This is a genomic window from Streptomyces sp. NPDC051211, from assembly GCF_040689505.1.
Taxonomy (GTDB): Bacteria; Actinomycetota; Actinomycetes; order Streptomycetales; family Streptomycetaceae; genus Streptomyces.
This window is the reverse complement of the sequence record NZ_JBFBAV010000028.1, coordinates 12,533-68,911: the sequence shown is the minus strand read 5'-3', so window position 1 is coordinate 68,911 and position 56,379 is coordinate 12,533. Positions and strand designations below refer to the sequence as shown.

The window sequence follows — 56,379 nt, the reverse complement described above, 5'->3', positions numbered from 1 at the left end:
GGGTACGAGGACCACGACCACGGCGGCCACGCCGAGGTGGTCTTCGACGGCGCCCGGGTGCCGGCCGCGAACCTGATCGGCGAGGAGGGCTCCGGCTTCGCCATCGCCCAGGCTCGGCTCGGGCCGGGCCGGATCCACCACTGCATGCGGCTGATCGGCATGGCGGAGCGGGCCGTCGAGCTGATGTGCCGGCGCGCGGTGGACCGTACCGCCTTCGGGAAGCCGCTGGCCGCGCAGGGCGTCGTACAGAACTGGATCGCGGACGCCCGGGTGACCGTCGAGCAGCTGCGGCTGCTGGTGCTGAAGACGGCCTGGCTGATGGACACCGTGGGCAACCGCGGGGCGCACACCGAGATCCAGGCCATCAAGATCGCCACTCCGCGGGCGGTGGTGCGGATCCTCGACGACGCGGTCCAGCTGCACGGCGCGGGCGGGGTCAGCCAGGACTTCCCCCTGGCCGAGCTGTGGGCGGCGGCGCGGACCCTGCGGCTGGCCGACGGCCCGGACGAGGTGCACCAACGATCGCTTGCCCGGCGTGAGTTGAAGAAGCACACCGCCGATCGGCGATGAACGTGCAGGAATCGTGCAGGAGTTCGTCGGAACACATGTGCGGAGTGAAGGCGATGCGGGGGCCGTATTAAGAAACCTTGTTGAATATCCCAGGAGGGCTGGGCGCACTTGATTTGCGCCTGTCAATCGGAACAGGGTTTTCCAAAAGGTTTGACGCCCCACACGTCAACACGAGGAGAACCCTCTTCCATGGCAACTCACAAGCGCTCACGCGGTCTTCGGTACGCAGCGGTCCTCACCGGGGCCGCCACCGCGACCGCGGTGACCCTGCTCGCAAGCCCCTTCGCCGGTGCGTCCGCCCCGGCCGAAGGCACGGTGTTCGGACTGGGCGCACCCGGCTCGATCAGCGGCAGTTACGTCGTCATCCTCGACGCATCCGCGGACAAGGAGCAGCTCGCCCGCAAGTACGGTGGCGAACTGCAACGCACCTACGGCTCCGGGGTCAACGGCTTCTCGACCTCGGGCATGACCGAGACGGAGGCGAAGCGGCTCGCCGCGGACCCGGCCGTCGGCAAGGTGGTCCAGAACAAGAAGTTCACGATCAACGCCACCCAGGAGGACCCGCCCTCCTGGGGCCTGGACCGGATCGACCAGACGGCGACCGCGGGCGACAAGAAGTACAGCTACCCCGACAACGGCGGTGAGGGGGTGACCGCGTACGTCATCGACACCGGCATACGCGTCACCCACAAGGACTTCGGGGGCCGCGCCGCACACGGCTTCGACGCGGTGGACAACGACGACACCGCCGACGACGGCAACGGCCACGGCACGCACGTGGCCGGCACCATCGCCGGCACCGCGCACGGTGTCGCGAAGAAGGCGAAGGTCGTCGCCGTGCGGGTGCTGGACGACAACGGCTCCGGCACCACCGAGCAGGTGGTCGCCGGAATCGACTGGGTGGCCAAGAACCACTCCGGCCCCTCGGTTGCCAACATGAGCCTGGGCGGCGGCGTGGACGAGGCGCTCGACGAGGCGGTGAAGCGCGCCATCGGCTCGGGCGTCACCTTCGCCGTCGCGGCGGGCAACGAGTCGAGCGACGCCGGGCAGGGCTCCCCCGCCCGGGTCACGGAGGCGGTGACGGTGGCGTCGAGCACGCGCGACGACGCGCAGTCGCCGTTCTCCAACTTCGGCTCGGTGGTGGACCTGTACGCCCCGGGTTCGGACATCACCTCGGCCTGGAACGACAGCGACACCGGCACCAAGACGATCTCCGGCACCTCCATGGCCACCCCGCACGTGGCGGGCGCCGTGGCGCTCCACCTGGCCGCGAATCCGTCGGCGACCCCCGAGCAGGCAGCCGCGGCACTGACCGAGGCGGCGACCTCGGGGGCGGTCACCAACCCGTCGGCGGGCACCGCGAACAAGCTGCTGAAGGTGGCCCCGTCGGCCCCGTAACGGGGTGACCCGGCTACGGACGCAAAGCGCGCAGCAGCAGGTCGGCGAGGTGATCGGCGACCTGCTGCGGCGTGAGCGGACCGTCCGTGCGGTACCAGGTGGACAGGTGGTGGACCGAGCCGAAGTGGTAGTCCACGACCAGGTCGGCGGGCGTGGCGGTGGAGAACACCCCCGTCCGCTGGCCTTCCTCCACGAGTGCCCGGAAGCGCTCGTGGTAGCGCCGCCGCTCCGCCCGGACCTGCTTGTACTTCTCCGGGCTCAGCTGGTGCATCGACCGGAAGAAGATCATCGCGTCGTCGAGGTGCTCGATCGTGGTCACCACGACGTCGGCGGCCGCGGCCCGCAGCCTCTCCTCCACCGGGGCGTCCGAATCGGCCACCGCGTCCAGCCGCTGCTGCTGCCGGCGCAGCATGCGCGCGTACACCTCGTGGAGCAGATCGTCCTTGGAGCCGAAGTAGTGGTAGAGCGCTCCCTTGGTGACCCCGGCCGCCTCCACGATCTCCTGGACCGAGGTGCGGTCGTACCCGCGCTCCGCGAACAGCCGGGTGGCCACGGCGAGCAGCCGCTGCGGCACGGGGGTGTCCGTGTCCTCGCCGCTCCTCACGGGTGGCGTGGTTCTGGCAGCCATGGCCCTTCCCTTCGTATGGTTCTCCGGCTGTTTTCAGCCGCGCTCGCGCAGTTCTCGTCGCAGGATCTTGCCACTGGTCGTCTTGGGAAGGACAGCCAGGATCTCGACCTCCCGCGGGTACTTGTACGCGGCGATGCGCTCGGCGCAGTACGCGGAGAGCTCCGCGGGCTCCGCCGAGGCGCCGGCGCGCAGGCTGACGTACGCCTTGACGGTCTCGCCCCGGTAGGGGTCCGGGACCCCGACCACGGCGGCCTCCCGGACCGCCGGGTGGGTGTAGAGGACGTCCTCGACCTCCCGCGGCCACACCTTGAAGCCGGACGCACTGATCATGTCCTTCTTGCGGTCGACCACGTACAGCCAGCCGTCCGGGTCCATGAACCCGACGTCCCCGGTGTGCAGTTCGCCCGCCGGGAATGCCTTGGCGGTGTCCTCGGGGAGCTTCCAGTAGCCGGGCACCACCTGGGGGCCGCGGACCACGATCTCCCCGGTCTCGCCGAACGGCAGCTCGCGTCCCTGCTCGTCGAGGATGCGTACGACGGTGTCGGCGCCCGGCACTCCGACGGACAGGGTGCCGGAGGCCGGGTCGACGGGGGCTTCGAGGTGGGCCGGGACGGCGGAGACGGCACCGCTGGACTCGGTGAGGCCGTAGCCGTTGCGCAGGTAGCAGCCCAGCGCGCCGCGCAGCCGCTCGACGAGGGCGGGCGGCAGGGGGGCGCCGCCGGAGGAGACGATCCGGAACGAGGCGAAGTGGTCCCGGGTGACGGCCGGGTGCGCGGCGAGGGCCATGAACGCGGTGGCCGGGCCGATGGTGTAGGCGGGGCGGTGTTCCAGGAAGGCGTCCAGCACCACGCCCGGTTCGAAGCGGTGGGCGAGGGCGAGGGTGCCGGCGTTGGTGAAGCAGGCGGCGAGCTCGCAGACCATGCCGGTGATGTGGAAGAGCGGGGCGAGCGCGAAGTAGGTGGCGCCCTCGGGGATCGGGTGGCCGGTGACCTGGCGGGTGGCGTTGTAGCTGAGCGCACCGTGCGGGTTGAGGGCGCCTTTGGGGGTGCCGCTGGTGCCGGAGGTGTAGCTGATGAGCGCGGTGCCGGAGGCCGTGGGCTCGGCGAGGTCGGGGGCGGGGTGGCGGGCCCCCCGGGCCACCGCGTGCAGGTCGTGGGCGTCGGCCGGCTTGACGTCGTCGGTCGGCTTGCCGTCGCCGGTCGGCCTGCCGTGGCCGGTCGGCTTGCCGTCGTCGGTTGGCCTGACGTCGTCGGCCGGCCTGACGTCGTCGTCCGCCGGGGGGAGGACGCGCGGGTCGTTGCGGGTCTGGAAGTCCCGGTCCCGGGCGGTCAGGGTGGTGCGTACGGCCGTCCCCCGCACGGCCTCGCGCAGGTACGCCGCCCAGGCGCCGGCCTCGCAGACCAGCGCGGTGGCGCCCGAGTCGGCCAGGACGTGCCGCACCTCGCCGGCCTTGTACATGGGGTTGAGGGGGACGACCACGGCGCCGGCCTTCCAGGCGGCGAGGACCGCGAGGACGAGGTGCGGGGTGTTCTGCAGCATGACGGCGACCCGGTCCCCCGGCCGTACACCGTGCGCCGCCAGGTGCCCGGCGACGGAGTCGGAGAGGGCATCGGTCTCCGCGTAGCTCAGCCGGCCGTCGAAGTAGGCGAGTGCGGTGCGCTCCGGGATGCGGGCCGCCACCGCCCGGAAGGCGTGCAGCACGCTCGGCGCCGGAGTGACGGCGGCTCGCTGCGTGGGGCCGAGCCGGCCCAGCCAGGGCCGGTCGGCGTAGCCCTGGTTGCGGGGCCTCGCGGCCGCGGTCATGCGCCCTCCCATTTCTGCTGGATCTGGTTCATACCGGTCAGCCAGCGGTCCGGGGCGGTGGCGCGGGCGGCGTAGAAGTCGGCGACCTCGGGGTGCGGGAGGATCAAGAAGCGGCCCTTCTCCATGCCGTCGAACAGGGCGTCCGCGACCGTCTCCGGTTCGATCGCGGTCGGCGCGAGGACCAGCTCGCCGGCCGAGCCGGCGGCGGTCAGCATGTCGGTGCGCACCCCTTGCGGGCAGATGGCGTGGACCTGGATGCCGCGGTGGCGGTAGGTCAGCGAGAGCCACTCCGCGAAGGCGAGCGCACCGTGCTTGGTGACACTGTACGGGGCCGCTCCGATCATGGTCAGGAGCCCGGCGGCGGAGACCGTGGACACGAAGCGGCCGCTCCCCCGCTCCAGCCAGTCCGGCAGCAGCAGCCGGGCCGCGCGGACATGGGCCATCACGTTGGTCTGCCAGGCCGCGTCCCAGACGGCCTCGTCGGCGAAGGCGTCCCCGCCCGAGGCCAGTCCGGCGTTGGCGCAGTAGATGTCCACGGTGCCGCCGAGCGCCTCCCGGGCCTCCTCGACCACCGTCGAGGCGTCGCCGGGCACGGCGATGGCGCGGGCGCCGATCTCGCCCGCGACCGAGGCGGCCCTGGCCGGGTCGAGGTCGTTGACCACGACGGTCGCGCCCTCGGCGGCGAAGCGGTGGGCGAGGGCGGCGCCGATACCGCCGCCGGCTCCGGTGACGACGACTCGTGTGTCCTGGTAAGCGCCCACGGGGAACACCTTTCATAGCGCGAGGAGAAGGGGTGCGGTGCCGTACAGGACGGCAGACTAACCAGTCGGTATGTCGGGACGGAAGGGCCTGCGCGCCTAGCGTGGCCGGATGAGCCTGTCGAGACGGGGACTGCTGGGACTGGCGGGGGCCATGGGAGCGGCGGGGGCGGTGACGGGGGCTGCCGCGCCCGGGGCGCGGGCCGCCGCGGCGCCCGGGCCGGCGGGCTCGGGGAGCTCCGCGCCGGGGCCGGCGGGCCCGGGGGGCGCGGCGGCGAAGGCGCGGGATGCCGAGGCGGCCGGGGCCGGGAGTTCGGCGGCGGGCGCGCGGGTGCGGACCGGCTTCGAGCAGCTCGCGGCCGACGGGTACGCGCTGCTGGCCGGGCAGCGGGTGGGCGTGGTCACCAACCCCACCGGGATCACCGCCGACGCCCGCCACCTGGTGGACGTACTGCACGCGGACGACCGCGTGGACCTGGTCGCGGTGTTCGGCCCGGAGCACGGGTTCCGGGGAACCGCCCAGGCGGGCGGCTCCGAGGGCCGCGCCCAGGATCCGGCGACCGGTCTGCCGGTGTACGACACCTACGGCAAGAGCGGCCAGGCCCTCGCGGACGTGTTCACCGCCGCCAGGGTGGACACGGTGGTCTTCGACATCCAGGACGTCGGCGCCCGCTTCTACACCTACATCTGGACGCTGTACGACTGCATGCGCGCGGCCGCGCTGGCCGGGAAGCCCGTCGTGGTCCTGGACCGGCCCAACCCGGTGGGCGGGCGGCGGGCCGCCGGCCCGGTGCTGGAGCGGTCGTACGCGAGCTTCGTGGGGCGGGAGCCGATCGCGCTGGCGCACGGGATGACGGCGGCGGAACTGGCCCGCCTGTTCAACGGGGAGTTCCTCGCCGACCGTCCGGCGCGACTGGAGACCGTACGGATGTCCGGGTGGCGGCGGGAGTCCTTCTTCGGGGCGACCGGACTGCCCTGGGTGCCGCCCAGCCCGAACATGCCCACCCCGGACACGGCCCTCGCGTACGCCGGGACCTGTCTGTTCGAAGGCACCAACCTGTCGGAGGGGCGGGGCACGACCACGCCGTTCGAGCTGGTGGGCGCGGAGGGCGTGGACCGGCGGTGGGCGGAGGCCGCGAACGGGCTGGGGCTGCCCGGGGTGTGGTTCCGGGAGGCCTACTTCACCCCCACCTTCTCCAAGTTCGCGGGGAAGACCTGCGGCGGGGTGCGGATCCTGGTGCACGACCGGGAGGTCTTCGACCCGGTGCGGGCGGGGATCGGGCTGCTGGTGACGGCCCGGCGGACCTGGAGCGGCTTCGCCTGGCGGCCCGACCACTGGATCGACCGGCTGACCGGTTCGGACCGGGTGCGCCGGCTGGTCGACGCGGGCGCCGGGGTGGAGGAGATCGCGGCCGACTGGGCGGCGGGGCTGGCCCGGTTCTCGGCGGTGCGGGAGACGTACCTGCTGTATTCGTGAACGGGTGCCGGGGGTGCGGGGCAGGGTGTGCGGTGGGGTGTGCGGTGGGTGTGCCGCGGGTCTGGCCGGATGGGCGGTACGGCGGGATGCTGGAGCGCACTGGCGGGCGCGGCGGCGAGGGGGACCTCATGTCGGATGCGGGTCTGGGTGCAGGGCTGGGCGCAGGGCTGGGTGTGGGGCCCTATGCGGAGCTGACCTTCGATGCCGAGGGCGACGTGGACCCGGCGGGCCGGGACGCAGTGGCCCGGCTGGACGCGACCGACCTGCTGGTGTTCTCGCACGGCTGGAACAGCGAGCGGTCGACGGCGACCCGGCTGTACGACCGGTTCTTCGGCCCGTTCCCCGGGCTCGTCGGGCCGTCGGTACGGCTGGGGTACGTGGGTGTGGTGTGGCCGTCGATCCGCTTCGCGGACGAGCCGATCCCGGACTTCGAACTGCGCGGGCTGATCGGTGGGGACGGGCCGGAACTGGACGGCGAAACCCGGCGGGCGCTCGGGGACTTCTGGCCGGGGCACGAGAACGAGCTGGACCGGATCGCCGAACTCCTCGCCGAGCAGCCGGAATCGGCGGAGGCCGTCGCCGAATTCGGCGTGCTCGTACGACTCCTGGCCGGGGTGTCGGAGGCGCCCGACCACCCCGACGGGCCGGCCTCCGACGGCTCCACGCCGGCGGTCTTCTCCGAGGATCCGGTGGACAGTTGCCGGGCACTGGGCGACGGGCTGGCCGAAGCCGGGCTCGACGGCACCCCGACCTTGTGGAACGGCGCCAAGGAGCTGCTGCGGCAGGCCACCTACCACCGGATGAAGAAGCGGGCCGGGGTGGTCGGCGAGCGCGGGCTGGGCCCCGTACTGACCGAACTGTCCCGCAGCCGGCCCGAGTTGCGGATGCATCTGATCGGGCACAGCTTCGGGGCCCGGGTGGTGTCGTTCGCGCTGCGGGCGGTGCCCGACGGCTGGGGCTTCGTCAAGTCCCTGACCCTCCTTCAGGGCGCCTTCTCCCACTACGCGTTCGCGGACCGGCTGCCGCACGACAAGGGCCGGGGCGGGGCGCTCGCCGGACTCCAGCGGCGGGTCGACGGCCCGGTCGTGGCCTGCCATTCGCAGCACGATGCGGCGCTGAAGGTCTTCTACCCGCTGGCCTCCCGGGTGGCGGGGGATTCGGCCGGTCTTGCCGGGTTCGACGCCCGGTGGGGCGCCATCGGCCACGACGGGATCCAGGCGGTCCCGGGCGCGGTACGCCTCACCCTGGACGCCGTCCTGCGCGGCGGCCTGCCCGGGGCGGGTTGCGTGAGCGTGGACGCGGCCGCGGTGGTGCGGCGGGGCGGGGCGCCCTCGGGGGCGCACAGCGACATCTGCCACGAGGAGCTGGCCCGGGTGGTGGTCGCGGCGGGCCGGATGGGGCGCTGAGTTCCGGCCATGTGCCACCCGTACGCCTCGACCGCCCCCGCATGCGCCCACACCCTGCCGGGCATGTTGGCCACGGAGGTGAGACGTGATGGCGGGATTCCGGAGTCTGGCGGTCCAAGTGCGCGATGCGCGCAACGACCGGGCCCTGCGACGGCATTCGCTGCGCCGCTGCCTGGAGAGATTCGCCCCGTACGGGCACCGCGCGACCTGGTGGCACCTGTGCGACCGGCACGGGATCGCCCCCGAGGACCGGGCGGCCGACCCTCAGCGGCTGGTTGCGGCGCTGGAGGAACTGGAGGAGGCCAGGGCGGTCTGGCTGGAGTACGAGCGGCACTTCGCCGAGCGGCGGCGCCGCGAGAAGTACCACGGGCTGCGCCGGCCGGAGTGGGCCTGGGGCGGGGCGGCCGTGGTGCGCTGCGCCGACCCGGGGGTGCGGCCGGACGGGCCGCTGGGCGAGGTGCTGCGGCGGCTGGTGAAGGCCCTGGAATCGGAGCCGGGGACGGCCTGTCCGGTCTGCGGGGAACAGGAGCTGCGCTGGGGCCCGCCGGCTACCGCCGCCACGGCCGCGACGGCGGCCTTGGCTTCGATGGAGAACCGGGGGCCGTGGGACGGGCCGGTGTGCGCCGGGTGCGGGATCGTCGTACCGCGGCCGGCTCTGGCGGACACCGCGTGACCCGGATTCCGGCGATCCCGGTGCCGGCGATCGGGGTTCCGGCGTTCCAGGTCTCGCTGAACGGCTCCCGTACGGCGGCGGACGGGACGGCCGTGCCCATGTCACCGGAGGCCCTGGCGGAGGCGGCGGCACGGTCGGTGGCGGCCGGGGCCACCGAGGTGCTGGTGCACCCGCGGACCCCGTGCGGCCGCGAGAGCCTGTCCCCGCGGGTGGTCGGCCCGGTGCTGTCCGCGCTCCGGGCGGCGGTCGCGGTTCCGAGGTCGGGGTCGGCGCGGGGATCCATGCCGGTGTCGGTGTCGGTGTCGGTGTCGGTCTGCGCGAGCGTCCCCGGGGAGCCTGATCCGGTGGCCCGGATCCGGGCCTGGGAGGTCCTCCCGGACCGCGCGACCGTCGACCTGGCCGCGCCGGAGGCGGCCGCCGTGGCCGCGGCGCTCGCGGAGCGCGGGGTGGCGGTGGACGGGGTCCTGCGGCTGGGGGCTGCGGCCGGGACGGCGGTTTCCGGGCTGCGGGTCGCGCGGCTGCTCGTGGAGTGCGCCGTGACCGATCCGGCGCAGCTGGACGGAACGGAACTGCCCGGCGGGGCGGAGCTGCTGGACGGGACGGCGGTGACGGACGGGGCAACGGGGCCGGACGGGACCGCGGTGCCGGGCGGGACAACGATGCCGGGCGGGACAACGGCGCCGGGCGGGACGGTGGTCTACGGCCGGGAGGCCGCCGCCTGGCCGGTGCTGCGCTGGGCGGCCGGCCGCGGCCACGGCTGCCGTACCGGCATCGGCGACGTCCTGCACCTCCCGGACGGCCGCCCGGCCCGCTCGAACGCCGAACTCGTCGCGGCGGCCGCGGCCTACGTATCCCGGCCCGACCGGCAGGACGTCTTCTAGAGGCGGGAACCGGTGAGGCGTTGGCCGAACACGTCGTCCGGGTTGGACAGCACGCAGCTTTCCAGCGACAGGCAGCCGCAGCCGATGCAATCCGTCAGGTGGTCGCGGAGCCGGCCGAGCTGCTTGATGCGGGCGTCGAGTTCGGAACGCCAGGCCTCCGACAGGCGGGCCCAGTCCTCGCGGGTCGGGGTGCGTTCCTCCGGGAGCTGGGCGAGGGCCTCGCGGATGGTGAGCAGCGGGATGCCGACCCGCTGGGCGGCGCGTACGAACGCCACCCGGCGCAGCGCGTCACGCGAGTAGCGGCGCTGGTTGCCCGAGGTGCGACGGCTCTTGATGAGCCCCTTGGCCTCGTAGAAATGGAGCGCGGACACCGCCGCTCCGCTGCGCGCGGACAGCTGGCCGACGGTGAGTTCATTGACCTTCTCGGGAATCTGCGGCACCCGGCCGAGCCTAGTGGAGCTCTCCGCATCCGTTGACAGATACATGCAGCCCAACCATGCTGAGCAAGCGCTTGTTCCGACAGGAGAGGGAGACGCATGGCCCAGCCGAGGATCTTCACGTCCGCCGAGGAGCTGCACGCCGGGACCGGCGCACCGCTCGGGCCCAGCGACTGGCTGGAGGTCGACCAGAAGCGGATCGACCTCTTCGCCGACGCGACCGGAGACCACCAGTGGATCCATGTCGACCCCGAGCGCGCCGCGGCCGGCCCCTTCGGTACGACCATCGCGCACGGTTATCTCACCCTGTCGCTGCTGCCGAGCCTGGTGCCGCAGATCATGCGGGTCGAGGGCATGCGGATGGGCATCAACTACGGGGTGAACAAGGTGCGTTTCCCCGCCCCGGTGCCGGTCGGCTCCCGGCTGCGCGCCACCGCGGCGATCACCGAGGTCACGGAGGCGGGCGGCGGGGTACAGGTCGCCGCGACCGTCACGGTGGAGCGCGAGGGCGGCGACAAGCCGGTGTGCGTGGCGGAGACGGTGTCCCGCTACTACTTCTGAGCCATCGGCCGGCCCGCTGAGCCACGGCCGGCCTACCGAGCTACTGCCGGGCCGGTTCCGCGTCGCTGCCGGCCGCGACGCTCCCGGCCGAGCCCACCATGCGGAGCACGAGGTCGGCGTAGAGCGCGCCGACCTCGTCGGGCGTGCGGTTGCCCGCGGCGTTGAACCAGCGGGCCACGTCGATGCAGAGGGAGAGCACGGCCAGGGTGGTGCCGGGCAGGTCGGGGACGTCGAACTCCCCCGATGCGACTCCGTCGGCGAGGATGCGGCGTACCGCGGCATCGCTCTGCCGGCGCAGCTCCACGATTTCGGAGCGGTGCTCCGGTCCGAGAGCATCGAGCTCGTACTGGACCACCCGTGCGGTGGTGTGGTGCGCGGCGTGCCACCGTACGAAGGACCGTACGGCCGCGTCGAGCCGCTCGGCGGCGGTGCCGGGACCCTCGGCCGCCGTCCGGAGGATCTCCAGGGCCTTGTCGTGGCCGATCCGGCTGATCCGGTGGAGCAGCTCTTCCTTGGTCTTGTAGTGGATGTAGAGGGCGGCGGGGCTCATGCCGGCGCGCTGCGCGATGTCGCGGGTGGTGGTGGCGTGGTACCCGCGCTCGGCAAAGGCGTCCACGGCCGCGATCAGCAGTCGCCGGGCCGCGTCCGGGGCGACCTCCGACCACGGCACGTACCCGTCGCCGCTGCCGCCGGTCTCCACCGCGCTGTCCATCGCTCGCTCACCTCTCCGCCGTGTGAAAGGAACACCCTACCGGAGGGTGAGCAAGCGCTTAGGCCTTCGGCGGCTTCGGGTGGAAGGGGTCGTACTCCGTCATGATCTTCTCCATCCGGGCCTGGTCGACCCGGCTGACGATCTGGTCGGCCTCCTGCCGGTCCCGGATCACCTTGGCGAGGGTGAAGGCCGAGGTGGTGAGGTAGAGCACGGCGATGCCCATGAAGGCGCGCACCCAGGCATCCGCCTCCATGTTGTAGATCCCGGCGGCCACGGCGAGGAGCGCGATGGCGAAGGATGCGACGGCCTGGCCGAAGTACGCGCCGGTGTTCTGCTGCTTGACCGGTGTCTCGTTCATGGGTCCACGATCGCGGCGACCCGGGCCGGGCCGCATCCGCGCAGCTACTCAGACCGCGCGTACGACGGGTACCGCGGGTACTCAGAAGGCGGAAACCCCGGTGCGGGCACGGCCGATGAGCAGTTTCTGGATCTGGCTGGTGCCCTCGTACAGGGTCATCACGCGGGCGTCGCGCAGCAGTTTGCCGGCCGGGTACTCGTCGATGTAGCCGTAACCGCCGTGCACCTGGAGGGCGTTGCTCGCCGCGCGGACCGCCGCCTCGGAGGCGAACAGCTTGGCGGTGGCCGATTCGGTGGCGAAGGGCCGTCCGCGGTCGATGAGATCGGCGACCCTCCAGGTCAGCAGCCGGGCGGCGTCCACGTCCACCGAGATGTCGGCGATCAGCTCCTGCACCAGCTGGTGCCGGGCGATGGGCTTGCCGAACTGCTCGCGCTGCCCTGCGTACGCGACGGCCGCGTCCAGGGCCGCCTGGGCGAGGCCCACACAGCCGGCCGCCACCGACATCCGGCCCTTGGCGAGCGCCGACATGGCCACCGAGAACCCCTTGCCCTCCGGGCCGAGCAGCGCGGAGGCGGGCACCTCGACGTCCTCCAGGACGAGCTCGGCGGTGGCCTGGCCGCGCAGGCCCAGCTTGCCGTGGATCTCGCGGCGGGTCAGGCCGGGCGTGTCGGCGGGCACGAGGAAGGCGGAGACGCCGCGGTGGCCGGGCTCGTCGGGGTCGGTACGGGCGAAGAGCAGCACCACGTCGGCCCAGGTGCCGTTGGTGATGAAGGTCTTGCCGCCGTTGAGGACGTACGTGGCCCCGGTCCGGGCCGCCCGGGTGGTGAGGCTGCCGGCGTCGGACCCGGTGCCGGGCTCGGTGAGGCCGAAGCAGCCCAGCGCGTGGCCCGCGCAGAGGCGGGGCAGCCACTCCCGCTTCTGCTCCTCGCTCCCCCAGGCGGCGATGGTCTTGGCGACCAGGCCGAGGGAGACGGAGACGATGCCGCGCACCGCGGAGTCGCCACGTCCGAGCTCCTCGGTGACCAGGACGTAGGACAGGTGGTCGCCGCCCGAGCCGCCGTACTCCTCGGGGACGGTGAGCCCGAGGAACCCCACCTCGCCGAGCTTCTTCACGAGGGCGCGGTCGACGCTCTCGGCGCGGTCCCACTCGGCGGCGTACGGGGCGATCTCGCGCTCGGTGAACTCGCGGGCGAGCCGCCGTACGGCGGTCTGCTCCTCGCTCAGCTCCAGGTTCATGGCCACCCCTCGCACGGTGCGTTAATTAGCAGCGGTAGTTTATGGCGGGCACGGCTTACTATGTGGCGCATGGCCAGACCGCGCAAGCCCCTTCTCAGCAGAGACCGCATCGTCGAGGCGGCGGGCGCGCTGGTGGACGCGGAAGGGCTGGAAGCGGTGTCCACGCGGCGGCTGGCGGCCGCGCTGGGGGTCAGCGGGCCCTCCCTCTACAACCACTTCCGCACCAAGGACCAGATCCTGGAGGCGGTCGCCGACGCGGTGAGCGCGCGGGTCGACCTGTCGATGTTCGGCGAGGAGGATCCGCGGGACTGGCGGACCGCGCTGCACGACTGGGCGCACTCCTACCGGGACGCGCTGGCCGACCACCCGAACATCGTGCCGGTGCTGGCGCGCGGACCGGGCCGCAGGCCGGCCGGACTGCGGGTGGCGGACGCGGTGTTCGGCGCCATGACCGCGGCGGGCTGGCCCGCGGCCCAGGCCACCCGCATCGGCGCCCTGATGCGGTACTTCATCCTGGGCTCGGCGGTGGCCTCGTTCGCCCGCGGCTTCGTGGACGACGAAGCCGCCTACGACCCGGCGGACTACCCGCACCTGGGCCGGGCGCACCTGCTGGCGGAACGCCAGCAGGAGGTGGACGCGGGCGCTTTCGAAACCGGCCTCCAGGCCCTCCTGGACGGCCTGACCCTCCAGTACGAGGCGATGGGCCCGGCCGCGACCGCTCGCTAGCGGGACCCGGGGCGGGCGGGGGCGCAGATGCCGCCCCCGCAGCCGCCGCCTGTCCCTCCTAGAAGACCACCAGCGAGCGGCCGCCCTTCCCGGCGAGCATCGTCTCGAAGGCGGCGGGGATGCCCTCGAGGCCGATGCGGTCGGTGACCAGCGCGCCGAGGTCGAGGCGGCCGGCCAGGGCGTGGTCGGCGAGCACCGGGAGGTCGCGGGCGGGGTCGCTGTTGCCGTACACGCAGCCGGTGAGGGTGCGGGCGAAGTGGAAGATCTCCAGGGCGTGGAAGGTGACCTGCTGTTCCTTCCCTCCGATGCCGACGACCGTGGTGCGGCCGCCGCGCCGGGTGGATTCCCAGGCGGCCCGTATGGTGTCGGCGCGGCCGACGCATTCGACGGCCACGTCGGCGCCCTGTCCGGCGGTCAGCGCGCGGATCTCCTTCGCGGTGGTGTCGGAGGCCAGGACGAACTCGGTGGCGCCGGCGGCGCGGGCCAGCTCCTCCTTGGCCGGGGAGACGTCCACCGCGATCACCGGGCCGGCCTGGGCGATCCGGGCGGCCTGGAGCGCGGCGAGACCGACCCCGCCGACGCCGAAGACCGCCACCGACTCGCCGGGGCGGACCTGGGCGCTGTGGTGGACGGCGCCGTATCCGGTGAGCACGGCGCAGCCGAGCAGGGCGGCTTCGGTGAGCGGGATGCCCGCCGGGGCGGGCAGCACGCAGTTGGCCGCGACCACGGTCTCTTCGGCGAAGGCGGCGACGTTGAGGCCGGGGTGGAGTTCGGTGCCCTGGGTGTCGTGGGCGTAGATGTCACCGACTCCGGCGAGGGCCTTGGCGCAGAGCCAGACCTCGCCGATGGTGCAGTGGTGGCACCGGCCGCAGGAGGGCGCCCAGTTCAGCACCACTCCGTCGCCGGGGGCGACATGGGTGACGCCCTCGCCGACGGCGAGGACGGTGCCGGCGCCCTCGTGTCCGAGGACGGCGGGCACCGGCACCCGCATGGTGCCGTTGGTGAGGGAGAGGTCGGAGTGGCAGACCCCGGCTGCGGCGAGCTTGACGCGGACCTGCCCGGGACCGGGATCGGGCAGGACGATCTCCCGTATCTCCAGGGGGACTCCGACGGCGGGCAGTACGGCGGCGCGGACCATGGTGGTTTCTCCGTCGGGGCGGTCAGAACTGCAGGGACTTGGTCTGGAGGTACTCGGCCAGGCCGTGCGGGCCGAGCTCGCGGCCGACACCCGACTGCTTGTAGCCGCCGAAGGGGGCGAGCGGGTTGAAGCGGCCGCCGTTGATGTCCACCTGGCCGGTGTCCATGCGGCGGGCGAAGGCGACCGCCGTCTGCTCGTCGGCCGCCCAGACGGCCCCGCCGAGCCCGTACACGGTGCCGTTGGCGATCCGGAGGGCGTCCTCCTCGTTCTCGTACGGGAGGATCGCGAGGACCGGGCCGAAGATCTCCTCCTGGGCGATGGTCATCTCGGGCGTCACGTCGGCGAAGACGGTGGGCGCGACGAAGTAGCCCTGCTCGCGCGGCGCCTCGGATCCGCCGGCGACCAGGCGGGCGCCTTCTTCGACGCCCTTGACGATGTACCCGCGGACGCGGTCCCGCTGCTTGGCGTTGATCACGGGGCCGAGCCGGGTCTCGGCATCCCGGGGATCGCCGACGGGGTACTTGGCGACCGCGTCGGCAGCGAGGGCGACGGCCTCTTCGTACTGGTCCCGGTGGACGAGCATCCGGGTGAGCGCGTTGCAGCTCTGGCCGGAGTTGTTCATGACATGGCCGACGCCGGTCGCGACGGCCTTGGCCAGGTCGGCCCCGGGCAGGATGACATTGGCCGATTTGCCACCCAGTTCGAGGGCCACGCGCTTGATCGCGGCGCCGGCGGTGGCGCCGACGAGGCGGCCGACGGCGGTCGAGCCGGTGAAGGAGACGAGGTCGACCTCCGGGTGGGCGGCCAGCGCCTGCCCGGCGACCGGGCCGGTGCCGGTCACCAGGTTGAAGACGCCGGCCGGCAGGCCGGCCTCGTCCGCGGCCTCGGCGAAGAGCTGCGCGGTCAGCGGGGTGTCCTCGGCGGGCTTGAGGACGACCGTGCAGCCCGCGGCGAGAGCGGGTGCCACCTTGGCAACGATCTGGTGCAGCGGGTAGTTCCAGGGGGTGATCGCTCCGACCACACCGACCGGTTCGAGCAGCACGGTGGAGTTCCCGATGCGCTCCTCGAAGGAGTAGGAGGCCCCCAGCTCGGCGAAGGAGGAGGACACCGCGATGGGTGCCCCGACGTGCACCATCTCGGAGAACCCGCGCGGGGAGCCGAGCTCGGCGGTGATGGTTTCCGCGAACTCCCCCTTGCGGGCGATCAGCACGTCGCGCAGGGCGGCGATCCTCGCCGCGCGCTCGGCGGGCGGGGTGGCCGCCCAGCCCGGGAAGGCCGCGCGGGCCGCCCGTACCGCCGCGTCGACGTCCTCGGCGGTGCCGGCCGGGACGCCGCCGAGGATCTGTTCGTCGGCGGGGTTGACGACCTCGATCCGGTCCCGTCCGGCGGCAGGCCGCCATTCCCCGCCGATGTACATGCCGTCGTGGGCCTTCATCGCATTCCTCCCGAGCCACCAGCGCATCGAACCTCGCGAACACCCTACAAACTAGCGTCGGTAGTTTTCTGCGCGCCAGGGTCAGATGATGCCGAAAACGATCCCTGCCGCGAGCACCACGAGGGAGGTGAGGGCGGCCCACTTCACGGTGAAGCGGGTGTGGTCGCCGAACTCCACCTTGGCCATGCCGACGAGGACGTACACGGCCGGAACCAGCGGGCTGGACATGTGGAGGGCCTGGCCTACGAGCGAGGCGCGGGCGATCTCCAGCGGGGAGACCCCGTGCGCGGCGCCGGCTTCGGCGAGGACCGGCAGGACGCCGAAGTAGAAGCCGTCGTTGGACATGAAGTAGGTGAGCGGCAGGCTGAGCAGGCCGGTGACCAGGGCCATGTGGGGGCCCATGCCCTCGGGGACGGCTTCGACCAGCCAGTCGGCCATGTGCTTGACCATGCCGGTGCCGCTGAGGACCCCGGTGAAGACGGCGGCGGCGAAGACCATGCCGGCCACGTTGAGGACGTTCTCGGCGTGGGCGGCGATCCGGGCCTTCTGCTCGGGCATCTTGGGGAAGTTGACGGTGAGCGCGAGGGCGGCGCCGAGCAGGAACAGCACCGGGATGGGAAGCAGCTCCATGATCATCGCGGTGAGCAGGACGAGGGTGAGCCCGGCGTTGAACCAGTAGAGGCGGGGGCGCAGGGTGGCCCGGTGCGGGTCCAGCCCCTGGAAACCGCCCTGCTCGGACGCGGCGGCCGCGGCATCGTCACCCGTACCGGTCGCAATGGTCGGACCAGAGGCGCCGGAGGAGGGGGAGGAACCGGAGGAGCCGGAGGAACCGGAGGCATCAGAGGAGCCGGAGGGGCTTCCGGCCGACCCGGAGGCTCCGGAGGCCGTGGCTGCGGGGGCGCCGGAGGCGCCCGGGGCGCCTGCCGTGACCAGGGCTTCCGCCGGGGTCTCCGCGGTCTCCTCGCCGGGCATGACCAGCGAACCGACCCGGCGGCGCTCCCGCACACCCAGGACGTAGGCGAGGACGAAGACGAAGAGCAGGCCGACCGCGAGGGCCGGGATCATCGGGACGAAGATGTCGGCGGCGTCGACCTTGAGGGCAGTGGCGGCGCGGGCGGTGGGGCCGCCCCAGGGCAGGGTGTTCATCACGCCATTGGCGGTGGCGGCCACGCCCGTCATCACCACCAGGCTCAGGCCGAGCCGCTTATAGAGCGGGTACATCGCCGAGACCGTGATCATGAAGGTGGTGGAGCCGTCGCCGTCGAGGGAGACGATCGCGGCCAGCACGGCGGTGCCGACGACGACGCGCATCGGGTCCGCCTTGCAGAACCGCAGGATGCCCCGGACGATCGGGTCGAAGAGCCCGACGTCGATCATCAGGCCGAAGTAGACGATGGCGAACATCAGCATGGCGGCGGTCGGTGCGAGTTTCCCGACGCCTTCGATGACGTAGTCGCCCAGCTGCGCTCCCTGGCCGGCGAAGACACAGAACAGCGCGGGGATGAGCACGAGTGCCGCGATCGGCGACATCTTTTTCATCATGATCAGGACGAGGAATGTCGCGATCATGGCGAATCCGAGGATGGTCAGCATGGAGGGAACGTAGGTGTCGTCGGATCGCGTTAACAAGACGTAAACCCGTGAGCAATACGAGCAAAACCCCAGCTCAGGGCAGGGGTGTCAACTCCACCGGGAAGCCGTTGAGGACGGCGGTCCCGGACAGCGGGTCCAGTCGGCTGCCGTCCAGCAGCTGGTTCACATTGACTCCCGGCTCGGCGGAGGCGGCGGACAGCCGGGTGCCCGGCCGGTCGTGGCCCCACCCGTGGGGCAGGCTGACCACCCCGGCGCGCACGCTGTCGGTGATCTCCACGGGAACCTCCAGCGAACCGCCGTCGGCGCTGATCCGGGCAGTCTTCCCGTCCGCGAGGCCCAGCCGGCCCGCGTCATCGGGATGCACCTGGAGGGTGCAGCGGTTGGAACCTCCGGTGAGGGCCGGGACGTTGTGCAACCAGCTGTTGTTGGACCGCAGATGCCGGCGGCCGACGAGCACCAGGCCGGTGGGGCGTTCCGCCATCGCCGCGCCCAGCCTGGGGAGTTCGGCGGCGATCGGCTCCGGCAGCAGCTCGATCCTGCCGCTGCGCGTCTTGAGCAGGCCCGGGAGCCGGGGCCGCAGCGGGCCCAGGTCGATGCCGTGCGGGTGGTCGAGCAGGCGCTGGAGGTTGAGTGCGGCGTCCGCCGGGGCCGGCTCGGCTGCCGGGGCGGCGCCGAACAGGTCGCCGTACGGGCCGAGCCTGAGCATCAGGTCCAGGCGCCGTTCGGCCGCGGAGGTGCCGGTGAGCAGGCCGGCGAGCCGGTCCGGGTCGTCCCCGTGCAGCGGGGAGCCGGGATCGGCGACGGCCCTGGCCAGGGTCCCGCGGATCGCCATGTCGTCCACGGCGGCCGGGGCGGCGGCGCCGTGCATGCCGGACACGGCGAGGATCAGGCGGGCCTGGATCTCGCATTCGTCCATCCGGCCCGCCTCCAGGGGGACGGCGGCCGGGCTGAAGCGGGCCTGGTTGCGCACGGCGAATCCGTTGAACGCGAAGTCGAAGTGCGCGCTCTGCGAGGGCGGCGGCGGGGGCAGCACCACATGGGCGTGGCGGGAGGTCTCGTTGAGGTAGGGGTCAACCGAGACCATGAAGTCCAGGCCGGCCAGGGCCGCGTCGAGGCGCTGCCCGTCGGGCGCGGACAGGACCGGATTGGCGGCGATGGCGATCACCGCGCGGATCCGGCCCTCCCCCGGGGTGTCGATCTCCTCGGCGAGGGCGGCGATGGGGAGTTCGCCCTTGGCCTCGGGGTGGCCGGACACCCGGCTCGACCAGCGGCCGAGCGCAAAGCCCTTGCCCGGTCCGGCTGCCCTGGGGGCGGGGGCGGTCGCGGAGAGCGGGAAGAGGGCTCCGCCCGGACGGTCGAGATTGCCGGTGAGGATGTTGAGTACGTCGACCAGCCAGCTGGCGAGGGTGCCGTACTCGACCGTGCAGCTGCCGATCCGCCCGTAGACGGCGGCGGTGCGGGCAGCGGCCAGGTCGCGGGCCAGCCGGCGGATCTCCGCGGCGGGGAGATCGCAGGCGGGGGCGACCTCCTCGGGGGTGAAACGGGCGAGGGCGGCGGCGAGTTCCCCGAGGTTCCCGTCGAGCTGCTCGGCCAGCGGGCCGGGATCGGCGAGTTTCTCGTCGAGCAGGGTATGGGCGAGGGCGGCGAGCAGCAGCGCGTCGCTGCCGGGCCGCGGGGCCAGGTGACGGTCCGCCAGCCCGGCGGTGCGGGTGCGCCGCGGGTCGACGACCACCAGGGTGCCGCCGCGGGCCCGGAGGGCCTTGAGCCGGCCGGGGAAGTCGGGCGCGGTGCACAGACTGCCGTTGGATTCGACCGGGTTGGCGCCGAGGAGCAGCAGGAAGTCGGTGCGGTCGAGGTCCGGGACCGGGATGGCGAAGGGGTCGCCGAAGAGCAGTCCGCTGGAAACGTGCTTGGGCATCTGGTCGAGGGTGCTGGCGGTGAAGAGGTTGCGGGTGCCCAGGGCCTTGAGCAGCAGCGGCGGGTAGAGCGCCCCGGCCATGGTGTGCACGTTGGGATTGCCGAGGACCACGCCGACGGACTGCGCTCCGTACTCCCCGACCAGGGCGGATACGGCGGCGGCGATGGCGTCGTACGCCTCCTCCCAGGTGGCTTCCCGGAGTTGCCCGTCGCGGCGGACCAGCGGGGTCCGCAGCCGGTCGGGGTCTCCGTCGACCCCGGCGAAAGCCGCACCCTTGGGGCAGATGAAGCCGCGGCTGAACACGTCCTCACGGTCGCCGCGGGCGCCGGTGACGGCGGTGCCCGCGAGGGTGAGGGTGAGGCCGCAGGTGGCCTCGCAGAGCGGGCAGATGCGCAGGGCGGTGCGGGGAGCGCTGGGCATGGGCCCTCCTGGGGGCGGCAGGCTGCGGCACGCGGATGCCCCGAGCATACCGACCGGTAGGCACGGCGGGGAGGGTCCGGCGGATCTCAGTCCAGGACGCGGGCGAGATAGGCCTGCATCATCGCGCGGGTCTCGTCGACGATGTCCTGGTCACCGGCCGGGTCGGAGCGGAACGCCAGCTGGATCAGGGCGTCGGTGGCCTCCACGGCGACCAGGACGGCGCGCCGCAGCGGTGTGTCCGGGGTCCGGCCGAGGTGGGTGCAGAGCAGGTCGGTGAGGCGGGCGGCGACCAGGTGGTTGGGGTCCGCGGGCGATTCCTCGGCCGGCGGGGCGGGCACCCCGAAGTCGACCAGGACGAAGCCGGGGACGCTCCGCTTCATCGCCAGGTACTCGTCGAGCACGGCGTCCACGACCGGCCGCCAGTCGGTGGCCGGCAGCAGAGCGAGCCGGTCGGCGATGCCCTGGGCGTAGCGGTCGAGGTTGCGGTGGGCGAGGGCGTCGGCCATGGCCCGCTTGTTTCCGAAGAACCGGTACACGGAGCCGATGGGCACGCCGGCGCGGAGGGCCACGGCGCGGGTGCTGAGGTTCTCGTAACCCGTCTCGTCGAGCACTTCGGCACAGGCGTCGAGGATCCGGGCGAGCCGGTCGGCGCTGCGCTGCTGGATCGGGGCGCGGCGGAGGGAGTGGGCGGGAGGCACTGGGGGCACGGGGTCCATCATGCCGCTCCTCGATGTCGATCAGTTCAGCAGGAGGCCTATTCCGCCGATGGTGTAGATGATCATCAATACGAAGAGCGGGAGCTGGCCTGCGACGGCCCGGGCGGGCGGGAAGAGGCGTACGGAGCGGTCGTGCGCGGCGATCACACCGAGGACGTGGCCGGTGACCACGGCGATGACCTGGAGGGCGGCGAGACCGCCGGGGCCCAGGAACGGAGCGGGTGCGGAGGCGTTGTCAGTGCCCAGTGCCATGCTTACGGTGCGTGGTCCTTCGGTCACCAGGAGGGAGAAGTAATGGGCGACGAGATAGCCGAGGGCGATCGGCAGGAGTGAGTGCGCGAAGGCGGTCAGGGGTCCGGGGAGCGGGCCGGAGACCAGGCGGGTGGCCGCGGCGCACAGGCAGTAGAGGGCGGCGACGAGCAGGACGGAGCCGAGGAGTCCGAGCGTGGCCGTGGGGGTGCGGCCGAGGGGGGAGGTCTGGACGGTATTGATCCAGGAAGGGGTGTCGGAGAAGCCGTCGTAGGCGGTGGATCCGAGCAGGACGCAGACGGTGGCGACGAGTCCGGGTTGCTCGGGTGTCGCGTCGAGTCCGTGGAAGGGGTTACGGAGGACCAGGCGGCCGTCGCTGCGGCGGCCGAGGGGGGAGAGCCGGGACAGGAGCGCGGAGTACACCTCGAAGGCGTCTCCGCGGGCGAACCAGCGCTCGCCGAAGCGGGCGGCGAACAGCAGCTGGACGACGGCGTAGCAGGTGAGAGCGGTCAGGAGGGTGGTGGTCGATGCGGGGTCGGGGGCGACGAGTTCGAGCCAGGTGAAGCCGACCAGTCCGAGCGCGGCGGGCCGGATCCCGAGGCGGGGCGGGAGCGGCCGGCCGACGGGCGCGGCGCCGACGGGCGGGTCATCGGCGGGCCGCGTCCCGGGGGCGGCCGGGAACGGCCGGCCGGCGGGCACGGCGTCGCCGGGCACGGCGTCGCCTGCCGGCCGGCCGGCGGGCACGGCGTCGCCTGGCTCGGTGGCCGGGCCGCCGGGGGGCCGGCGGCCGGGTTTGCGGTGCCGGGCTCGGACGAGGAGGCCGTGCAGGGTGCGCAGTGGGTTGAGGAGGCGCCAGACGGGGCCGAGGAGGAGGGAGGCGGGGACCAGGCCGACCCAGAGGAGGACGTAGACGGCACCGGGCGCCGGGTTCCGGTCGGGGTCGTCGGGGCCGAGGAGGAGGTGCAGCAGGACGAAGACGGTGGCGGCGAGCCCGAGCACCCGCAGGGCGGTGCGGGTGGCGGGGGCGTCGATGAGGAGCTGTAGGCGTTCGGGCAGCGGGCGGCCGGACCGGTCGCCGCGGAAGCGGGAGGTGGACCAGAGCAGGCCGAGGGCGAGAAAGGAGACGAACAGGGCGGTGAAGGCGCCGGCGAACGCGTAGAAGGGAGAGATGGGCAGGTCGTGGGTCGAGCCCACGCCGTGGGCGAGGGACTGCCCACGGCCGGGGGCCGGCAGGCCCAGAGGGATTCCGCTCGACCTCACCCGGGTCACCGGACCACGAGCTGGGTGAGGACGAGGCCGGACTCGTGGGTTTCGACCTCGAAGAGGCCGGTGCGGTCGGCCGTCAGGAGCAGGGTCGCCTCCTGGCCGGGCGGCAGGGCGATCTCCTTGTCGTATCCGTGGACGTGCAGGGTGTCGGCGCGGTCGCTGGTGACGCGCAGGGCCACGCGCTCGCCGCGCTTGAGCTCGGTGCGGCCGGGGGCGGGGTTGACCTTGCCGTTGCGGACCGACACGGTCACCGTCCGGTCCGCCTCGGCCGGGGCCGGACTACCCGGGGCCGGGGTGCCCGGTGGCGGGGCCGGTGCCGGGCTGCCCGGGGCCGGTGTGCCGTGGGTGTGGCCGGGGGCGGTCCCCGGTGCGGCCGCGGTGAGTTCCGCCGCGGCCTGGACCGGCTTGCCCGCGACCGCCCAGACGGTGTGGTCGTCGGCGTAGAGGCGGACGGTCAGGGTGTGCGTGCCCTGCGGCACCTGCGCGGCCGGCAGGTGGTGCCAGGGACCGTACAGGCGGGCCAGTTTGCGGCCGTCCAGCTCCAGGTGGGCGTGGCCCGCGCCCGGGAGGGCCGCGCCGCCGGTGCTGTCGGGGGTGAACCGGAAGTTCTGTACGGCGAGTTGGAGGTTCCAGCCGTCCTCGGTGTCCGGGCGGACGGTGAGGTGGACCTGCGGGGCGCCGGCCGCCGGGACCTCTCGGTACCGGTGGCCGGCTGGGTCCTTGGCCTCCAGCAGGGTGCCGGTGCTGCCGCCGGCCTCCTGGTGGCCGGTGCCGGGCTTGTGGTGGGTGGTGGGCCGTCCCCCGCAGCCCGCCGTGCCGCCGGCGAGGAGCAGGACGACGGCGAGCAGGGCCGCGAAGCGGCGGGCCCGGCCGTGCCCGCGGGGCGGCGTACCGCAGGCCTGGCAGGCGGCGGGGTCGGCCGAGTCGTGGGGGCCGGTCACGCCGCACCCTCCGGGGTGTCCCCCGCCCGGCCGGCCGGGCCGGCCGGGGCTGGGACGCGGTCGGGCGCGGGGTCGGCGTCCGGGGTGGCGGGGCCGCCGTCCACCCGGCCGGGGCCGGGGCGGGCGGCGGCGATCACGGCCCACAGCACCCAGACCACCGCCACCAGGCCGCGGAGCCAGGCCGGGCTCAGCGGGATCCAGGGGATCATCAGCACCGCCTTGTCGAAGGCGTCGAGCAGGGTCAGTGCGCCCAGGAGGAGGGTGAGGCGGGCCAGCCAGGGGCGGTCCGGGTGCAGGGCCAGGCCGATGCCGGTCCACCACAGGCCCAGCAGGAGCAGCGCGAGGGCCGGTACGAAGGTGCCGGTCAGGGGCATGGTGGAGCCGGCCACGTCGAGGGCCAGGCCGGCCAGGCCCAGCAGCGAGACCACCGCGGCGGCCCGGCTGCCGCGCAGCCGGCGCCACCACAGGATGCCGCCGACCAGCAGCAGCACCGCGGCCACCGCCAGGGCGAGCTGGGTCTCGACCCGTTCCAGGCCGCGGGCGCCGTACCAGTCGCAGCCGGCCGGCAGTCGGCGGGCCTGGACGCTGTAGTCGGCGCACACCAGCAGCTGGACCAGCTTGGCCGGTTCGCCCACCAGCCGGGCCGAGGCGCCGGAGACGTCTCCGCGGGCCGCGCCGCACTCCGGGAGGGTGCCGGGGCTGGAGCCGTCCGGGCCGTCCTGCCAGCAGTTGCCCTTGCCCTGGCCGTCCCACCACACGTCCATGCCGTTGGGGCGGGAGTTGCCGGCCTTGTCCTTGCCGAGGACGTTGCCGGCGTACCGGTTGTGGTGGGAGGTGTCTGCCTGCTTCGACCAGGACTCCTCGCCGCGGATGAAGGCGGGGACGGCGCTGAGGAAGAACCCGGCGCGCCTGTGCCCGTACACCCAGTTGTCCTCGTAGATGTTCCAGTTGCCGCCCGCGGTGATGATGCCGGTGCCGGGAGGCATGGAGATCTGCGGGCAGACCACGCCCTGCTCGTAGCCGCGGTCGATGGGGTCCTTGGCGCAGGTGCCGTCGGCCACGTACCGGTAGTAGTCCTGGTTGTTGTCGTGGATCAGGTTCCGCTCGAACTTGGCGTGGTTCTGCGGGAGTCCGGGGTGGCCGGGGAAGGCGCTGTCCATGGAGGCGCCGCCCATGTTCTGGTCGAACTCGTTGTCGTGCACCCACACCGAGTCACCCGCGGTGCCGGAGTAGCCGACCATGTTGTGGTGGCTGCGGCAGCCGGTGATCTCGATGGAGTAGCGGGGCACGTCGTAGCCGCGCCCCTCGTTGATGTTGGAGGCGCTGCCCGGGTAGATGCCGGAGTCGCCGTTGCCGTAGGACTCGCAGTTCTTGTAGAGCCCGTGGTCGCTGGCGAAGGTCAGGAAGCCGTACTCGTCGTTCCAGCGGGTCAGCACGTCGTCGATCACGAAGCCGTCGCCGGCCAGCACGTACAGCGAGTTGAAGGTGGTGCGCTGGGCGGTGAAGTTGCGGAAGTAGATGCCGTTGGACTTGTCCGCGCGGATCCCGTTCAGCTTCTGGTACTTCGCGTCGATGACCACGTCCAGCCGGGAAGCGCCGGTGCCCTCGATCTGCAGGTTCGTCTTGCCGAGGATGGCGACGAGGTTCTGGTTGTGGCGGCACTGCACCTGCTGCTCGTAGCTGAGGATCTGGTAGCCCAGCGAGGAACTGGGCGCCTTCAGGGCGGCGCACTCCCCCGCCGGTTTGGGCAGTGAGGGCTCCTCCTCGTACAGGCCGGGCAGGATCGCGATGTTCATGCCGGGGCGGTCGACCTTGTCGACGGCCTCCTGCAGGTGCCGGTAGCCGCTCTGCAGGCAGCGGGCGAACAGGGCGAGATTGCGCTGCCTGAGCTCCTCAGGGAAGGCGGCGACGCGCTTCTCGAAGTCGGCCCGGTCGGTCTTGCAGACGATGAGGTCCGGCTCGGCCCGGCGGTATTCCGGTACGGATCCGGAGCCGTCCGGGAAGGTCACGGGGCGTTCCTCGTGCGCCCGGGCCGCGGGCGCGGCGAGGAGCAGGGTCAGGAGGGCGAGGAGGGCGGCGAGGAGCGCCGCCGGCACGGCAGGGAACCTGCGGGTCCACGACATGCGCGAGAGAGTAGAGCAATGTTCATCTTTTGGGATCCCCCCGTGCGCGACCTTTTCCGCCCACCCCCGCGCCGGTGCGCCGTTGACGCGACGGGGCGCGGAATCCTACTGTCGACCATAGGATTCCTTCGATGGAGCGGGAGCAGCGCATGAGCAGCGGCAACGAGCAGGCCAGGAAGACGGCGGCGGGGCTGGAGTACCTCACCGGCTTCGGCAACGAGCACAGCTCGGAAGCGGTCCCCGGCGCCCTCCCCCTCGGCCGCAATTCCCCCCAGCGCGCCCCCCTCGGCCTGTACGGCGAGCAGCTCAGCGGCAGCGCGTTCACGGAGCCGCGCGCCCTCAACCGCCGCTCCTGGCTCTACCGGATCCGCCCCTCGGCGGCCCACCCGCCCTTCACCCGCATCGACAACGGCGGCCTGCGCACGGCCCCCTTCACCGAGGCCGTGCCGGATCCGAACCGGCTCCGCTGGAATCCGCTGCCCGACCCGGCCCCCGGCACCGACTTCCTGGCCGGCCTGTGGACCCTCGGCGGCAACGGCGACGCCACCCAGCGCACCGGCATGGCGATCCACCTCTACGCGGCCAACGCGCCCATGACCGACCGGGTGTTCAGCGACTCCGACGGCGAGCTGCTGATCGTCCCCGAGCGCGGCGGGCTGCTGCTGCGCACCGAATTCGGCCTGCTCAGCGCCGCCCCCGGCCAGATCGCCCTGATCCCCCGCGGCGTCCGGTTCCGGGTCGAGCTGCTGGACGCCGACGGCGAGGCCGCCCGCGGCTACGTCTGCGAGAACTACGGGCAGCCCTTCCAGCTGCCCGACCTCGGCCCGATCGGGGCCAACGGCCTCGCCGCCGCCCGCGACTTCCAGGCGCCGGTGGCGGCGTACGAGGACGTCGAGCGGCCGACCCAGGTGGTCAACAAGTTCTGCGGGAACCTGTGGTCCGCGACGTACGGCCACTCCCCCCTCGACGTGGTGGCCTGGCACGGCACCCACACCCCGTACGTCTACGACCTGCGCCGCTTCAACGTCCTCGGCACCATCAGCTACGACCACCCGGACCCGTCGATCTTCACGGTGCTGACCTCCCCCTCCGACACCCCGGGCCTGGCGGGAGTGGACTTCGTGGTGTTCGCCCCGCGCTGGCTGGTCGGCGAGGACACCTTCCGGCCGCCGTACTTCCACCGGAACGTGATGAGCGAGTACATGGGCCTGATCGAGGGTGCCTACGACGCCAAGGCCGAGGGGTTCGTGCCCGGCGGCGGATCCCTGCACAACATGATGTCCGCGCACGGCCCGGACCGGGACACCTTCGACAAGGCCAGCGCCGCCGAGCTGAAGCCCCAGAAGATCGACGACGGCCTGGCGTTCATGTTCGAGACCCGCTGGCCGATCACCGCCACCGCGCAGGCGGCCGGTGCCGGTCATCTGCAGCGCGGATACGACGATGTCTGGCAGGGTCTGGAGCGCCACTTCCGCGCCTAGGATCCCGTCGAGGAACCCTCGACCGGTCGCCCCGTCGACCCGTCGCCCCGTCGCCCCGTCGAGGACCTCGTCGAGGATTTCTGCACACGCCCCATCCGTACGGAGAACCGCCGTGACCGCCTTCGCCCCCGACTCACTGGTACTCAACCGGAAGCTGCCGCTCTGGTACCAGGTGTCGCAGTCACTGCGCGCCTCGATACTCGGCCGCAGCCCGGACGCCTCACTGCGCCTGCCCACCGAGGAGCAGCTGGCCGAGCACTACGGGGTGAGCGTGCTGACCATGCGGCAGGCCCTCAAGGAGCTGGAGCAGGAGGGCCTGATCAGCCGGCACCGGCGGCGCGGCACGTTCATCGAGCCGGGGGCGCAGCGCGGCGCGCCGGTGCGGCTGCTGGGCTCGGTCGACGCGATCGTGGCCCAGCAGTCCGGCGAGCTCACCACGGTGCTGGGGCAGGAGCGGGGGCCGGTGCCGGGGGATCTCGCCGAGTACTTCCCGGACGCCGCGGAGCTGGTCACGTACCGGCGGCTGCGCCGTGACGGCACCACCGGGGAGCCCACCAACTGGGCGGAGAACGCGATCCGCCCCGAGCTCGCAGCGGCGGTGGAGGCGGCCGATCTGGAGCGCTGGCCGATGACGAAGGTGCTGCGGGACGTGGTCGGCGTACGGATCAGCCGGATCACGGACACGGTGGAGGCGCGGCTCGCCGACCCGGCCACCGCGGAGCTGCTGGACGTGCCGCTGCTCAGCCCGATCCTGCACTACACGGGCGTGACGTACGACGTGGACGGCCGGGTGGTGGACGTGGCACGGATCCGGTACCGGGGAGACCGGTTCTCCTTCACGGTGACCGTCGACGCGCACTGAGCGTCAGCGGTCGCCCTCCTCGTCCTTGCTGCGCTCGTCGTCCTTGCTGCGCTCGCCCTCGGCCTGCGAGGGCGTGGTCCGCGTGGTCTGCGGGTGGCGCTGCCGCCGCTCCTTCTCGTCCATGTCCTCGTCCAGGCGTTCGCCTTCGGCCTGGGACGGGGTCGAGTACTCGTCGTACTGGCTCATGGCCGCCTCCTCGGGTCGGGACATGTGCATACAAAAGGAGCGTAACGCTTTGCGTCCGCCGGAGGCCGCCTAACATCTGCGGAGTGAGCGACGAAGCGCTGCTGCTGGACGATCTGATGCCCTGGTCGGTGGCCCCGCTGCGGCTGGGCCGGGCCTGGCCCGCCGCCGCCGATGCCGCGACGCTGCGGGCCCGCTGGGCCGCCGTGACCGCGGCCGGTGCCGCCGAGCGGGAGCGGCTGTTCCGGCCGAGCCGACTGCGTACGCCGGAGGGCGGGGCGGCCGCGCTGCCGGGCCAGCGGGTCCGCACCGGGCGGTTCGCCCAGGAGCCCGGTGAGTGCCCGGAGCCGGTGCGGGTGGTGTCCGGGCCGTTCCACGAGGAGTGGCTGCTGCCGGACCAGCGGCTCATCGACGCGGCCCGGCCGGAGCTGTGGCGGGTCCGCGACGCGCACCAGCTGTTCCTGCTGGAGGGCGATGTGGAGCCGCTGGTCACGGCGCACCTGCCGGCCGGGCCTCAGGGCCGGGTCCGGCCGCTGCACCGGCGTCCCGGCGGGGCCGAGCCCAATGTGGCGCCGGGCCTGCTCGACTTCCTGGGCGGGCTCTACCGCACCTGGGTGACCCCGGAGGACGTCCTGTCCTGGGTGCTCGCGGCCGGCCGGCCCGGCCCCCGGGGGTACGAGGTCCCGCTCGCCACCGATCCGGAGACGTGGCGGGCGGGGCTGGAGCTCGGCCACCGGATCCTGACCGTCCAGCTGCGCGGGGCCCGGGGCGGGGAGCCGCCGCGGCTGCCGGGCGGGCGCCGGCCGTACGTCCGCGCGGCCGTGCCGGCCCGGCCGGACGGGCTCTCGTACGACCCCGGGACGGAAACCCTCCACCTCGGCTCCGGGCAGATCTCGCCGGTGCCGGCGGAGGCATGGGAGTACGAGGTGCGCGGGGTCCGGGTCGTGGAGGGGTGGTTCGCCGCCCGCACGGCCTACCGGGACGCGGACGGGCTGGAGGCGCTCGGCCCGGCCGAGTGGCCGCAGGAGTGGACCTCGGAGCTGCTGGGCCTGCTCACCACCCTGTCCCTGCTGGCCGAACTGGCCCCGGCCCGGGCGGCGTTCACGGTCTCACCGGCCCTCCCGGCGGCCGACCTGCGGCAGGCGGGCGTCCTGCCGCCGCCCCGCTGGTCCCGCCGCCCGGCCTCGGTCCTGGACCACCAGGAGGAGGGGCCGGGCGGCCAGTTCGCCCTGCCGCTCTGAGCCCCCCATGGCCCCGGGGGGATCACCTGCCCCCGGGGCCGTCCTCCTGCCCCGCCGCCGCTCTCCGAGGAGAGCGGCGGGGCCTCGGCCATGCCGTGGCCACAGCCTGCCGGCCTGCGGACCGGCTCAGCGGCCCCAGCCGGCCAGCAGCCGCGTCATCGAGCGGTCGAACACGTCGGCCAGTTCCGGCCGCGCCTCGGTGATCGGCGCGGCGCCGCCGGTGAGCGCCGCCGTCAGCCTCGGGTACTGCCCGGTGGCCAGTTGGGAGCCGAGCCAGGCCGCCCGTACGCCCTGCTCCTCGGCCTCGCTCCAGGGCAGCGACCGGGCCCGCTCGGCCAGCGCCAGCTCGCTCGCCACATAGGTCGCCACCGTGCCGTTGACCGCGGCGACGAGCTCCAGCTTCTCGCCGTCCGGCACCTCCAGCGGCGCCAGGCAGTCCAGGCTGTGCTCCAGGTACCGCAGGGCGTTGGGGCTGAAGCCGTAGACGGGACTCAGCAGCCGGGGCAGCCACGGGTGACGGTGCATCAGCGCCCTGGTCTGGCGGGCCAGCGCCAGCTGGTCGGCCCGCCAGTCGCCGGTCGGCGGGGTGAACTCGTACTCCCCGCCGACCGCGTCGACCATCAGCTCGTACAGGTCCTCCTTGCGCGGCACGTAGTTGTACAGGGACATCGTCCCGGCGCCGATCCCGGCCGCCACGCGCCGCATGGAGACGGCCTCGATCCCCTCCGCGTCGGCGATCCGCACCGCCTCGGCCGCGATCGACTCGCGGCTGTGCGCGGGCCGGGGCCCACGGCCGGCCCGCTGCGGGCGGGCCCAGATCACCTCGGGTTCAGCGGAGCGCCCGCTGGCTGTCATCGGTCATCACCTCGTTCCTCGCCCCTCATCGTAGTTACGTACGCCGTACGTAGTCAGGTATGGTCGCCCCATGACAACTACGTACGCCGTACTTAGTGAGGGTCTGGAGAAGCGGTTCGGGGAGGTCCATGCCCTGCGCGGGCTCGATCTCGCCGTCCCCGAAGGCACCGTCTGCGGGCTGCTCGGCCCCAACGGAGCGGGCAAGACCACCGCCGTCCGGGTCTTCGCCACCCTCACCGCCCCCGATTCCGGCACCGCCGCCGTCGCCGGCCACGACGTGGTCCGCGCCCCGGCCGCCGTCCGCCGGCTCATCGGCGTCACCGGCCAGTACGCCTCCGTCGACGGGGATCTGACCGGCCGGGAGAACCTCCGCCTGTTCGCCAGGCTCACCGGGCTCCGCGGGCGGGCCGGCCGGGTCCGCGCCGACGAGCTGCTCGACCGGTTCGGGCTCGGCGAGGCCGCCGACCGGGTCGCCGGCACCTGGTCCGGCGGTATGCGCCGGCGCCTGGACCTGGCCGCCGGACTGCTCACCCACCCCCGGGTGCTGTTCCTCGACGAGCCGACCACCGGCCTGGATCCGGCCGGCCGCGAGCAGATCTGGACGGCGGTCCGAGCCCTCGCCGAGGAGGGCACGACGGTGCTGCTGACCACCCAGTACCTGGAGGAGGCCGACCGGCTCGCCGACGACATCGTGCTGATCGACCACGGCCGGGCCGCCGTCACCGGCACCCCCGACGCCCTCAAGGCGCGCATCGGCTCCTCCGCGGAGGTCACGGTCGCCGGCCCCGAGGTACTGGCCGATGCGGCCGCGGTGCTCGACCGGCTCACCGGCGGGCGCCCGGTCCTCGACCAGGAGCGGCTGACCATCGGGGTGACGGTGCGCGATGCGGGCCTGACCCTGCCGCGGATCGTCCGGGCGCTGGACGCGGCCGGGGTGCCCGTCACCGACGCGAGCCTGCGCCCGCCCACCCTCGACGAGGTCTTCCTGCGCCTCACCACCCCCACGCCCCAGAAGGAGCACGCGGCATGAGCAACGTCCTCGGCGACGGTACGGCGATCCTGGGCCGGCAGCTCCAGAAGGCGCGGCACGCCCCCGCCCTGCTGATCCTCACCCAGACCATGCCCATCACCATGCTGCTGTTCTTCGGCTACGTCTTCGGCAGCGCGCTCGCCATGCCGGGTGCCGAGTACCGGGAGTTCCTGGTGCCCGGGCTGCTCGCCGCGACCGCCGCGAACGGCCTGATGACGGGCATGTTCACGGCCGCCCAGGACGCCCACCGGGGGGTGATGGACCGGTTCCGGACGCTGCCGATGAGCCGGGCCGCGGTGCCGCTCGGCCAGACCGGCGCGGACCTGCTGACCACGGCGGTGGCGATGGTTCCGCTGATGCTGGTGGGGCTGGCCATGGGCTGGCGGATCGAGAACGGCCTCCCGGGAGCGTTGGCGGCGCTCGGCGTGCTGCTGCTGTTCCGGTTCGCCACCGCGTGGGTGGGCACGTACCTCGGGCTGGTCAGCAAGAGCGAGGAGGCCGCCGGGCAGCTCGGCAGTGCCACCTTCGTCCTGCCGATGCTCTCCAGCGCCTACCTGCCGACGGAGGGGCTGCCGGGCTGGCTGCGGACGGTCGCCGAGTGGAACCCGATCAGCGCGGCCGCGACGGCGGTCCGCGAGCTGTGCGGGAACGCGGGCGGCGAGGCCGCGGCGGGGGCCGCCTGGCCGGCCGCCCATCCGGTGGCCGGGGTGGTGCTGTGGTCGTTGGCACTGCTGGCGGTCTTCGTGCCGCTGACCGCGCGCAGGTTCGCGCGCGGTCAGGGCTGAGGGTCGACGGCCGTCCGGGCCGAGGGGGCAACGGCGTCAGGGTCTCCTGCGGCGGTCGGTACGCCGGTGCGGCTGTCGGTACGTCGGCACGTCGCCGACGCCGACGCCGACGCCGAGCACCATAAACGCAGGAAACGTGCATACGGTGGGATATCCATGCGGCATTGGTGACAGCACCCACCCACAGCCGATAGGGATCGGTGTCATGGAACCCCTTCCCTTGGACGGAATCACCGTCGTCGCCGTCGAACAGGCCGTCTCGGCCCCCTTCGCGACCCGGCAGCTCGCGGACCTCGGCGCCCGGGTGGTCAAGGTCGAGCGCCCCGACGGCGGGGACTTCGCCCGCGGCTACGACACCGCCGCCCGCGGGCTGGCCTCGCATTTCGTCTGGGCGAACCGGGGCAAGGAGTCGATCGCCCTGGACCTGAAGGAGCCGCGCGGCCGGGAGGTGCTGGAGCGGCTGATCGCGGGCGCGGACGTGTTCGTGCAGAACCTCGCGCAGGGGGCGGCGGCCCGGCTCGGCCTGGATGCGGCCGCGCTCACCGCCCGGTACGAGCGGCTCGTCGCCGTCGACATCTCCGGCTACGGCCCGGAGGGCCCGTACGCGCACAAGCGGGCCTACGACATGCTGGTGCAGTGCGAGGCCGGGCTGGTGTCGGTGACCGGAACTCCCGAACAGTCCGTCAAGTCGGGCATCCCGGCGGCCGACATCGCCGCCGCGATGTACGCCTTCTCCGGGGTGCTGGCCGCGCTGTTGCGCCGGGGCACCACCGGGCGCGGCGGCCCGGTGGAGGTGTCGATGCTGGACGCGCTCGCCGAGTGGATGGGGCATCCGCTGCACCACACCATGCACGGCGGGGAGCAGCCGCCGCGGACGGGGCTCGCGCATGCCGTGATCGCCCCGTACGACGCCTACCCGACGGCCGACAACAGCCAGGTGCTGCTCTCGGTGCAGAACGACCGGGAATGGCGCCGGCTGGCGGAACAGGTCTTGCTGCGGCCGGAGTTGGCGGACGATCCCGCGTACGCGACGAACGCGGCGCGGACCGCGAACCGGGAGAAGACCGACGCGGTGGTGGCCGAGGCGCTGGCCCGGCTCGGCGCGGCGGAGGCGATCGGGCGGCTGGAGGCGGCCGGCATCGCCTGCGCACGCCTCAACTCGGTGGCGGAGGTGGCCGGACACCCCCAGCTGGCGGCACGGGACCGCTGGCGGGAGGTGGACTCACCGGCCGGCCCGCTACGGGCCCTGCTGCCGCCGATCGGGCTGCCGGGCGGCGCGGCACCGCGAATGGGTGCGGTGCCCGCGCTCGGCGAGCACACCGACGCCCTGCTGCGCGCCCTGGGGATGACGGGCGCGCAGATCACGGCGCTGCGCCGGGACGGTGTGGTCGCCTGAGGCCGGGACGAAGGTGTGTGTCGGCGGAGGTCCGCCGACGGCGGGTGTCGGGGGACGGGGTGGTTACGAGCGGCGGCTGCCGAAGAGGGTGCGCCGCAGTCGGCGCAGCGGCGCGAAGAGGGCGACGCGCGCGCTCCGGCTCCGCTGGCGGTGCGTGTGGTCGCGCGACGTGAGTTCACGCATCAGCAGGGTCGCCTCGGCCGCATCGCGCTGCGGGACGGCAGGTCCGCCCAGCACCGCGAGGTGGCGGTCGAGGCGCGAGCTGGTCGCGCTGCTACCGCAGGTGATGGCAGGCACGCGGGGCGGCCTGCTGCGCATTGCTATCTGTTCCATGTCTCTCCCCACCCGTACGAGGGCACCCGGCCCGGGCAGGGTAACCCTATCGCCCCCGCGTCGCAGTCGGGTATCCCGGTGGTGTGAATTACCCCTATGGGGACGGGGAGTTGACGGTTACTCAGTGGAGTCATTCGTCACCCTCCGTGCAAATCGGCCGGTTTGGAGAGTTTCTGCGCGACCGGCGCCACACCGCACGAACTCGGATAACGTGGAGTGATCGGCCCGTTACGGACGGGCGGAGGGGCGTCCGGCGGTGGGCCGGGTGAGCTGACGGGGGGCCCGGGGTGAGCGGAGAGCCGAGCGGCGGACGCGTTGTCGCGGGCCGGTACCGGCTGCTGGGCCCGCTGGGCGAAGGCGGCAGCGGCATCGTGTGGCGGGCCCGGGACGAGATCCTGGGCCGCGAGGTCGCGGTGAAGGAGGTCCGCGCTCCGGCCGGACTGGACCCGGAGGCCGCACGAGCGCTGTACGCACAGGTGGAGCGGGAGGCCGGGGACGCGGCCCGGATCTCGCACCGCGGGGTGGTCCGCGTGCACGACGTGGCCAGCGAGGACGGCCGGCCGTGGATCGTGATGGAGCTGATCCGCGGGCTGTCGCTGGCCGAGGTGCTGGCGGCGGAGGGGCCGCTGCCGCCGCAGCGGGTGGCCCACCTCGGGGAGCAGCTGCTGGTGGCGCTGCGGTCCGCGCACGAGGCGGGGGTGCTGCACCGGGACGTGAAGCCGGCCAACGTCCTGGTCGGGAACGACGGCCGGGTGATGCTGAGCGACTTCGGGACGGTGCGCCCGGCCGGTTTCGCGGCGCCCGAGTACCTGGCGCCGGAGCGGCTGTCGGGGCGCGAGCCGGGGCCGGACTCGGATCTGTGGTCGCTGGGCTCGCTGCTGTACGCGGCCGTCGAGGGCGGCCCGCCGCCGCCCTTGCGGGAGGGTGCGGCGGGGATCGCCGCGCCGGGCCGGGCGGGCCCGCTGGCCCCCGTACTGGAGGGACTGCTGCGCCGGGAACCGGCGGAGCGGCTGCCGGCGCCGGAGGCGGCCCGGATGCTGCGGGTGGTGGGCGCGGGCGGCAGCGTACGGGCCTCCGGCGGACCGGTGTCGGACTCCGCGGCCCGTCCCGCCGCCACCGGGTACCGGGACGGGTCCGGGGACCGGGCCGGGGACGGCGGTACGGACCGTACCGGCAGTGCGGGTCGTTCGGACCGTGCGGGCAGTGCGGGCAGTGCGGGGGCCGGTGGCGGGTCCCCGGCGCCGGTACCGCCGGATGAGGCGGTACCGCGCCGGGCCGGCCTGGTGCTCACGGCCGGAGTGCTGGTGCTGCTGGTGGCTCTGGTGGCGCTGATCTGGCTGCTGGCCGGCTGACCACGGGGCCCGCCGGGGGCCTGGGGGTCAGGCGGCGTTGGTGAAGACGGGCAGGTACCCGCCGGACTGACCGGCCGCGGTGGGGTGGTACGACTCGCCGATGTTGGTCCAGTTGACGCTGTGCAGCCAGGGGCTGCCGGAGCATATCTCGTGGCCGGTGAAGGCGCCGACGACCGAGGCGTAGGTGAAGCCGTGGTCGGCGGCGCGCTTGGCCAGGGCGGTGTTCAGGTGGTCGGCCGCGCCGTTGATGGCGGCGCGCTCGCCCTCGGAGAGCCCGGTCAGGCAGCTCCCGTTGAGCTTGTAGAAGCGGGGATAGCCGATGACCACGACGTGGGCGGCCGGGGACTTGGCCCTGATGGTGTTGTAGACCTGGTTGAGCTGGCCGGGCAGGGTCGTGTCCACGTACGCCTTGGCCTGGTTGACGCGGTTGATGCAGGAGGACTCGGACTGCAGCACACAGGTCGTCATGACGTCGGAGAATCCGGCGTCGTTGCCGCCGACGGTGATGCTGACCAGGTCGGTGCCGCTGTTCAGCGGTCCGAGCTGGTTGTTCAGGACATCACCCGTACGGGCGCCCGAGCAGGCGGTGAAGGAGAAGGTCTGCGGGGAGTGGGCGGCGGCCCAGAGCGCGGGGTAGGCGCGGCTGGTCCGCTTGCAGCTTCCGCTGCCGCTGTCGTAGTTCCCGGCGCCGACTCCGGAGGAGTACGAGTCACCGAGCGCGACGTAGCCGAAGTCGGCCTGGGGTGCGGCGGCCGCCGCTCCGGCGCCGAACAGGGCGGCACCGGCGGCCAGCAGCAGGGCGGAGGTTAACGAGGCGAAGCGCGACACTCTCATGGATGCGGCTCCTTGTGGGGGTGGCTTGACGAGTCGTCAAGGCCGTCGAGTTACGTCGTACAAGGAGCCGGGCACTTCTGGAAGTGTCCATGCCAAGAATCTTCGGCGTGGGGATCGGGGTGACGATCCGGCCGGAATCTTCACGCCCCGAGGCGTTTGAGGAGGGAAGTTGCACACCCGATCCAGCGAACGAACCGCCAAAACACGGGTGCGGGAGGGGAGTCCGTGCCGGATCATGGGCCCATGTCAGTCACCCCAGACGACCCACAGCACGCGCTGCCGATCCGGCTCAACGTCGACGACAGCGATTCACCGTCGGATGTCGTCGATGCGCTGTTCCTCGGCCGGTTCGCCTCCGGCGAGCAGCCGTACTCGCACAGCGTCACCATCGAGCGGGTCAGGGCCGGCGCTTCCCTGCTGCCGCCCTCGGCCACGGTGCTCCGCTCGGCGCGCGACACCGACCGCAGCGCCACCCTCGCCCAGGGGGAGGGCTGGACCATGCTCGTGTCGCGCTGGAGCCGGGGCGCGGACGTGACGGTGACGGCGATCAGCGACGAACTGGCCTCCACGGTGCTCGGCGAGGCCACGGACGGCGCCCAGGACGAACCCGAACCGCAGCCGGAGAACGTCACCATGGGGTTCTGGTACGTCTCCCCGCGCCGCGGCCCGTACCGCACCACCCGGCAGATCGCCGCCGGCACCTGGGCGGAGGTCCGCCCCAACTACACGGCACCGGTCGCCGGCGCCATGGACCGGCTGATGAAGGTGACCCCGGACGACATCGCGGGCCGCCTGCTGCTGCTCCACGGCCCGCCGGGAACCGGCAAGACCTCGGCGCTGCGGACCCTGGCCCGGTCCTGGCGGGACTGGTGCCAGGTGGACTGCGTCCTGGACCCGGAGCGGCTGTTCAACGACGTCGGCTATCTGATGGACATCGCCATCGGCGAGGACGAGGGCACCGCCAAGGGCCGCTGGCGGCTGCTGCTGCTGGAGGACTGCGACGAGCTGATCCGCGGCGAGGCCCGGCACACCGCCGGCCAGGCCCTGTCCCGGCTGCTGAACCTGACGGACGGCCTGCTGGGACAGGGCCGCAACGTCCTCGTCGGGGTCACCACCAACGAGGACCTGGAACGGCTCCACCCGGCGGTGGTCCGGCCCGGCCGCTGCCTGGCCCGGATCGAGGTCGGCAAGCTGACCCACCGCGAGGCGGTGGACTGGCTGGGCACCGACGAGGGGGTGTCCCGCGAGGGCGCGACGCTGGCCGAGCTGTTCGCCCTGCGCCGCGGCGCGGGCCCGGCCGCCGTCCTCCCGCCCCAGCCGCACGGCCCGGCGGCGGGCCTCTACCTGTGACCGCCCGGAGCACGGCCTATTGGCCGTAGCGCGCCCGAAGTGCATCCAACGCGGCGGCCAAGGCCTCGTCGAAGGTGAGGCCGAGGCGTTGGGCGCGCTCCGCGTACACCTGCGCCGCGCCCGCCGCTTCGCGGGCGGCCGCGTCGCCCGCCGCCGCGATGAACGTGCCGTGCCGGCCGCGCGTCTCGATCACCCCGTCCGCCTCCAGCGCCCGGTACGCCTTCGCCACCGTGTTCGCCGCCAGGCCCAGCTCCTCCGCCAGCCCCCGGACCGTCGGCAGCTTGAACCCCGCCGGCAGCCCGCCGGACCGGGCCCGGTCCGCGATCTGTGCGCGCAGCTGCTCGTACGGGGCCGGCGCACCGGCCGCCTGGGACAGGGTGATCTTCAGGTTCGTCGAGGTCACACGGCAGATTGTGCTGCATCGCCCGGAAAATCGGAGGCGTCCGCCTCTCCTTGGCGCATAGCGTCCGGCACATGACTATTCTCGTCCGGGACCTCCGCGCCGCCGACCCCGCGGACGTGGCGGCCTTCGTCCGGGTGCGCCGGGCCGCACTGCCGTTCATGATCGCCACCCCTGAGCTCACCGGCCACGAGCTGGCCTCCGCCCACCCGGACAAGCGCTACCGGCTGCTCGTCGCCGAGACGGGGCAGGGCGAGGTCATCGGCACCGCCCAGGTCGGGATCGCGTACGACAGCCCCGAGCCGGGCCAGTCCTTCGCCAACACGTACGTCGACCCGGCCCGTCGCGGGCTGGGCGCCGGCACGGCGCTGCTGCGCGCCGCGGAGGAGTACCTGGCGGCCGAGGGCTCCACCGACCTGTTCGCCTGGGTCCTGGACGAGCCGGCGAACCGCGCCTTCGCCGAGCACCACGGCTACCGCGCCGGGCGGTCCGCGCACTTCCTGCGCCTGGACCTGGCGGCCGGGGCGCTGCCCCCGGTGCCGGAACTGCCGGCCGGGGTGGAGCTGCGGCCCGCCTCCGCCTTCGCGGCCGACCCGCGGCCCCTGTTCGCCCTGGACGCGGAGACCACCGCCGACGAACCGGGCGACGTGGGCGCCGAGTTCGACGACTACGCGGACTGGCTGCGGCACACCTGGAACCATCCCGCCCTCGACAAGGAACTGACCATGGTCGCCCTGGTGGAAGGCGAAGTGGCCGCCTTCACCGCCGCCCATACCGACGGAGCCACCCGGTACGGCTCGGCCATGACGGGCACCTTGCGCGCCCGGCGCGGCCGCGGCCTGGCGAAGCTGGCCAAGGCGGCCTCCCTGCACCGGGCCCGGGCGGCCGGCTACACCGAGGCGTTCACCGGCAACGACAGCGGGAACGGCCCGATGCTCGCCGTCAACCGGTGGTTCGGGTACGAGCTCTGCGCATCCGAAGTGCGCTACACGAAGAACCTGAGGGGGAACGGGCGATGAGACGCTTCCTGGACGTGGTCCTGACGAAGGCCGGCCGCACCAAGATCCGGTACCAGGCCGGGCTGCTGGGCGACGACGGCTCGCGGATCTCCGTGCGCGCTCCGTGGGCCGCGCCGGACGTCCGCGACTTCGGCTTCGTCCGCTTCGAGCCCGGCGACGTGTTCGTCGAGCACTACTGGCGGGACCGCTGGTACGCCGTCAAGGAGGTCCGTACCGCCGACGACGTGCTCAAGGGCTGGTACTGCGACATCGCGCGCCCCGCAGTGGTCCGCGAGGCGTCCGGGGGCCCCGCGGAGATCGTGGTCGAGGACCTGGACCTCGACCTCTGGGTGTCGGCGGACGGCTCCGAGGTGCTGCGCCTGGACGAGGACGAGTTCGCCGAGAGCGGCCTGTCCGCGCGGGACCCGGAGGCGGCCCGGCAGGCCGTGGCGGCCCTGGACGAGCTGGAGCGGCTCGCCAAGGAGGGCGCCCTGCCCGGCCTGCCGACCTGACCGCCCCGACCTCACCTCACCCACGCTATCTGTGGGCCCGCTTAGCGCCTCCTTAAGCGGACCGTAACGAGCCCGCCCCGTCCGCGTGAGCCGTTGCAGCAGGTCAGCGACGTGCGGGGTGGCCCGGTTTGGCCCCAGGGAGCCAAACCGGGAGCCACGGGAAGTGGATCAAGTAGTTTCCGGGCGGAGGGACACCGCCCCCTCACCCCCGGAAAAGATCTCGTCCATAACCTCAGCGCCCTCGGCGATGACGGGCCGCAGCTGCTTCCGATAGACCCGCTCGGTCGTGTTGCTGCCGCTGTGCCCGACGATGCGCGCGATGACCTCGATGGGGATGCCATGGTCGGAGAGCAGCGAAACGAAGGTCGTGCGAAGCTCCCTCGTGGTCCAGTCTTCCGGCCGTTCGATGCCGGCCTCAGCCAACAGGCTGCGAAAGTTCCGCCGCACGTTCAGTGCAGTCCGCAGCTCGCCGCTCTCCGTGGGGAAGACGAGATCATCGACGGACCACTCCCGGCCGGCGGCTTTGGCCTCAGCCCGCTGTCGGATGCGGTGAGCCTCCATCACCGCGGCGACTTGCTTGGGCATGGCCAAGGAACGGCGGCTCTTCGGAGTCTTCGTGTCTCCGTGACTACGCACGGAACGCCACACATCAACGTGAGGCTTGTGCCCGTCTCTGGGTGCCGTGTGGACGTGCTTCCAGGGCAGCGGACGTGTCTCCTCCGGCCGCGTCCCCACGAGCAAGGACAGCACGACATAGGTGTGAATCCAGGTACCCGCCTTGGCTCGCAGGATGGCCTCTCCCTGCTCCAGGGACAACGACTTACTGGGTCTTCCCGGCTTCCCCTCGGGCGCCTCGACCAGGTCCGCTACGTTCCGCACGGCCTTGCCTCTCCGCTGGGCGTGGGCGATCGACCGACTCAGAATCGAGAGGAGCAGGCGTAGCGACGTGGAGGCCAGAACCGTTGCCCGGCCATCGAGCCACTCATCGACGTCGTCGGCTTCCAGCAGGCGCAGTTTCGCTGCTCCCAGCTCCGAGTAGATGTGCGTGGAGGCGAGGCTGCGGTAGGTGTCGATGCTCGTGGACGCCTTCCCCTTGAGCCCTTGTGCCAGCCAGTCCTCCACAGCCTGCTTCACCGTGTAGTGGGCGGAAGCCTTCGCCCCCTTCTCAAGTTCCTTCTTGAGGTCGCGCAGCTTCCGCCGGACTTCGGTCTTCGTGGTCCCGGAGACCTTGGCCCGGTTGCGCTTCCCGGCCGCCGTGTAGCCGAGAGAAATGGCTCCGATGTAGCGGTTCTTGGACGCATCCCAGTAGATCGAGTCCTCGCCGTTCGCTGCCTTACGGGCGGGCGCCCGTTCGTTGTCCATCTGGCACCTTTCACACGTGGGAGCGGGGCCGCACCGACGTGGGTGCGGCCCCGCTGCTGGCTCAGTCGTTGTCAGGCGGCGGCTTGGGCCTCACGCTTGAGGAGTTCGACGTACTCGTCGACGTACTCGGTCGGCACGAGTCGGCGACGACCGACGCGCACGGTTCGGAGCCTGCCGAGGCGGATCTCCTCGTAGGCAGTGGAACGCTTGACGCCGAGGGCGTGAGCCGCGTCCTCCACCCTGTGGAGGCGCTGCGGCAGCTTGTCACCCGTGATCGGCACGGCCATGTGGCGATCTCTCCTTTGGCTCGCAAGTTGGAGGGTTCGTCCCTCCACTGCCAGATCCGCAACATCCGCCACGCCGCAACATGGCTGGTCAGCGGCTTGGGTTTGTGGCGGATCGAGATTCTGTGGCGGATAGATGCCGCCACAAGAGGGTGTGGCGGCATCGGTCGGTCGCGGGGGCTATCCGGCGACGGGGAAGAGCGGTGTGGCGGTTTCCGCAGACGTGTGGCGGATGACTGTGGCGGTATCCGCCACAGATTCACCCCCGCTGACCTGCGGTGTGGCGGATGTTGCGGCTGTTGCGGACCTGAGAGGGGGCGGGGGGCAGTACCGCTCCCAGGCGTCCGCGAGGTCTTCCGCGTAGTAGCCCTTGGGGGTACCGGACGCGGTGCGGATCCCTCGGGGCTTGATGGGCTTGTTGCCGGGGGTGACGTACTGGCCGAGGAGCTTGGACAACGTGCGGGGGTTCAGCGGCTTGTCGTCCAGGTCGCCCCACGGCCCGTCATCCATCCGCAGCAGGCATTCGAGGATGACGGCCGTGGACAGGCGGTCCGCTCCGCAGAACACGGCGTCGCGGAGGTCGGTCAGCAGCCGGACGCCGAGAGAGGATTCATCGTTCTCCCTTGCCGCGGCGACCAGTTCCACGCAGGCGGAGCGGGCGCGGGCGGGCCAATGTCCGCCGGCCGCTTCGGCGACGGCGAGCAGCGGCTCCCAAACGTCGGCCGGGCGGTCGGTCACGCCCTCGGGCATCGTGGGCCAGGCGCCGGTGACGCGGTCGCGCACCGTGTCGGCCCAGGCGGCGAGGCGGTCGCGGAGCGCATGGCCTTCCGGCTGGTTGATGCGTTCGCGGTAGGGCTCGATCGTCTCGTTGGGGGCTCGCTTGCGCATGCGGATGATGACGGAGCGGGTCAGAATCGTGTCGGGAAGGGAGCCCAGGCCAGCCATGGCCACGGCACAGTAGGAAGGGAAGCCCTGCACGGTCTGGTTCGACCCGTCGCCCACGCACCGGTACATGAGCCGTCCGCGACGGTGCCCGGCGTTCAGGAACCCTCGGAGCTGCTCGTTGTCTCCCGCCTTGGGCCCGAATACGGTGTCGATCTCATCGAAGAGGATCGTGGGCCGCTGCCCGTCGACTCCGGAGACGGCGCGAAAGAGCGCGGACGGCGACGCGTCCACGGCGGCCATCCGGTTGGGCACCAGCGTCTCCACGATCTCCAACGCCCGGGACTTACCCGACCCCGGTTCGGGGGACAAGAACGCGATGCGCGGGGTGGAGTCGAAGCAGTCGAGCAGGTGCGCGTGCGCGTCCCACAGGACCACGGCCACGTACGCGGGCTTGAGCCCTTGGACCCGGACGATGACAGGCCGCCGTACGAGCAGGTGGCGCGCAGCCTCGGGGCGGCTATCCGAACAAGGAAGCTCGGCCCCGGAGAGAAGCTGCCATCGCACAAGATGCTGACGGATCACTACGGCTTCGCGCGAGCCACGATCCAGCGGGCGCTGCGAGACCTAGAAGACGAGGGGCTAGTAGTTTCCCGGAAGGGCAGCGGCGTCTTCGTCCGCAACCGTACGGAGCGGCCCGCAGGTCTGCGGCCGTACGTTGAGCAGGCCTTCGCGAGTCGGCACGTGACGATCGACTTTGCGGGGTTCTCAAGCGAGACCCTGCACGGGGCATTGCAGGAGCCGCTCGACAAGATCCGTGTCGGGCGCCTCACGCCGAGCAGTATCCAGATTCGCATCCTGGTCCCCGATATGACTGTGCCGCAGGCAGCCCCTGTCCGGCGGGAAGACTGCGCCGATGACCCAAGGCTGCGTACCCGCATGCACGACATCATGGTCGGCTACACCCGGAGCATCTCGGATGCCATAGGGGAACTGAGCCACCTCGGTCTGGTCCAGGAAAGCAGCGTCAGTGTCCGCGTCCACAGTGGGACGCAGTTCTTCAAGCTTTACGTCATCAACAACGAGGACGCCTTCTTCGGCTACTACCCGATCCGGCCGAACAAGGTAGTGGCCCAGGGTGAGCCGATCGAGATCTTCGACCTTGTCGGCAAGGACACGATCCTGTTCCACCACTCACTCAATGACGGTGACTCTTCGGGCGGAGCTCAGCAGGTAGAGCAAGCCCGCATGTGGTTCGACAGCATCTGGGACACGATTGCGAGGGACGTGGATGCCGATGTCCTCTGAGGCTCTGGCTGACGTCTTTAGGGCGTCTACCGCCGTTCTCTTCGACTTCGATGGACCCATCTGCGACGTGTTCCGGGGGCTTCCCGCGCCCGGCGTTGCTGCCGAGCTTGCCGACCTGGTTTCCGCTCATTCCGCATCCCTCGCGGTCCGTGCCCGGGCAACAGATGACCCCATGGAGGTCCACCGTCTTTCGCAGGGAGGCGGAGGGGCACTGCTGGGAGCCGTAGAAGCTGCCCTGACCGAAGCGGAAGTGAGAGCCGTGAGGGTCGCCGGCCCGCCGGTGGCTGGCGCCGTACAAGCGCTGGCCGCGGCGCGGGACTCAAAGCTGTGCGTCGCCGTTGTGAGCAACAACTCGGCAGAGTGCGTGAACGAGTTCCTGGCGATCAATGGGCTCGCTGGGCTGGTCGATGTAGTGGTCGGGCGCCCAATCCTGCGGCCAGACCTTATGAAGCCCGCTCCGTACCCGCTACTCAGTGCTGCGGCGACGCTGGGTGTGGAGCCGCACGACATGGTGCTCGTTGGGGACTCTCTGACGGACATCGAAGCTGCCCACGCAGCCGGCGCCCGGAGCATTGGATACGCCAACAAGCCGCGAAAACAGTCGGTCTTCGCCGATGCCAGGGCAGATGTCGTCGTGCTCGACATGCAGGACGTAGCCGACGTCCTCGCCTCCATGAGCGGGCCGAATTCGGCCAGATGACGAGGCTTTTGCCTCACAGGTGGGCTGGCTCTATGTCGATCAGCTGCTCCGACTGAAGCGCAGGCACAGCGTGGCCGGGAGCGCTGCAGACCGCGGCCAGGACGGGCTATGAAAGGGGGTTTGCCTGCTCCCGCCCACCTGATGCCCTTGACGGGCCGCCAACGGCGAAGTCAATAGTCACATGAATAATGTAGCTCCACAGAGGTGCGCATTAGCGCTCGCGCCTTCTGGACTCGATTCTCCCACGCACGTCCTCGATGCGACTCCAAATCTGGGACGAAACGGCGGGCCACTCAAAGCCACCCTCAGGATGCGGTGACTCCTCCCAGCACGTATCCAGGTAGCCGACGAAGTGACTTGCCCTCTCCAACCGATTTTCGATCACCCGGACGTCGGCAATTAGGTCCCGGAACCCCTGATCCAAAATTGGAGTGTCTACAACAACGGCGTCCACATATACGAACTCTGTGATCAGCCTCCGAAGAATATACGCTCCCCTCTGCGTGATTCGGAGGCGAGTCGGCGCCTCTTCATCGGCCATCACGAAATCACAAAGCTTGGCTTGCTCCGCGCGAGCAAATGCTGCGCCGATCTGCACATCCCGATAGCCGAGCGATTGCAAGTAGGAGAAAACCTCTGCTTGCAGCACGTACCCCATCTCGGAACTGGGGCTTTGGGAGGACTTCAAGCAGAAGTCAATCAAGTGCGGCATCAGGAAATGTTCGGCACTATTCAGCGAAACGACGTCAAACAGGTTCGCGACGAACGAATTGTCGGGAGAATAGTATTCGTTATCCCCGTAGATCACCGCCCGAAGGAACTCATGCAATGGGATGAAGTATGCCCCGGTCCGGATTTTGATTTCGAGGATTTTTCCCGTGTCTACATGCCCGCTGCCGACAAAGATCGTCAACAAGTCGAGAGCGTCTCGAACATTACCGGCGCTGACATTGTCGATACATTCCGCAAGTGACGAGTTCCGCTCGATTGAATCGATAATCACCTCGATGTACTCGCGCAAAAGGTGACTTTCCACAGAGATGCCTTCGCCCGACAGTGCAAGCCCACCCCCACTCAACTGCTCCAGTGCGAATTCGAGTCTTTTATGAACGACAAGGTCGATGCGCGGTGGCGAGATGGTGAACACTCGATTCTGGTACGCGCTCAGAGATCCTTGCCTGCGGCTCTTGTTATATGTGGACGGTCGCAGTGTAACGAAGCAGGTTACTGGCCAGGTCTCTGCCATGCCTTGGGCGATGATGAAGACCTCTTCCTGGAAGTCATCCTGCCTTTGGTCGATGTTGTCCAGGAATACGACTACGGTCCTGCGCTCACCGGATGTCAAGTGCTCAATGGCCTTCTTAAGATGTCCACTCTTATTCTCAATCTTGGCGGCGAGAAGCTCCACTTCCTTGAGGCGGTAAGAGGCGGGGTCGGACTGCCTCAAGAATCCGTAGATTCCATCTCGCAGGGCGAGCAACTCGCCATGGTAGATGCCGCGAACGAAGGTGTCGTTGTTTAGATTCACCTGGTATCCGTCACGCAGTTGGCGCTCGAAGGAGTCCAGTACGTAATTCTGCAAGTCGGTACGCAGAGTCGGTTCCCTGCCGAAGTCCACGTAGAGAACAATGCCCCTCTCTAGTTCCTCGCTCGCCTCGACGGCCACGAGATTCTTGATGAAGCTTGTTTTCCCTACGCCGACATCGCCAAGAAGGATTACGGGACGTTTTGTCACGCTCTTGGCCATTACTGCATTGAGTAGCTCTTTCGAGACACCCTTTTTGTCGCTAGCAGAGGTGACTGTCTTCTGCACCCCTTGACCCGATGCGGCGTACCTGTTTTTGAGGATCTCCTTACTGATTAGAGCATACTGAGATAGGGCGCCACTGCTGCAGTAGCACTTCTCGATGAACTCATCTTTAAATTCCTCATCTTTTACGAGATCCTGGAGGAAGATCTCACCGAGAGTCCTGAGTTCATGTTCCAGCTCATTCCTTTTCTTGACGCCCGGGTAGCGCAGGAGTCGGCGGGACAGTTTCTCTGGAGGAGGAGGCAAGGCCTCGCCAGCGAGGCGACTCTCGAGATACTTCCGTTCAATTGCCGGGTAGGACAAGCAATTCCAAAGGGTTAGGAAGTCTTCTTTCATCTCGGTTAGACTGCGGAAGATGATTGCGCGGCCTTGAGTCGGTGGGACTCCGTCGACGCGGCTGCCGATGAAGGCAACGAGCTGATGGCCATTACAGGCCACCGCTACAGGAACCCCTCTGCTTGTGCAGTAGCCGCCGACCTGCTTTAGTGCGGAATCAAGGCTTCCATTATTTCGGGCCAAGGCCGGCAGTGAGACCTCGCGGGATTTCGAATCAAGGGGGAGCTCGAAGTGCACGCCCTCCTTCTTCGCCTCCAAAATCATGAGACGCTTAGGGGATCCTAGGACGTAATCGGCGTAAAGCCCCTCGTGGCTTTCCTCTGGAATGCATTGTTCTCTCGGCCACTGCAAGGCATCGAAAATGATCTGGTCGATCAAGTGAAGGCGCGTGGTCGCCTCATTTCGGCCCTTGGGTTCATTGACTTCGTCCGCCAGGCGAGAAATGACCTCAAACCCGATTTCGAACACCGACGCGACCACGAGCTGCCCCCCGTCGAACAACATCTGGGGCCGTCATGCTATCCAGGCACGGCCGAACGTGCGCCGGTCACGCCAAGATTGGCAGCACTGATCCACAGCCTCTGACACGCGTCCAGAAGGCAAGGGTCCGGTGTCGGCCTGGCTCAGGTTCCTCCATGACACGGCGAACCGTAAGTGACTGTGGAACAGCCGAGCCTACGAGGCTGCTCAATGGCGGCGTGCCAGCTAGCGGGACCGACCCCGGCGGGGGTGCCTCTCGCTCCGGTCGGGGGGCCCACGAGTGAGCGGGGAGTGAGAACTCATGACACAGATCGAGTGAATCGCAGCACCGCAGGTCGGGCGTAAGGCGGGCCCTGCCCAACGCGCCCTCCGGAGCCGGGTGCGCCGTGCCAGGGTGTAGCACTTGGAGTGCGTCTGACGGCAACCTTTGACGGCAACGCCAACGGACATCGGCGGATCCGGATGAGCGTGGGGGGCCTCCCATCGACCGGATGGGCGGCTAGTTCCGAGGGCCGGGGCGTGGCTAGGCGAACTTACAAAGCAGGTGTCAGCGAACCTGAGCGGCTGAGGGAGCCGGGCCGTCCCGGGGCCGTACCAGGGCGCCCCGGCACTGAATGTGTCCCCTCAGCTCGCAGCGGCGCTGCACCGCAACATCCTCTCTCCCCAGAAACACTTGGGAGCCAATCGGGGAGCCACCAGAGGCGACACAGCCGGGATCTGCGTGGACTCCCCTGGACTGTAGGGAGCCGGAGACCTTGGGGCGGAGGGGCTCTGCAAGCTCGCTTCCTGAGCCCCTCCTTACTGCTTCCTTAAGCGGACCCTAAGGATCGGCTTCCGGGGCCCGAAGCGGGCGAAACCCGTGGTCGGAGTGGCTAGCTTGGCCTGGCCAGGGAAGGCCGGAGGCGGCGTCGTACCTACGGGGGGCGGCGCCGCACAGCCTCGACGTGCCCGGCCCACCGACCACGTGTGCTGCCCGAAGGAGACCCCACCCATGCCTGCTCGCCGTACGGCCACCCGCATCGCCGCCCTCGGTCTCACCCCGCTCGCGGTGGCGGCGTACGCCACCACGCCGGCCGCCGCGCACGGCTCGATGACGGACCCGGTGAGCCGGGTGGCGGCCTGCTACGCGGAGGGGCCGGAGTCGCCGGATTCGGCGGCCTGCAAGGCGGCGGTCGCGGCGAGCGGGGTGCAGGCGCTCTACGACTGGAACGCGGTGAACATCGCCAACGCGGCCGGACAGCACAAGGCGTTGATCCCGGACGGCAAGCTGTGCTCGGCGGGCAACGACAAGTACCGGGGCCTGGATCTGGCCCGGGGCGACTGGCCGGCCAGCCCGATCGCCGCGGGCGGACACACCTTCCGGTACAAGGGGACCGCCCCGCACAAGGGTTCCTTCGCCCTCTACATCACGAAGGACGGGTACGACCCCTCGAAGCCGCTGAAGTGGTCCGACCTGGAGGCCAAGCCGTTCGCGTCGGCCACCGACCCGGGGATGCAGGGCGGGGACTACGTGTTCACCGGCACCGTCCCGAAGAAGTCCGGCCGCCACCTGATCTACAGCGTCTGGCAGCGCTCGGACAGCCCGGAGGCCTTCTACACCTGCTCGGACGTCGTGTTCGGCAAGGACAACGGCAAGCCTGGCAAGCCTGGCAAGCCGGGCACCCCGACCGCCAAGCCGAGCACGAAGCCGGGCGCGGAGCACAGTGCCACGCCGACGGCGCAGCCCTCCGCGCCCTCCGAGGAGCAGATCGACCGGGACCGGAACAAGTCCTCGGTCGAGCACCACGGCCACGGCGACAACGACCCGAAGACCAACGGGCAGTCCTCGCCGTCCCCGGTGCCGGTGTCGCCGGCGGCTTCCACCGCCCCGTCCGCCGTGGCGGACGGCAGCGACCTGGCCGAGACCGGCGGCAGCAGCTCCACCCCGCTGGTCGCGATCGCCGGGGCCGGCGTCCTGGCGATCGGTGCGGCCGTGATGTTCGGCGTGGCCCGGCGCCGGAGCACCGGGGGCCGGCACGGCCGCTGACCCCCGGCCGCCGGCTCCCGGCCCGGACCGCCTGCGCGTCAGTCGAAGACCGACGCGCAGGTGGTCCGTTCGGCGTGGGCGGGGTCGAGTGCGTTGAGCGCCTCGTGCCAGGCGATCCGGTCCGTCAGCCCGATGGTGACGTGTTCGGAGAAGTCCAGCGGGCAGAGGTCCTGGAGGACCACGTTCCGTACGTTCGGCCCGGTCAGGAACTGGCTCCGGTACGGGGTGACCACCTGGTCGTACTGGGTGGAGATGACCGTGTAGGTGACGCCGGGCACGGTGTCGCCGCCCGCGTTGAGCTTGTCCAGGAAGGCGGAGCCGGCGATCTGGTCGGCCAGTCCCGGGGTCGCCGAGCTGATCAGGTCCTCGGCCCCGGGGAAGTACGGCAGGAGCTTGGTGAACCCGAGCAGGGTCGTCCCGTGGTTGTCGGGGGCGAGCCCGATCAGCGCGTTGACCTTGTCGGCGCCGCCCAGGAACTTGAGGTAGTGACGCGGCATCATGCCGCCCTGGGAGTGGCCGATGATGTCGGTCTCTGCGGATCCGGTGGCGGCGAGGACTTTGTCTACGAACACGCGGAGCTGTTCGGCCGACTTGTCGATGGGGCCGAGGCCGTGGAAGAAGGGCACGTTGGGCAGCTGGCCGTAGTCGAGGGAGTAGACGCAGTACCCGCGGTGCACGAGGTACGGGGCGAGGCCGAGCCAGTTGTCGACCGAGTTCCCGAAGGTGCCGTGCACCAGGACGACGGGGCGCGGGTGGGCGGCGGAGGGCTTGCAGGACCAGTTGTTCCAGCCGCTGCTGGGGGCGGAAGCGGCCGTGTTGGCCGCGGCGGTGGTGGGGGCGAGGGCGGCGGCCGCGAGTGCGAGGGCGGCCAGCGGGCGGAGCAGGCGTCTCCAGGGCAGCATCGAGTGATCTCCTTGCGGGTCAAGGGGATGGGGAACGTGGGGGAACGTGGGGGAACTCCCGTGATCCGGATCACAAGGGGTGCTGCTGACCGTCAAATTACGGGCGAGTAGCAAGACAGGGAAGTTACGCGTCAGTAAAAAGTCGGCGAGTCGTCCCGCGCGCCTGCGGCACACCAGCGGGCGGCGAGCGCCGCGCGAGACCCGACGTCCGGTCAGGTCCGGCCGGGCCCGGGCACCCGGGCCGGGGAACGGCAAAGCCCCCGACCGGGACGTCGCGGGATGCGACGCCCTCATCGGGGGCTTTGGTGTCCGTGGGGCCGTGGGGTGCGCGGCCTGCGGGCCGCGGCCAAGCGTCAGGCGGGGCGACGGCCCCACACGGCCATGGTGGCCAGGCCCAGGTCGTAGAAGTCGTCCTGGTACATCTTCGCGGCGGCGCGCTCCACCTGCTCCTCGGTGGCCGTGCCGGCGCCGACCACGATCGGGCCCCAGCCCTTGATGGCCTCGCCCCAGAAGAGGGACATGGGCCGGCCGGCGCCGACCACCGAGATGTCCCCGTCGATGCCGATCTCCTCGAGGCCGAGGTTCACCAGCGGGGCCGGGAAGGTACGCGGCCAGGTGAGGTCGGTGCCCACCTGCTCCTTGTACTGCTCCAGGGTGGCCAGGCTGACCTCGCGGTAGTCGTCGTCCTGCGCGGACTCGACGGGGAACTGGGCGGGCTCCTCCAGCAGCAGCCAGCCGCCGGGCTTCAGCCAGGAGACGATCCGGGCGAGGTCCTCCTCGCGGCTGCGCAGGTGGCTGAAGACGTAGCGGGCGTAGATGAGGTCGAAGGAGGCCTCGGGGAAGTCCTCGGTGGTCACGTCGTGACGGCGGACCTCGAGGTTGGGGAAGCCCTCGGCGCTCAGCGAGCCGAGCTCGATGTCGGTGGCGACGACCTTGCCCTGCGGGCAGCGCTCGGCCAGCCAGCGGGCGGTGCTGCCCGAGCCGGCGCCGATCTCCAGGGAGTGCCAGTCCGGCTTCGGGTCGAGCGCCTCGAGGCGCCGCTTGCTGTTCGGGTCCAGCGCGCTGCGCAGCGCGGTCAGCCACGCCGGCGTCTCCTGCACGGTCTCGGACTGGCCGGCTACCTCGTGGTCAGTCAGTTCAGCCGTCACTATCGCACGCTCCTCATCAGGGTTTGTCGCAGCTGTAGAAATGGGTCTTTCAGCGGTGGCCGGGGACTGCGCCCAGTACACCCTTCGGCCTTTATCCGCGATGGCGGGCTGATCTGCCGGGCCGGAAAGCGCATGGGGAGCCGGCAGAAAACGGAAGGAGAAATTCCTGACGTGCATGCCGGGCAGCGCCATTCGCACTTCGCCCACATCGTGGTGGCCTCGCAGGATCGAAGTCAAGGCACCGCCGGGCCCGTGAACGCGTCACTCGTCCGCGATATAGCGCCTGCCGACGGGCACTGTCCTGTCGACAGGACAACCGGTCGAAAGAACCCCGGTCGGGTGCTAGCTTTCCGCCATGTGAGACGGGGTCGAGCCCCGCGCCGGAGGCGTCATGATGCCGCGGCGTCAATAGGCGGCACATTCTTGGCCGAATTCCCATTCAAGCGCTACCGTCCTGAAGTGGCCGGATCCATGAGACGGTTGTCGTAATTTCCATCAATGGAAGGAAAACCGTGGCAGATTTCGCTGACCGTTGGGGCTTTGCGCAGGACAAGTTCTGGCTGCGCGGTGAGCGCCCCGCGGAGAGTGTCGAGTGGAGCGAGGAGTTCCAGCGCTGGCACGTCTACGGCTATGCCGAGGTGAATGAGGCGCTGAGCAACAACGACGGCTACTCGGCCGACTCGGGGAAGCTGTTCGGCCTCGACGAGGAAACGCTGAAGTTCTTCGACGGCGACCTGGCACAGATGACCGGTCCGGAGCACGCGAACGTCCGCAAGCAGGTCAGTCACGCGTTCAGCCCGAGGTTCATCGAGCACCTCGAGTCCCGCGTCTACGACCTCTCGAACGAGTACGCGGACAAGCTGATCCATCTGCAGAAGTTCAACCTGCTCAGCGACTTCGTCGACCACGTGGCCGGCATCGTCTTCAGCGAGCTGCTCGGCATTCCGGCCGACGACCGCACCATGTTCAAGCTCGTCGACCAGAACATGGACCAGCAGGCGCAGATGACGCAGGTCGAAGCGGAGGACGGCGAGGGCTACTTCGACAAGCTCACCAAGCCGCTCCAGCCGCTTCGCGAGATGCTCGGCGTGCACGTGGACGAGCGCACGAAGAACCCGAAGGACGACCTGATCAGCCTGCTGAGCCAGGTGAAGAAGCTCGATGGCAGCCTGATGACCCGGGACCAGATCATCAACTTCATCATCGGCATCCTGGGCGCCGGCCACCTGGCCACCCCGCTGCTGATCGGCAACACCATGCTGTGCCTGGAGTCCTTCCCGGACCAGGCGGAGAAGGTCAAGGCGGACCGCACGCTGGTGCCCGGCCTGCTCGAGGAGTCGATGCGCTACCTGACCCCGGGCGCCGCCTCCTACCGTGCCACCATCGCCGACGTGGAGCTCGGCGGCAAGCAGATCCCCAAGGACTCGCTGCTCCGCGTGTACCTCGGTGCGGCCAACCGGGACCCGCTGCAGTTCCCGGAGCCGGACCTGTTCGACGTGACCCGCAGCCCCAACGCCCACCTCGGGTTCGGGCGCGGCTCCCACTACTGCGTGGGCGGTCAGATGGTCCGGGTCGAGACCCGCATCGTGTTCGAGGTCCTCATGGACCGCTTCCCGAAGCTGCGGGTGGACCCGGACATCGCGCCGCAGTTCTTCAACTCGCCCGACTTCACCGGCGTCCGCTCCGGCGGTCTGTACGTCCGCGTCGACTGATCTCGCCGTGGCTTCGCCCGCGGAATGCTCCTGCCGGAGACGGCCAGGAGCATTTCGCGTTCCCGTGCCCGGACCACCCGTACGCGTACCCGCACGCGCCCGGCCTATGCGGCGAGGGTCCCGCGGGTGACGGCGGCCGGCCCGAACCGCGCCCGGAGCCGGTCCGCCACCGCCTCGATCCGGCGGGCCTTGTCGTCCTCGGGGTCGAAACTCAGCTGGTGCGCGGCGCGTTCGGCCGGGGTCAGGCCCTCGGCCCGCAGGGCGAGGGCGCGCACCCGGGCCCGTTGCAGGCCCAGCGCGCCGTGGATGCCGTACGCGGTGGCGGTCAACGCGGCGGAGTGCGCGGTGGGTTCGGGCAGCACCCGGTCCCGGGTGAGGCTCGTGCGGTCGGCGCAGCGGACGGTCAGCGAGAGGGAGCGGCAGACCTGCCCCTGGGCGCGCAGCCGGGCGCCGAGCTCCTCGGTGAGCGAGAGCAGGGCCCGGCGCTGGTGTACGGGGTCCAGCTCGTCCCGGTCGAAGCTGCGCTCGACGCCCAGCGAGCGGGCGGCCGCGCCGGGCACCACCGGGGTCCGGTCGATCCCGTGGGCCCGCTCGTGGACCTCCCGGCCGGCCCGGGCGCCGAGGATGCGCTGGAGGGTGCCGAGCGGGGCGGCGGCGATCCGGCCGACCGAGTCCAGGCCGTACGAGCACAGGGTGCGGGCCGCCTTCTGGCCCACTCCGTCCAGCGCCGCGGCCGGCTTCCGGCCCAGGAACTCCCGTACGGCGGCCGGCTCGTCCGGCACCAGCAGGGTCCGGCCGGGTGCGGCTTCGCGGGCGGCCATCCGGGCCAGCATCGGGTTCCCGGCCGCGCCGATCACACAGTCCGCCCCGTACAGGGCGAGGGCCCGCACCCGGATCAGGGCGGCGAGCCCGGCGGCGTCCCGCCCGAAGTAGCGCAGGGCGCCCCGGAGGTCGGCGAGCGCGCCGTCGGGCGGCAGGGCCTGCACGACCGGGGTCAGCGCGCCGAGCAGGCCGAGCAGGCCGGCGTAGGACCCGGCGTCGAGCGGCTCGCCGTCGATCCGGCGGAAGCGCAGGCACAGCACGGTGGCACCGGTGTTCATCCCGCGCTCCCCTGGCTGGAGTGCCACAGCTTGCGGGGGGTCGCCGTTCCGGGGCCGGGCGGCTGGAGGTCGGCCCAGGGGTTGAGCTCGTAGCCGGTGGGCAGGTGGATCCGGCGGCCGGGGTCCACGGGTCCGGAAGCGACCGGTTCCGCCAGGCGGGCCGCGACCGCGTCGAGGCCGCCCTCCCGCCGCAGCTCCGCCAGCTCCCCGAGGTTCCAGGCGGCCGCGCCGACCACGCTCAGGCTCTGCGGGCCGCGCCGCTGGACCACTCCGCGGACCAGCAGCAGGAAGGAGTGGAACACGGTGTGCGCGCAGGCCTCGTGGCTGTCGTCGAAGAAGGCCAGGTCGACCAGGCCGGTCCCGTCGTCCAGGGTGGTGAAGATGACCCGGCGGCCGGAGCGGATCGGCGGGGTCTGGGTGGCCGCTTTGGCGCCCGCGACCAGCACGGTCTGCCCGTGTTCCGTTTCGCGCAGCGACCGCGCGGGGACGACGCCCAGTTCGGCGAGGAACGCGTGGTGATCAGCCATCAGGTGCCGGGAGGCGTCCATGCCGAGGACGCCGAGCTCGGCGCTGAGCCGTTCGGCCTCGTTGAGGTCGGGCAGCCCGATCCGCGCGGTGGACGCCCCTCCCTCCAGGGGGAGTTGACCGCCACGCGCACCCACCGCCCGCTGCGTTCCGTGCAGTTCGGCCAGGTGGAGCAGCAGGTCGCGGCGGTTGGCGCCGAAGGCGTCCAACGCACCGACCTGGGCGAGCCGTTCGGCGATCGGGCGGCCCGGGTGCGCCCGGTCCCAGAAGTCGCGCAGGGAGGTGTAGGGCTGTCCGGACTCGATCCGGCCGGCCTCCGCCGCGCTGATGCCGTGTACATCGGCCAGCGCGAGCCGGAGCCCCCAGAGCCGGGGGGAACCAGAGGAATCGGATACCAGTTCGATCCGATAGGGGACGGCCGAGCGGTTCACGTCCAGCGGCAGCACCGGCACCCCGCGCCGCCGCGCGTCCGCCAGCAGCAGCCGCTTCGGGTACATGCCGGGGTCGTGGGTGAGCAGTCCGGCGTAGAAGGCGGCCGGGTGGTGCGCCTTGAGCCAGGCCGACTGGTAGGTGGGCACGGCGAAGGCCACCGCGTGCGCCTTGCAGAACCCGTAGCTGCCGAAGGCCTCGATGACCTCCCAGGTGCGGGCGATCACCGCCTGGTCGTAGCCGTGCTCCCGGGCCTTCTGCTCGAACCAGGCCTTGATCCGGCCCTGCGACTCGGGGTCGGAGAGACCGCGCCGCACCCGGTCGGCCTCGTCCCGGCCGCACCGGGTCATCACGTGCACCATCTCGATGATCTGTTCGTGGAAGACGACCACCCCGTAGGTCTCGCGCAGCGCGTCCGCCAGGTCCTCGTGCGGGTAGCGGACCGGGGCGCGCCCGTGCCGGGCCTCGATGAACGGCCGGACCATGTCGGCGGCCACCGGGCCGGGCCGGAACAGCGAGATGTCGACGACCAGGTCGTGGAAGGTCGACGGCTGGAGCCGTCCGACCAGGTCGCGCTGGCCCGGCGACTCGATCTGGAAGCAGCCCAGCGTCTCGGCCGAGCGGATCAGCCGGTACGTTGCCGGGTCGCCCGGCGGCACCTGCTCCGGGTCGTCCAGGTCCAGCCGCTGCCCGGTGGCCCGCCGGATCTCGTCGACGGCGTGCGCCATCGCCGACTGCATCCGCACGCCCAGCACGTCCAGCTTGAGCAGCCCGAGGTCCTCCACGTCGTCCTTGTCGAACTGGGACATCGGGAAGCCCTCGCCGCTGGTGGGCACGACGGGGGTGCGGGCGAGCAGCGAGGCGTCGGAGAGCAGCACTCCGCAGGGGTGCATGGCGATCCCGCGCGGCAGCGCGTCCAGCGCCTCGACGAGCTCCCACAGGCGCCCGTACTTCTCCTGCTCGGCGCGCACCTCGCGCAGCTCGGGCAGCTCCTCCAGGGCGGCGCGGGCCTCGCGGGCCCGGATGTGCGGGAAGGCCTTGGCGAGCCGGTCGATGACGGCCGGGTCCATGGAGAGGGCGGCGCCGACGTCGCGGACGGCGTGCCGCACCCGGTAGGTCTCGGGCATGGCGACGGTCGCGACGCGCTCGGCGCCGAACCGTCCGATGATCTCCCGGTAGACCTCCAGCCGGCGGGCGGACTCCACGTCGATGTCGATGTCGGGCAGGACCGGGCGCCGTTTGGACAGGAACCGCTCCATCAGCAGGCCCTGTTCGACGGGGTCGGCGTGGGCGATGCCGAGCAGGTGGTTGACCAGGGAGCCGGCGCCGGACCCGCGGGCGGCGACCCGGATTCCCATGCGGCGTACGTCGTCCACGACTTGAGCGACCGTCAGGAAGTAGGAGGCGTAGCCGTGGTGGGCGATGATGTCGAGCTCGTGGTGCATCCGGTCCCAGTAGGCGCGCTTGCCGGCGTAGCCGCGCAGCACCATGCCCGCGGCGGCCCGGGATTCCAGCACCCGCTGGGCGGTGCGGTGGGCGGCGCCGACGAGCCAGGGCTCGGGGAAGTGCACCGAGCCCATGCCGAGGTCGTCCTCGGGGTCGACCGTGCAGGCCTCGGCGGTGCGCCGGGTGTGTTCCAGCAGCCGGCGGGCGTCGGCCGGGCGCTGGCCGGCGGCCTGGGCGATCCGGTCGGCGGCCTCGGCCATGGCCGCGGGGTCCTTGAGCCAGCGTTCGCCGCTGTCGAGCGGTTTGCGGGGGTCGATGGGGACGAGCCGGCGGGCGGCGTCGAGTACGTCGGCGACCGGGCCCTGGCCGGGGTCGGCGTACCGGACGGCGTTGGTCAGCACGGCGGTGACGCCCTGCTCGGCGGCGAAGCCGACGGTCCGGGCGGCCAGCCGGAGCGAGCCGGGGCCGGTCCCGGTGCGCCCGTGGTGGACGGCTTCCAGCCGCAGGTCGTCGCCGTAGACCTCCCGCCAGGGCGCGAGCAGCCGGGCGGCCCGGTCCGGCCGTCCCGCGGCCAGCGCCCGGCCCACCTCGGATCCGGGGCCGAGCAGGACGTACGTCCCCGCGCCGCCGCGCAGCTCCGCCCAGGGCAGCTGCGGGAGCCCGGCCCGGCCGGTGCCGTCGGGCTCCGCATGGGCCGCGGTGACCAGCCGGCACAGTTCGGCCCAGCCGGTGGCGCCGTCGCGGGCCAGGAAGACGGCCCGGGGGGCGGACTCGTCGATGAAGGCGCCGCCCTTGACGGGGGTGCGCCGGCGGTACGAGGCCTCGGCCCCTCCCACCGTGGCGCGCCCCCCGGCCCCGCCCCGCCCGGCCGGGCCCCGCCCCCCCCCCCCCACC

The 56,379-nt window shown here is 71.7% G+C and carries 49 protein-coding genes and 1 pseudogene (1 of these 50 running past the window's edge); 22 read left to right on the top strand and 28 right to left on the bottom strand.

Translation table 11 applies throughout. The features are described from left to right. A protein-coding gene (locus AB0447_RS24720) for an acyl-CoA dehydrogenase family protein (protein ID WP_366478922.1) crosses the window boundary here: on the top strand, nt 1-570 show its final stretch. Its footprint begins 663 nt before the window's first position; 570 of the gene's 1,233 nt are visible here — the last part of the coding sequence; its start codon lies off the left edge, out of view; its stop codon occupies nt 568-570. Nucleotides 571-759: 189 nt separating this feature from the next. Next, nucleotides 760-1,968, top strand: coding sequence for a S8 family serine peptidase (locus AB0447_RS24715; protein WP_366478921.1), 1,209 nt, complete (start codon nt 760-762; stop codon nt 1,966-1,968). 13 nt (nt 1,969-1,981) lie between these two features. Here the strand turns inward: AB0447_RS24715 and AB0447_RS24710 are convergent, their stop codons facing one another. From AB0447_RS24710 to AB0447_RS24700, 3 genes are read right to left on the bottom strand one after another with little or no spacing between them, the layout of a single operon-like run. Next, the gene (locus AB0447_RS24710; protein WP_366478920.1) at nt 1,982-2,596 is read right to left on the bottom strand and encodes a TetR/AcrR family transcriptional regulator; all 615 of its coding nucleotides are present in this window, start codon (nt 2,594-2,596) and stop codon (nt 1,982-1,984) included. A 33-nt stretch (nt 2,597-2,629) separates the two neighbouring features. After that, nucleotides 2,630-4,399 carry an AMP-binding protein gene (locus AB0447_RS24705; protein ID WP_366478919.1) on the bottom strand — a complete coding sequence of 590 codons (1,770 nt, stop codon included), beginning with the start codon at nt 4,397-4,399 and terminating at the stop codon, nt 2,630-2,632. Next, nucleotides 4,396-5,169 (bottom strand): SDR family oxidoreductase, encoded by a 774-nt coding sequence (locus AB0447_RS24700; RefSeq protein ID WP_366478918.1) that lies wholly within the window; start codon nt 5,167-5,169, stop codon nt 4,396-4,398. Before AB0447_RS24700 ends, AB0447_RS24705 begins: the two co-directional genes overlap by 4 nt. 100 nt (nt 5,170-5,269) lie before the next feature. On the opposite strand from AB0447_RS24700, the gene AB0447_RS24695 reads away from it, so the two are divergent. From AB0447_RS24695 to AB0447_RS24680, 4 genes are all read left to right on the top strand, one after another. Continuing rightward, nucleotides 5,270-6,634: a DUF1343 domain-containing protein gene (locus AB0447_RS24695; protein WP_366478917.1), complete on the top strand. Its 1,365-nt coding sequence runs from the start codon at nt 5,270-5,272 to the stop codon at nt 6,632-6,634. Nucleotides 6,635-6,762: 128 nt separating this feature from the next. Beyond that, nucleotides 6,763-8,040, top strand: a complete 1,278-nt coding sequence (locus tag AB0447_RS24690; protein WP_366478952.1) for a serine-threonine protein kinase — start codon at nt 6,763-6,765, stop codon at nt 8,038-8,040. 88 nt (nt 8,041-8,128) lie between these two features. Further along, the gene (locus AB0447_RS24685) at nt 8,129-8,713 is read left to right on the top strand and encodes a hypothetical protein (RefSeq protein ID WP_366478916.1); all 585 of its coding nucleotides are present in this window, start codon (nt 8,129-8,131) and stop codon (nt 8,711-8,713) included. After that, on the top strand, nt 8,710-9,594 hold the full coding sequence (locus AB0447_RS24680; protein WP_366478915.1) for a 3-keto-5-aminohexanoate cleavage protein: 885 nt from the start codon (nt 8,710-8,712) through the stop codon (nt 9,592-9,594). Before AB0447_RS24685 ends, AB0447_RS24680 begins: the two co-directional genes overlap by 4 nt. On the opposite strand, the gene soxR is transcribed toward AB0447_RS24680, so the two are convergent. Next, nucleotides 9,591-10,034, bottom strand: a complete 444-nt coding sequence (gene soxR, locus AB0447_RS24675; protein WP_366478914.1) for a redox-sensitive transcriptional activator SoxR — start codon at nt 10,032-10,034, stop codon at nt 9,591-9,593. The genes AB0447_RS24680 and soxR overlap by 4 nt on opposite strands. Before the next feature lie 96 nt (nt 10,035-10,130). Here soxR and AB0447_RS24670 point away from each other — a divergent pair, with 96 nt between their 5' ends. Then, nucleotides 10,131-10,592 carry a MaoC family dehydratase gene (locus AB0447_RS24670; protein WP_366478913.1) on the top strand — a complete coding sequence of 154 codons (462 nt, stop codon included), beginning with the start codon at nt 10,131-10,133 and terminating at the stop codon, nt 10,590-10,592. Nucleotides 10,593-10,632: 40 nt separating this feature from the next. Here AB0447_RS24670 and AB0447_RS24665 read toward each other — a convergent pair whose 3' ends face one another. From AB0447_RS24665 to AB0447_RS24655, 3 genes are all read right to left on the bottom strand, one after another. Then, entirely contained in the window at nt 10,633-11,304 is a 672-nt protein-coding gene (locus AB0447_RS24665) for a TetR/AcrR family transcriptional regulator (protein ID WP_366478912.1), read from the bottom strand. A 58-nt stretch (nt 11,305-11,362) separates the two neighbouring features. Next, nucleotides 11,363-11,662 carry a YiaA/YiaB family inner membrane protein gene (locus AB0447_RS24660; protein WP_366478911.1) on the bottom strand — a complete coding sequence of 100 codons (300 nt, stop codon included), beginning with the start codon at nt 11,660-11,662 and terminating at the stop codon, nt 11,363-11,365. Nucleotides 11,663-11,743: 81 nt separating this feature from the next. Next, nucleotides 11,744-12,898 carry an acyl-CoA dehydrogenase family protein gene (locus tag AB0447_RS24655; RefSeq protein ID WP_366478910.1) on the bottom strand — a complete coding sequence of 385 codons (1,155 nt, stop codon included), beginning with the start codon at nt 12,896-12,898 and terminating at the stop codon, nt 11,744-11,746. Between the two features lie 69 nt (nt 12,899-12,967). Between AB0447_RS24655 and AB0447_RS24650 the strand changes: the two genes are divergently transcribed. Beyond that, nucleotides 12,968-13,624 carry a TetR/AcrR family transcriptional regulator gene (locus tag AB0447_RS24650; RefSeq protein WP_366478909.1) on the top strand — a complete coding sequence of 219 codons (657 nt, stop codon included), beginning with the start codon at nt 12,968-12,970 and terminating at the stop codon, nt 13,622-13,624. Nucleotides 13,625-13,682: 58 nt separating this feature from the next. On the opposite strand, the gene AB0447_RS24645 is transcribed toward AB0447_RS24650, so the two are convergent. From AB0447_RS24645 to AB0447_RS24610, 8 genes are all read right to left on the bottom strand, one after another. Next, a complete protein-coding gene (locus tag AB0447_RS24645) occupies nt 13,683-14,762 on the bottom strand; it encodes a Zn-dependent alcohol dehydrogenase (RefSeq protein WP_366478908.1) in 1,080 nt (359 codons plus the stop codon). Nucleotides 14,763-14,784: 22 nt separating this feature from the next. Further along, the gene (locus AB0447_RS24640; RefSeq protein WP_366478907.1) at nt 14,785-16,197 is read right to left on the bottom strand and encodes an aldehyde dehydrogenase family protein; all 1,413 of its coding nucleotides are present in this window, start codon (nt 16,195-16,197) and stop codon (nt 14,785-14,787) included. An 81-nt stretch (nt 16,198-16,278) separates the two neighbouring features. Further along, on the bottom strand, nt 16,279-17,790 hold the full coding sequence (locus tag AB0447_RS24635; protein WP_366478906.1) for a citrate:proton symporter: 1,512 nt from the start codon (nt 17,788-17,790) through the stop codon (nt 16,279-16,281). 73 nt (nt 17,791-17,863) lie between these two features. Continuing rightward, nucleotides 17,864-20,128, bottom strand: coding sequence for a molybdopterin oxidoreductase family protein (locus tag AB0447_RS24630; protein WP_366478905.1), 2,265 nt, complete (start codon nt 20,126-20,128; stop codon nt 17,864-17,866). An 86-nt stretch (nt 20,129-20,214) separates the two neighbouring features. Then, entirely contained in the window at nt 20,215-20,844 is a 630-nt protein-coding gene (locus tag AB0447_RS24625; RefSeq protein ID WP_366478950.1) for a TetR/AcrR family transcriptional regulator, read from the bottom strand. Between the two features lie 21 nt (nt 20,845-20,865). After that, nucleotides 20,866-22,353 carry a hypothetical protein gene (locus AB0447_RS24620; RefSeq protein WP_366478904.1) on the bottom strand — a complete coding sequence of 496 codons (1,488 nt, stop codon included), beginning with the start codon at nt 22,351-22,353 and terminating at the stop codon, nt 20,866-20,868. Between the two features lie 5 nt (nt 22,354-22,358). After that, nucleotides 22,359-23,207: a hypothetical protein gene (locus tag AB0447_RS24615; RefSeq protein WP_366478949.1), complete on the bottom strand. Its 849-nt coding sequence runs from the start codon at nt 23,205-23,207 to the stop codon at nt 22,359-22,361. 89 nt (nt 23,208-23,296) lie between these two features. Further along, nucleotides 23,297-25,423, bottom strand: coding sequence for a right-handed parallel beta-helix repeat-containing protein (locus AB0447_RS24610; RefSeq protein ID WP_366478903.1), 2,127 nt, complete (start codon nt 25,421-25,423; stop codon nt 23,297-23,299). Between the two features lie 131 nt (nt 25,424-25,554). Here AB0447_RS24610 and hmgA point away from each other — a divergent pair, with 131 nt between their 5' ends. Continuing rightward, nucleotides 25,555-26,904, top strand: coding sequence for a homogentisate 1,2-dioxygenase (gene hmgA / locus AB0447_RS24605; RefSeq protein WP_366478902.1), 1,350 nt, complete (start codon nt 25,555-25,557; stop codon nt 26,902-26,904). 112 nt (nt 26,905-27,016) lie between these two features. After that, entirely contained in the window at nt 27,017-27,766 is a 750-nt protein-coding gene (locus tag AB0447_RS24600; protein ID WP_366478901.1) for a GntR family transcriptional regulator, read from the top strand. 3 nt (nt 27,767-27,769) lie between these two features. On the opposite strand, the gene AB0447_RS24595 is transcribed toward AB0447_RS24600, so the two are convergent. Next, nucleotides 27,770-27,952, bottom strand: coding sequence for a hypothetical protein (locus tag AB0447_RS24595; protein WP_366478900.1), 183 nt, complete (start codon nt 27,950-27,952; stop codon nt 27,770-27,772). 116 nt (nt 27,953-28,068) lie between these two features. Between AB0447_RS24595 and AB0447_RS24590 the strand changes: the two genes are divergently transcribed. Then, nucleotides 28,069-29,190 (top strand): type ISP restriction/modification enzyme, encoded by a 1,122-nt coding sequence (locus tag AB0447_RS24590; protein WP_366478948.1) that lies wholly within the window; start codon nt 28,069-28,071, stop codon nt 29,188-29,190. Nucleotides 29,191-29,316: 126 nt separating this feature from the next. Here AB0447_RS24590 and AB0447_RS24585 read toward each other — a convergent pair whose 3' ends face one another. After that, nucleotides 29,317-30,045, bottom strand: a complete 729-nt coding sequence (locus AB0447_RS24585; RefSeq protein WP_366478899.1) for a TetR/AcrR family transcriptional regulator — start codon at nt 30,043-30,045, stop codon at nt 29,317-29,319. A 70-nt stretch (nt 30,046-30,115) separates the two neighbouring features. Here AB0447_RS24585 and AB0447_RS24580 point away from each other — a divergent pair, with 70 nt between their 5' ends. The 3 genes from AB0447_RS24580 to AB0447_RS24570 all read left to right on the top strand — a co-directional run bounded on the left by AB0447_RS24580 (nt 30,116) and on the right by AB0447_RS24570 (nt 33,256). After that, nucleotides 30,116-31,075: an ATP-binding cassette domain-containing protein gene (locus tag AB0447_RS24580; protein WP_366478898.1), complete on the top strand. Its 960-nt coding sequence runs from the start codon at nt 30,116-30,118 to the stop codon at nt 31,073-31,075. After that, nucleotides 31,072-31,860 carry an ABC transporter permease gene (locus AB0447_RS24575; RefSeq protein WP_366478897.1) on the top strand — a complete coding sequence of 263 codons (789 nt, stop codon included), beginning with the start codon at nt 31,072-31,074 and terminating at the stop codon, nt 31,858-31,860. The genes AB0447_RS24580 and AB0447_RS24575 overlap by 4 nt, the downstream gene beginning before the upstream one ends. 205 nt (nt 31,861-32,065) lie before the next feature. Then, nucleotides 32,066-33,256, top strand: coding sequence for a CaiB/BaiF CoA-transferase family protein (locus tag AB0447_RS24570; protein ID WP_366478896.1), 1,191 nt, complete (start codon nt 32,066-32,068; stop codon nt 33,254-33,256). A 63-nt stretch (nt 33,257-33,319) separates the two neighbouring features. Here the strand turns inward: AB0447_RS24570 and AB0447_RS24565 are convergent, their stop codons facing one another. Beyond that, nucleotides 33,320-33,589: a hypothetical protein gene (locus tag AB0447_RS24565; protein WP_366478895.1), complete on the bottom strand. Its 270-nt coding sequence runs from the start codon at nt 33,587-33,589 to the stop codon at nt 33,320-33,322. Between the two features lie 287 nt (nt 33,590-33,876). On the opposite strand from AB0447_RS24565, the gene AB0447_RS24560 reads away from it, so the two are divergent. After that, a complete protein-coding gene (locus AB0447_RS24560; RefSeq protein ID WP_366478894.1) occupies nt 33,877-34,941 on the top strand; it encodes a serine/threonine-protein kinase in 1,065 nt (354 codons plus the stop codon). Nucleotides 34,942-34,968: 27 nt separating this feature from the next. On the opposite strand, the gene AB0447_RS24555 is transcribed toward AB0447_RS24560, so the two are convergent. Next, nucleotides 34,969-35,775 (bottom strand): SGNH/GDSL hydrolase family protein, encoded by an 807-nt coding sequence (locus AB0447_RS24555; RefSeq protein WP_366478893.1) that lies wholly within the window; start codon nt 35,773-35,775, stop codon nt 34,969-34,971. A gap of 243 nt (nt 35,776-36,018) precedes the next feature. Between AB0447_RS24555 and AB0447_RS24550 the strand changes: the two genes are divergently transcribed. Then, nucleotides 36,019-37,125, top strand: a complete 1,107-nt coding sequence (locus tag AB0447_RS24550) for a DUF5925 domain-containing protein (protein ID WP_366478891.1) — start codon at nt 36,019-36,021, stop codon at nt 37,123-37,125. A 16-nt stretch (nt 37,126-37,141) separates the two neighbouring features. Here the strand turns inward: AB0447_RS24550 and AB0447_RS24545 are convergent, their stop codons facing one another. Beyond that, the gene (locus tag AB0447_RS24545; protein ID WP_366478890.1) at nt 37,142-37,528 is read right to left on the bottom strand and encodes a GntR family transcriptional regulator; all 387 of its coding nucleotides are present in this window, start codon (nt 37,526-37,528) and stop codon (nt 37,142-37,144) included. A 71-nt stretch (nt 37,529-37,599) separates the two neighbouring features. Here AB0447_RS24545 and AB0447_RS24540 point away from each other — a divergent pair, with 71 nt between their 5' ends. Then, entirely contained in the window at nt 37,600-38,544 is a 945-nt protein-coding gene (locus tag AB0447_RS24540; RefSeq protein WP_366478889.1) for a GNAT family N-acetyltransferase, read from the top strand. Continuing rightward, nucleotides 38,541-39,035 (top strand): DUF402 domain-containing protein, encoded by a 495-nt coding sequence (locus AB0447_RS24535; RefSeq protein WP_366478888.1) that lies wholly within the window; start codon nt 38,541-38,543, stop codon nt 39,033-39,035. The genes AB0447_RS24540 and AB0447_RS24535 overlap by 4 nt, the downstream gene beginning before the upstream one ends. Nucleotides 39,036-39,203: 168 nt before the next feature. Here AB0447_RS24535 and AB0447_RS24530 read toward each other — a convergent pair whose 3' ends face one another. The 3 genes and pseudogenes from AB0447_RS24530 to AB0447_RS24520 all read right to left on the bottom strand — a co-directional run. Beyond that, nucleotides 39,204-40,397, bottom strand: a complete 1,194-nt coding sequence (locus tag AB0447_RS24530; protein WP_366478887.1) for a site-specific integrase — start codon at nt 40,395-40,397, stop codon at nt 39,204-39,206. Between the two features lie 71 nt (nt 40,398-40,468). After that, nucleotides 40,469-40,684 carry a helix-turn-helix domain-containing protein gene (locus AB0447_RS24525; RefSeq protein WP_366478886.1) on the bottom strand — a complete coding sequence of 72 codons (216 nt, stop codon included), beginning with the start codon at nt 40,682-40,684 and terminating at the stop codon, nt 40,469-40,471. A gap of 177 nt (nt 40,685-40,861) precedes the next feature. Beyond that, nucleotides 40,862-42,013, bottom strand: a pseudogene (locus AB0447_RS24520) (DUF3631 domain-containing protein); the annotation flags it as partial. 12 nt (nt 42,014-42,025) lie between these two features. On the opposite strand from AB0447_RS24520, the gene AB0447_RS24515 reads away from it, so the two are divergent. Together AB0447_RS24515 and AB0447_RS24510 are read left to right on the top strand one after the other, a co-directional pair. Next, entirely contained in the window at nt 42,026-42,871 is an 846-nt protein-coding gene (locus AB0447_RS24515; RefSeq protein WP_366478885.1) for a winged helix-turn-helix domain-containing protein, read from the top strand. Beyond that, complete coding sequence (locus tag AB0447_RS24510; RefSeq protein WP_366478884.1) at nt 42,861-43,571, top strand: HAD-IA family hydrolase; 711 nt, start codon at nt 42,861-42,863, stop codon at nt 43,569-43,571. The genes AB0447_RS24515 and AB0447_RS24510 overlap by 11 nt, the downstream gene beginning before the upstream one ends. A gap of 211 nt (nt 43,572-43,782) precedes the next feature. Here AB0447_RS24510 and AB0447_RS24505 read toward each other — a convergent pair whose 3' ends face one another. Then, nucleotides 43,783-46,221, bottom strand: a complete 2,439-nt coding sequence (locus AB0447_RS24505) for a hypothetical protein (protein ID WP_366478883.1) — start codon at nt 46,219-46,221, stop codon at nt 43,783-43,785. Nucleotides 46,222-47,188: 967 nt separating this feature from the next. On the opposite strand from AB0447_RS24505, the gene AB0447_RS24500 reads away from it, so the two are divergent. Further along, nucleotides 47,189-48,223, top strand: a complete 1,035-nt coding sequence (locus AB0447_RS24500; RefSeq protein WP_366478882.1) for a lytic polysaccharide monooxygenase — start codon at nt 47,189-47,191, stop codon at nt 48,221-48,223. A gap of 38 nt (nt 48,224-48,261) precedes the next feature. Here AB0447_RS24500 and AB0447_RS24495 read toward each other — a convergent pair whose 3' ends face one another. Both AB0447_RS24495 and AB0447_RS24490 read right to left on the bottom strand, forming a co-directional pair. Further along, entirely contained in the window at nt 48,262-49,125 is an 864-nt protein-coding gene (locus AB0447_RS24495; protein WP_366478881.1) for an alpha/beta fold hydrolase, read from the bottom strand. A 353-nt stretch (nt 49,126-49,478) separates the two neighbouring features. Beyond that, nucleotides 49,479-50,273 carry a class I SAM-dependent methyltransferase gene (locus tag AB0447_RS24490; protein ID WP_366478880.1) on the bottom strand — a complete coding sequence of 265 codons (795 nt, stop codon included), beginning with the start codon at nt 50,271-50,273 and terminating at the stop codon, nt 49,479-49,481. A gap of 512 nt (nt 50,274-50,785) precedes the next feature. Here AB0447_RS24490 and AB0447_RS24485 point away from each other — a divergent pair. After that, nucleotides 50,786-51,985 (top strand): cytochrome P450, encoded by a 1,200-nt coding sequence (locus tag AB0447_RS24485; RefSeq protein WP_366478878.1) that lies wholly within the window; start codon nt 50,786-50,788, stop codon nt 51,983-51,985. Nucleotides 51,986-52,089: 104 nt separating this feature from the next. Here the strand turns inward: AB0447_RS24485 and AB0447_RS24480 are convergent, their stop codons facing one another. Next, a complete protein-coding gene (locus AB0447_RS24480; RefSeq protein WP_366478877.1) occupies nt 52,090-53,085 on the bottom strand; it encodes a hypothetical protein in 996 nt (331 codons plus the stop codon). Further along, nucleotides 53,082-56,379 (bottom strand): DNA polymerase III subunit alpha (gene dnaE / locus AB0447_RS24475; RefSeq protein ID WP_366478876.1); only part of this gene is annotated, 3,298 nt, incomplete at its 5' end. The genes AB0447_RS24480 and dnaE, both read right to left, overlap by 4 nt.

Bases quoted from the DNA above. Each gene is read 5' to 3' on its own strand.
- AB0447_RS24715 (WP_366478921.1), top strand. From the start codon at position 760: ATGGCAACTCACAAGCGCTCACGCGGTCTTCGGTACGCAGCGGTCCTC.
- AB0447_RS24710 (WP_366478920.1), bottom strand. From the start codon at position 2,596: ATGGCTGCCAGAACCACGCCACCCGTGAGGAGCGGCGAGGACACGGAC.
- AB0447_RS24705 (WP_366478919.1), bottom strand. From the start codon at position 4,399: ATGACCGCGGCCGCGAGGCCCCGCAACCAGGGCTACGCCGACCGGCCC.
- AB0447_RS24695 (WP_366478917.1), top strand. From the start codon at position 5,270: ATGAGCCTGTCGAGACGGGGACTGCTGGGACTGGCGGGGGCCATGGGA.
- AB0447_RS24690 (WP_366478952.1), top strand. From the start codon at position 6,763: ATGTCGGATGCGGGTCTGGGTGCAGGGCTGGGCGCAGGGCTGGGTGTG.
- AB0447_RS24685 (WP_366478916.1), top strand. From the start codon at position 8,129: ATGGCGGGATTCCGGAGTCTGGCGGTCCAAGTGCGCGATGCGCGCAAC.
- AB0447_RS24670 (WP_366478913.1), top strand. From the start codon at position 10,131: ATGGCCCAGCCGAGGATCTTCACGTCCGCCGAGGAGCTGCACGCCGGG.
- AB0447_RS24665 (WP_366478912.1), bottom strand. From the start codon at position 11,304: ATGGACAGCGCGGTGGAGACCGGCGGCAGCGGCGACGGGTACGTGCCG.
- AB0447_RS24660 (WP_366478911.1), bottom strand. From the start codon at position 11,662: ATGAACGAGACACCGGTCAAGCAGCAGAACACCGGCGCGTACTTCGGC.
- AB0447_RS24655 (WP_366478910.1), bottom strand. From the start codon at position 12,898: ATGAACCTGGAGCTGAGCGAGGAGCAGACCGCCGTACGGCGGCTCGCC.
- AB0447_RS24650 (WP_366478909.1), top strand. From the start codon at position 12,968: ATGGCCAGACCGCGCAAGCCCCTTCTCAGCAGAGACCGCATCGTCGAG.
- AB0447_RS24645 (WP_366478908.1), bottom strand. From the start codon at position 14,762: ATGGTCCGCGCCGCCGTACTGCCCGCCGTCGGAGTCCCCCTGGAGATA.
- AB0447_RS24640 (WP_366478907.1), bottom strand. From the start codon at position 16,197: ATGAAGGCCCACGACGGCATGTACATCGGCGGGGAATGGCGGCCTGCC.
- AB0447_RS24635 (WP_366478906.1), bottom strand. From the start codon at position 17,790: ATGCTGACCATCCTCGGATTCGCCATGATCGCGACATTCCTCGTCCTG.
- AB0447_RS24630 (WP_366478905.1), bottom strand. From the start codon at position 20,128: ATGCCCAGCGCTCCCCGCACCGCCCTGCGCATCTGCCCGCTCTGCGAG.
- AB0447_RS24625 (WP_366478950.1), bottom strand. From the start codon at position 20,844: ATGGACCCCGTGCCCCCAGTGCCTCCCGCCCACTCCCTCCGCCGCGCC.
- AB0447_RS24610 (WP_366478903.1), bottom strand. From the start codon at position 25,423: ATGTCGTGGACCCGCAGGTTCCCTGCCGTGCCGGCGGCGCTCCTCGCC.
- hmgA (WP_366478902.1), top strand. From the start codon at position 25,555: ATGGAGCGGGAGCAGCGCATGAGCAGCGGCAACGAGCAGGCCAGGAAG.
- AB0447_RS24595 (WP_366478900.1), bottom strand. From the start codon at position 27,952: ATGAGCCAGTACGACGAGTACTCGACCCCGTCCCAGGCCGAAGGCGAA.
- AB0447_RS24590 (WP_366478948.1), top strand. From the start codon at position 28,069: ATGCCCTGGTCGGTGGCCCCGCTGCGGCTGGGCCGGGCCTGGCCCGCC.
- AB0447_RS24585 (WP_366478899.1), bottom strand. From the start codon at position 30,045: ATGACAGCCAGCGGGCGCTCCGCTGAACCCGAGGTGATCTGGGCCCGC.
- AB0447_RS24580 (WP_366478898.1), top strand. From the start codon at position 30,116: ATGACAACTACGTACGCCGTACTTAGTGAGGGTCTGGAGAAGCGGTTC.
- AB0447_RS24575 (WP_366478897.1), top strand. From the start codon at position 31,072: ATGAGCAACGTCCTCGGCGACGGTACGGCGATCCTGGGCCGGCAGCTC.
- AB0447_RS24570 (WP_366478896.1), top strand. From the start codon at position 32,066: ATGGAACCCCTTCCCTTGGACGGAATCACCGTCGTCGCCGTCGAACAG.
- AB0447_RS24565 (WP_366478895.1), bottom strand. From the start codon at position 33,589: ATGGAACAGATAGCAATGCGCAGCAGGCCGCCCCGCGTGCCTGCCATC.
- AB0447_RS24555 (WP_366478893.1), bottom strand. From the start codon at position 35,775: ATGAGAGTGTCGCGCTTCGCCTCGTTAACCTCCGCCCTGCTGCTGGCC.
- AB0447_RS24550 (WP_366478891.1), top strand. From the start codon at position 36,019: ATGTCAGTCACCCCAGACGACCCACAGCACGCGCTGCCGATCCGGCTC.
- AB0447_RS24540 (WP_366478889.1), top strand. From the start codon at position 37,600: ATGACTATTCTCGTCCGGGACCTCCGCGCCGCCGACCCCGCGGACGTG.
- AB0447_RS24535 (WP_366478888.1), top strand. From the start codon at position 38,541: ATGAGACGCTTCCTGGACGTGGTCCTGACGAAGGCCGGCCGCACCAAG.
- AB0447_RS24530 (WP_366478887.1), bottom strand. From the start codon at position 40,397: ATGGACAACGAACGGGCGCCCGCCCGTAAGGCAGCGAACGGCGAGGAC.
- AB0447_RS24525 (WP_366478886.1), bottom strand. From the start codon at position 40,684: ATGGCCGTGCCGATCACGGGTGACAAGCTGCCGCAGCGCCTCCACAGG.
- AB0447_RS24510 (WP_366478884.1), top strand. From the start codon at position 42,861: ATGTCCTCTGAGGCTCTGGCTGACGTCTTTAGGGCGTCTACCGCCGTT.
- AB0447_RS24505 (WP_366478883.1), bottom strand. From the start codon at position 46,221: ATGTTGTTCGACGGGGGGCAGCTCGTGGTCGCGTCGGTGTTCGAAATC.
- AB0447_RS24500 (WP_366478882.1), top strand. From the start codon at position 47,189: ATGCCTGCTCGCCGTACGGCCACCCGCATCGCCGCCCTCGGTCTCACC.
- AB0447_RS24495 (WP_366478881.1), bottom strand. From the start codon at position 49,125: ATGCTGCCCTGGAGACGCCTGCTCCGCCCGCTGGCCGCCCTCGCACTC.
- AB0447_RS24480 (WP_366478877.1), bottom strand. From the start codon at position 53,085: ATGAACACCGGTGCCACCGTGCTGTGCCTGCGCTTCCGCCGGATCGAC.